Genomic DNA, 57,671 nt, shown 5'->3' on the forward strand with positions numbered 1-57,671 from the left:
ACCATAGCAAGTCGGTCCCACCCCTTCCCATCCCGAACAGGACCGTGAAACGACTTTGCGCCGATGATAGTGCTGCAACCAGTGTGAAAGTAGGTTATCGTCAGGCTAGTTATATGAAAAACCCCGCGGAGTGATCTCTGCGGGGTTTTTTGCTTTGGGCGCGCGTTATCTCATCAAGCATGCGCTCTCACTATTCCACGGAATTGGGTGAACGATGCCAGTGGCATCGTTCACGCCTTCGCCGGAGCGACGGTTTTGCGGGTAACGCAGGGAACCAGTGCGGCATCCCTTCACCACTAACCCCTGAACCGTCGCACCGGCGAAGGCCGGTGCCTAATTTGACTTCGACTTTGAAGGTGGCGCGCAATTCATGCCGCCGCTACGTGGATGAGATGCGCCGCGCGCACGGTCGTTGATCCCACAGTCGACGCGCTTTTGCATTGAAATCATTCCTCCTCGGACTACACTGAAGCAGGTGCGCCGTCATCGGAGGTGCCATGGATGCTCGAAACCTGTTCGCAGTGCGGCGTGTCGCGGTCGTACTGCTGTTGGCCGCAGGATTAGGAGGATGCGCGGTATATGGGCCGCCATATGCCTACGATTTCTACCCCGCTTACGGCTACCCCGCCTATGGCTACCCGACTTACGTCGGACCGCCGGTGACCTTCGACCTGGGATTCGGCTACTACGGCGGCCACCGCCACCATCATCACCATGGCGGACATCACGGCTGGCGTTCCCACAAGGGCTGGTCCGGACACGGCGGCGGGCATCACCGTGGTGGCTGGGGACATGGCCGAGGCCGCGGCAGGCACTGAGCAGACGCAGGCGCATAGTTGCCGAACATCATCTTCACCGATCCCAAGCGCGGGCACACTTCTCCGGTAACCAACCACCGGAGAAACGCATGACCGACACCACCGAATCGAGCGGCCTGGGTGACAAGCTGGCCGGCCCGCTGAATGCCATCATCGACAAGAAGCGCGCGGAATTGCTTCCCCTGCTGGCCGGCGGCGCCGGACAAGCGACCCAGGCCGCCCTGCGCAACGACGAATGCGTGCGCAAGGTCGCCACCTTCTGTTATCCCTTGCTGCCCGGACTGGTGCGGCTCGCCGTCAAGGAGCCGGTCTTCGTCAACTTCGTGATGAACAACCGGGAAAAAGTGCTCGGTAGACTGAGCCAGCAAGCTGCATAGCAAACCCGTTCGCGCAGCCTATTGCGTCGTGACGGGCTGCGCCGCTTCCTTCGCCTTCACCTGCCCGCGGCTGATGCTATCGCCATCGTTGCGGCGCAGGCGCCAGAAGATCACCGACGACAGCAAGGTCATCACGGCAAGCGTTGCGAAGCCGTGATGCAGCGCCTCCGACACCGCTACCCGATCATCCTGCGCCACCGGCCCCAAGTACCAGGCCGTCACGATCGACCCCGCCGCCAGGCCGAAGCTCATCGACAATTGCTGGAAGGAGCTCGACATCGTGCTGGCCATGCTCGAGTCCTGCGACTCGATGTCCGCATAGGCCAGCGTGTTCATGCTCGAGAACTGCAGGGAATTGAAGAAGCCCTGCGCCAGGCTGATCGCCACGATCACGTAGAAGGGCGTGCCCGGTCCCACCAGCGAAAACATCAGGATGGTCAGCCCGATGCAGACCGTGTTCACGGTCAGGATCTGGCGATAGCCGAAACGTGCCAGCAGCCTGGGCGCGAACATCTTCATGCCCATCGCCGCCGCGGCCGACGGCATCATCAAGAGGCCCGACTGCCAGGCCGGCAGGCCCAGCCCGAGCTGGTAGAGCAGCGGCAGCAGGAAGGGCAGGCCGCCCACGCCGAGGCGGGTGAAGAAACCGCCCGCCACCGAGATACGGAAGGTGCGCACCTTGAACAGCGACAGGCGCAGCAGCGGATACTTGATGCGGAAGGCGTGCCAGACATAGCTCCCCAGCAAAGCCAGCGACAGCGCCAGCATCAGCGCCGCCGTCATGGCGTCGAGCGTGTGCTCGCCGAACACTTCCAGCAGCCAGGACAGGATCGCCGTGCCGCTGCTGAACAGGATCAGGCCGAGCACGTCGAGCGGGCGCTTCTCGTGGCCCTGATAATCCGGCATGTGCTTCCAGACCAGGTATAGCGCGATCAGGCCCACCGGCACGTTGACGAAGAAGATCACGCGCCAGGACGTCCAGTGCACGATCAGCCCGCCCACCGTCGGCCCCAGCAGCGGCCCGATCAGCGCCGGGATGATTACGAAGTTCATCGCCCCCAGCAATTCGCTTTTGGGGAAAGTGCGCACGATGGCCAGCCGCCCGACCGGCATCATCATCGCCCCGCCCAGGCCCTGCAGCAGGCGCGCGGCCGTCATCATGTGGGCGTCGACCGAGAGGCCGCACAGCACCGACGCGATGGTGAAGATGGAAATGGCGGTGAAGAACACGCGCCGGGTGCCGAAGCGGTCCGCCATCCAGCCGCTGAGTGGGATGCCGACCGCGAGGCCGAGGATGTAGCTGGTGACCACCGACTTCAGGCTCAGCGGCGTGACCTGCAGGCTGGCCGCGATGCTGGGAATGGCGGTGTTGACGATCGTGGCGTCGAGCTGCTCCATGAACAGGGCAGTCGCGACGAGCCACGGCAGGTAGCGCTTGATCGTGGTGCTGGAATCGAGCAATCGGGCCTCATGCAGGGGGCGGGCCGGGCTGCCCGCCGAAGCCCGATTGTGTCATGAATCGCTACGACGCCACGCCCCGCAGGAAAGGATCAGAAGCGGTAGGCCGCCTTGGCGACGAACCAGTTCGCACCGCCGTTCGGGCTCTTGATGCTGGCGTTCGAGTAGTGCTGGAACTTGAGGCTGTAGTCCCACTTGGCGGTGGTGTAGCCGACGCCGATATGGTCGCCGAACTGGAAGGCGGTGGACAGTTCCTTGTCCTCGTTCTTGTACAGCTTGGAGAACAGGTTGACGCCGATGCCGATCTCGCCGTACAGGCCGAGCTTGCTGTCGTTCTGGTAGCGCAGCACCGGGGTGAAGCCGATGACGGCGATGTTCTTCTTGCGGCCAGGGACGTTCTGGTAGGCGCTCAGGCGCCACAGGGCCAGGTTGGTTTCCCAGTAGCCGGACAGGTGGCGGCCGTTGGAGGCGAACCAGCGGCTGTCCCAGTCTTTCTGGGCGGCGACGCGCACCATGCGCTGCTCGGCGCCGGTGCCGAACTCGATCGACGCCGAATCCACCCAGCCATTGCTCTGGGCGTGGGCAGCCTGGCCGAACAGCGCGGCCGTCATGGCGGCGGCAAAGCCAGCGATTTTCTTGGTAGTGATCATGATCTGCTTTCTTAACAGGATCGAAATATTGTGCAACGCACTAATTGTACTAGCGTGAACAATCTTTCGCTGAGCACCACCATGCGGTGCGCGACAGGTATCATAGACGCCCCTCAGAACGCATTCCCACATCTTTCGATCAGCATGACCGAACCGACCAGCACTCCCCTGTACCCGCTCGCCGCGCCGACCCAGCAGCAGCTCACGCCCGCCGTCCTGCCGCACGACCCCGTCGCGGAGCACATTGCCACCCATCTCGGCCGCATCGACACCGTGTTCCACGACACGGTTGCCGACCCGGTCCAGGTCGACATCCACGTGGTGCCGGCCAACGAGCGTTTTCCCTTCCTGCGCCTGGTGACCTCGGGCATGAGCAGCCGTCCGATGACCGTGCCGGAAGGCGCGCCGCCCTTCGGCGAGCTGATGATGGCCTTGCCGGCCGACTGGAAGCTGGACGAGCAGTCGGTGCAGGACGAGCGCTGGTACTGGCCGGTCGCGCTGCTGCGCCACTTGGCGCACTATCCGCACCAGCACGCCACCTGGCTGGGCCTGGGCCACACGGTGCCGAACGGCGCCCCGGCCAAGCCCTATGCGAAGGGCGTCGAATTCACCGGCGCCATCCTGTTGCCGCCGGCCTCGGCGCCGGAGGCCTTCGCCGCGCTCGAACATGACGGCAAGGATATTTACTTCCACTGTGTGGTGCCGCTCTACGAGGCCGAAATGCAACTGGTACGCCGCAAGGGCTTCCCGGCACTGCTCGACGGCTTCAACGACAAGGGCGTGACCGACCTCGTGGTCCCCGGTCGCAAGAACACCGTCAAGAAGTTCCTCGGACTGTTCTGATGCAGATCATCGCCTTCCTCGGTATCGGCCTGATGGGAAGGCCGATGGCGGCGCGTCTTGCGCAAGCAGGTTTTGCCGTGCGCGCGTGGAACCGGACTTTCGCGAAGGCCGAGCTGCTGCGCGGCACGGGCGCGGAACCGGTGGCCGACCTGGCGCAGGCGGTGCGGGGTGCGCAGGTGGTGATCTCGATCCTCGAGGCGGGGCCGGTCGTGGCGCAGGTGATGGAGGCCGCGCTACCGGCGCTCGACCCTGGGGCGATCTGGATCGACATGAGCTCGACGCGGCATGACGAGGCGCTCGGGTTTCATGCGGCCTTGCAGGCGCAGGGCTGCCGCTTCATCGATGCGCCCGTGTCGGGCGGCGTCGGCGGAGCGGAAAGCGGGACGCTGGCCATCATGGCGGGCGCCGATGCGGCCGATTTTGACCAGGTGGTAAAAATCCTGGAAGCCATGGGCACGCCGCAGCGGGTCGGACCGGTGGGGAGCGGGCAGGTGGCCAAGCTGTGCAACCAGCTGATCGTCGGCGCCACGCTGAACGTGGTGGCGGAAGCGCTGCTGCTGGCCCAGGCGGCGGGAGCGGACCCGGCCGCGGTGCGCGAGGCGATCCGTGGTGGGTTTGCCGGCAGCCGGATCCTCGAGGTGCATGGGCAGCGCATGCTCGAGCGGAATTTCGTGCCGGGTGGGCAGGTCAAGAGTCAGTTAAAAGATCTGCGCAATGTACTGGCGGCGGCGCAGGCGGCTGGGTTGAGCTTGCCGGTGACGGAGCTGGTGACACGGCAGTATGCGTCGATCGAGCAGAGGCTGCCGACGGCCGATCACGCCGCGGCATTGCTCGCGCTCGAGCAGATGAATCCTGGACTCAGGCTGGGCGATCGGGAAGACCGGCTTCCGTAGGGTGGCCTGGACCGCCCACCCTACGCAAATCAAGCCGCAGGCAGGCTCATCTCCACGAGTTTCACCCAGAAACTCGCCCCGATCGGCAGCAAGTTATCGTTGAAGTCATAACTCGTGTTATGCAACTGGCACGGCCCCAGCCCATGCCCGCCGGCGCGGTGCGCGCCTTCGCCATTGCCGATGAACACATAGCACCCCGGCTTCTCCTGCAGCATGAAGGCGAAATCCTCCGCCCCCATGGTCGGCTCGGTGTTCGTATTCACCCGCTCCGCTCCCACCACCGCGCGCATCGCCTCGACCGCGAACGCCGTCTGCTCCGGATGATTGATGAGCGGCGGGTAATTGCGCTTGAACGTGAAATCGACCGAGGCATTGAAGGCCGCCGCGACACCCGAAGCGATCTCTTCCATGCGCCGCTGGATCAGGTCCAGCACGCCGGTCGAGAAGGTGCGCACGGTCCCGATCAATTCCGCCTCGTCGGGAATCACATTGGTCGCGCTTCCCGCATGGATCTGCGTGATCGACAGCACCGCCGATTCCAGAGGGTTCTTTTCGCGCGAGACGATGGTCTGCCAGGCTTGCGCGATCTGCACCGCCACCATCACCGGATCGATGCCGCGGTGCGGTTGCGCCGCATGCGCGCCCTTGCCGCGCACGACCACGCGGAACTCGTTACTGGAGGCCATCATCGGCCCCGGCACGACGCCGAAGTTCCCTTCCGGGATGCCCGGCCAATTGTGCATGCCGTAGACGGCTTCCATCGGAAACTGTTCGAACAGGCCGTCCTGCATCATGCGCCGCGCGCCGCCGCCGCCTTCTTCGGCGGGCTGGAAGATCAGGTAGACGGTGCCGTCGAAGTTGCGATGTTGCGCAAGGTGATGCGCCGCCCCGAGCAGCATGGCGGTGTGCCCGTCATGGCCGCAGGCGTGCATCTTGCCCGCATGGCGCGATGCATGGGCGAAGCCATTGATTTCTTGCATGGGCAGCGCGTCCATGTCGGCGCGCAGGCCGATCGCGCGGTTCGAGCTGCCGTTCTTCACGATGCCGACCACGCCGGTCACGCCCAGGCCGCGCACCACCGGGATGCCCCATTCGGTCAGGCGCGCCGCCACCACATCGGCGGTGCGCACTTCCTCGTAGCACAGTTCCGGATGCGCATGCAGGTCGCGCCGGATGGTTTGCAGTTCCGATTGAAAGGCGAGGATAGGTTCCACGAGCTTCATCTGTCTCTCCTTTTTTGTCATGCTTGCATTGCAGGCTTTGTACCATTGTAGCCCGCATCAAACAGGTGATGAAAGAGGGGGGTACGGACCTCGCGGGAATCGTATAAAGTATTGGTTTCACGAAGTTTTTCTCGCCCATTCCCGCCTCATGTCAGTCACACAAGTCCGCGCCGCCTGCCCCCACGATTGCCCCGATACCTGCGCCATCCTCGTCACCGTCGACAATGGCGTGGCCACGGAGGTGAAGGGCGATCCGGAGCATCCGACGACCGCCGGCGTGCTGTGCACCAAGGTGTCGCGCTATGTGGAGCGCACCTATCACCCGGACCGCGTGCTGTATCCGATGCGCCGCGTGGGCCGCAAGGGCGAGGGCAAGTTCGAGCGCATCACCTGGGCTGAGGCGATCGACGAAATCGCAGCACGTCTTGGCGACATCGCAGCACGCGACCCGCAAGCCATCCTCCCCTACAGCTACGCCGGCACGATGGGCCTGGTGCAGGGCGACTCGATGTCTCTGCGCTTCTTTAACAAGATCGGCGCATCGCTGCTCGACCGTACCATCTGCGCCACAGCCGGCGCCACCGGCTACAAGTACACCATCGGTGGTTCGATCGGCACCGACATCGAACAGTTCCAGAACGCGAAGCTGATCCTGATCTGGGGCGGCAATCCGATCGCCTCCAACCTGCACCTGTGGATGCGCGTGCAGGAAGCGAAACGTCGCGGCGCGAAGCTGATCGCGATCGACCCGTACCGCTCGCTGACGGCCGAAAAGTGCCACCAGCACATTGCGCTGCTGCCCGGGACGGACGCCGCGCTGGCGCTGGGCATGATGCACGTCCTGATCAACGAGGACCTGATCGACCACGACTATGTCGAACAATACACCCTCGGCTACGAGGAACTGAAGGCCCGCGCCCTCGAGTGGACCCCGGAACGCACCGCGCAAACCTGCGGCATCTCCGCTGAAGAAGTGATCGAGCTGGCGCGCCTCTACGGCCAGACCGCGAAGGCGGGCGAGGGCGCCGCGATCCGCGTCAACTACGGCCTGCAGCGCGTGCGCGGCGGCGGCATGGCGGTGCGTAACATCACCTGCCTGCCCGCCCTGGTCGGCGCCTGGCGCCAGGCTGCCGGCGGCGTGCAGCTGTCGACCTCCGGCTCCTTCCCGACCGACCGCGCCGCCCTGCAGCGCCCGGACCTGCTGGACGGCCGCCTGCCGCGCACCATCAACATGACCACCATTGGCGACGACCTGCTCAAGGAAGCCTCGCCCGAATTCGGCCCGAAGATCGAAGCCGTCATCGTCTACAACGCCAACCCGCTCGCCATCGCCCCGGATTCCGCGAAAGTGCAAAAGGGCTTCGAGCGCGAAGACCTGTTCACCGTGGTCCTGGAGCACTTCCACACCGACAGTGCCGACTACGCCGACATCCTGCTGCCGGCTACCACCCAGCTCGAACACGTCGATGCCCATCTTGCCTACGGCCACCTGTACATGATGGCGAATAACGCTGCCATCGCCCCGATCGGCGAAGCGAAGCCGAACACCGAATTCTTCCGCCTGCTGGCCACGCGCATGGGGTTCACCGACCCCTGCTTCCAGGAGAGCGACGACCAGCTGGCCGCCCAGGCTTTCGACAAGCGCAACGAACGCGCCATCCACTTCGACTGGGACTCGCTCAAGCAGAAGGGCTGGCAAAAACTGAACATGCCCGAGGCGCCGTTCGCCGAGGGCGGCTTCCCGACCCCGTCGGGCAAGTGCGAATTCTATTCGAGCAGCATGGCGCGCGACGGGCTCGACCCCGTCCCGGCCTATATCCCGCCGTACGAATCCGTCGCCTCCAATCCGGAGCTGGCGCGGAAGTACCCGCTGGCGATGATCTCGCCACCGGCAAGGAACTTCCTCAACTCAACCTTTGTCAATGTACAGAGCCTACGCGCAACCGAGGGCGAGCCGCACCTCGACATCCACCCGAACGACGCCGCCCGCCGCGGCATCGCTCACGGGGACATGGCGCGCGTCTATAACGACCGCGGCTCATTCGTTGCCCGTGCACGCGTCACCGACAAGGCGCGCGAAGGGCTGGTGGTGGGCTTGTCGATCTGGTGGAAGAAACTTTCCAGCGATGGCAAGAACGCCAACGAAGTGACCAGCCAGCGATTGACCGACATGGGCAGGGCGCCTACCTTCTACGACACCCTGGTGCAGGTTGAAAAATCTGCCCCTCCAACGCGAGATGAAACCCTCTAGATTTTCCCAGGCATTCAAGCCTTTGATGGCCGCCGCAGCCGCGGCCCTGATGTTGTCAAGCTGCTCATCCCTCTCCTACTACTCCCAGGCCGCACAAGGCCAGCTCGAATTGCTGACGGATTCCCGTCCGATCGACGACTGGCTGGCCGACCCCGCCACCAATAGCACCCTGCGCCACCGCCTGGAGGCGGCGCGCCAGATCCGCCGCTACGCGATCCAGGACCTGAAGCTCCCCGACAACGGCAGCTACACCAACTTCACCAACATCAAGCGCCCCTACGTGCTGTGGAACGTGGTCGCCACGCCCGAGCTGTCGCTGAAACCCATGCAATGGTGCTTCCCGGTGGCCGGCTGCGTGAACTACCGCGGCTACTACAGCAAGCAGGACGCGCAGGCTTATGCCAAGGAATTGCGCAAGCAGGGCCACGACGTCGAAGTGGGCGGCGTGAGCGCCTACTCCACGCTGGGCTGGTTCAGCGATCCGCTGGTGTCGACCTTCATCAACTACCCGGATGCGGAACTGGCGCGCCTGATCTTCCACGAGCTGGCGCACCAGGTCGTGTACGTGCCGGGCGATTCGAAGTTCAACGAATCCTTCGCCACCGCGGTCGAGCAGGCCGGCGTGGAAGGGTGGCTGGAACGCTTCGGCAACCCGGCAATGTCGGAAGCCTTCGACCGCTACAGCGCGCGCAAGAAGGACTTCATGGCGCTGCTGGTACGCTACCGCGGCGAGCTGGAGAAGAACTACGCCAGCGAACGCAGCACGAACGACAAGCGCGCCACCAAGACCCGCCTCTTCATTGCGCTGAAGGACGACTACCAGGTGCTGAAGGCGAACTGGGGCGGTTATTCCGGCTACGACCGCTTCTTCGCCGAGCCGCTGTCGAACGCCCACCTGGCCTCGATCGCCACCTACAATGACTTCGTGCCGGCCTTCCGCGCCCTGCTGCAGAAGGAGCGCAGCTGGCCCGCTTTCTACAAGGCGGTGAACCGGATCGCCAAGCTCGACAAGGCCGACCGCCATCGCGTCCTGCAGAAGCTCGCGGCCCCGGCGCCGACCGCGCCGCTCGTGGTGCAGCGCACCATGGGCGATGGAAACGTTATGGGCAGATAAGGTCTTGTAGAGGACACGTTCCAATCGACTTAAAAGATCTTGCGCGCATTGTCGCTGCCCGATAGCATCACATCAGGCGATGGCAAAGGCGCAAGCTTCGCGCGCGCACGTACTGACGGACCACAACGATAACCTTTCGAGACAAAAGGGCCCCCGATGGACAAGATCTGGCTGAAGTCGTACCCCCCGAACGTTCCTGCTGAAATCAATCCGGACCAGTACGGCTCCCTGGTGCACCTGCTGGAAGAATCGTTCAGCAAGTACGCCGACCGCAGCGCCTATGTGTGCATGGACAAGCACCTGACGTACGGCGAGCTGGATGCGCACTCGAAGAAGCTGGCGGCCTGGCTGCAAAGCCGCGGCATGCAGCCGGGCGCGCGCGTGGCCATCATGATGCCGAACGTGCTGCAGTACCCGATCGCGATCGCGGCGGTGCTGCGCGCCGGCTACACCGTGGTCAACGTGAATCCGCTGTACACGCCGCGCGAACTGGAACACCAGATCACCGACTCGGGCAGCGAGGCCATCATCGTGCTCGAGAACTTCGCGCACACCGTGCAGCAGGTAATGGGCAAGACCCCGCTCAAGCACGTGGTGGTGGCGAGCATGGGCGAGATGCTGGGCGGCGCCAAGGGCATGCTGGTGAACTTCGTGGTCCGCACCGTCAAGAAGATGGTGCCCGAGTTCTCGCTGCCGAGCATGGTGCGCTTCAAGGACGCGCTGGCGCAAGGCGCGCGCATGCCGTTCACCAAGGTGACGCTGAAGTCTTCCGACGTCGCCTTCCTGCAGTACACCGGCGGCACCACCGGCGTGTCGAAAGGCGCGACGCTGACGCACCGCAACGTGATCGCCAACGTGCTGCAAAGCGAGGAGTGGTCGAAGCCGGCGATGGGCGATGTGGGCAATGGCGAGCAGACCGTGATCGTGTGTGCGCTGCCGCTGTACCACATCTTCGCGCTGACGGCCTGCGCGATGTGGGGCATGCGCACCGGCGCCCTGAACGTCCTGATCGTGAATCCGCGCGACATCCCGGGCTTCATCAAGGAGCTGGGCAAGTACAGGATCAACATGCTGCCGGCGGTGAACACGCTGTACAACGCGCTGGTGAACCACCCGGACTTCGCGAGCCTGGACTTCTCCGGCCTGAAGGTGTCGAACGGCGGCGGCATGGCGGTGCAGAAGGCCGTCAACGACAAGTGGAAGCAGGTGACCGGCACCAGCATCATCGAGGGCTACGGCCTGTCCGAGACCTCGCCGGTGGCCACCTGCAACCGCGCCGACATCAAGGACTTCAGCGGCACCATCGGCCTGCCGGTGCCGTCGACCGACATCGCGATCCTGGACGATGCGGGCAAACCGATGGCGATCGGCGAGATCGGCGAGATCGCGATCCGCGGCCCGCAGGTGATGGCGGGCTACTGGAACCGCCCGGACGAAACGGCCAAGGTCATGACGGCGGACGGCTTCTTCAAGTCGGGCGACGTCGGCGTCATGGACGAACACGGCTACGTGAAGATCGTCGACCGCAAGAAGGACATGATCCTGGTCTCTGGCTTCAACGTCTACCCGAACGAGCTGGAAGGCGTGATCGCCGGCCACCCGGGTGTGCTGGAATGCGCCGTGATCGGCGTGCCGGACGAGCATTCCGGCGAAGCGGTGAAGGTGTTCGTGGTGCGCAAGGACCCGAACCTGACCGCCGAACAGCTGATGGACTACTGCAAGCAGCAGTTCACCGGCTACAAGAAACCGAAGTACATCGAGTTCCGCGACGAACTGCCGAAGACCAACGTCGGCAAGATCCTGCGGCGCGCGTTGAGGGACGAGAAGCAGCCGGCGACGACCGCGTAAGCGCATATCGAGCGCATGCAGCAGCTGGCTGCCGGAAGCCGCCCGTGTCCCGGGCGGCTTCGCGTTTTAATGGACATAGCATCAATTCAGAAGGTGAGGCACGGATGGACAAGTTTTGGCTCAAGTCGTATGAGAGTGGCGTACCCGCAGAGATCGATCCGACCCAGTACCGCTCCCTGACGCATCTGCTCGAGGAAGCGTTCCGCAAGTACGCCGACCGCGACGCCTACGCGTGCATGGGCAAGACCCTCAGCTTCGCCGAACTGGACAAGCTCTCGGCGCGCATGGCGGCCTGGCTGCAAGCCAGGGGCCTGCAGCCGGGCGCGCGCGTGGCCATCATGCTGCCGAACGTGCTGCAGTACCCGGTCGCGATGGCGGCGGTGCTGCGCGCCGGCTACGTCATCGTCAACGTCAATCCGCTGTACACCCCGCGCGAGCTGCAGCACCAGCTGGTCGATTCCGGCGCCGAAGCCATCGTGGTGCTCGAGAACTTCGCGCATACGCTCGAGCAGGTGCTCGACAAGACGCAGGTGAAGCACGTGGTGGTGGCGACCATGGGCGACCTGCTGGGCGGCCTGAAGGGCGCCATCGTCAACCTGGTGGTGCGCAAGGTCAAGAAGCTGGTGCCGGCCTTCTCGCTGCCGTCCGCGATCGGCTTCAAGCGCATGCTGTCGGAAGCCGGCGGCTTGAGCCTGAAACCGGTCGCCATCGGCCACGACGACATCGCCTTCCTGCAGTACACCGGCGGCACCACCGGCGTGTCGAAAGGCGCGGTGCTGCTGCACAAGCACGTGATCGCCAACGTGCTCCAGAACGAAGCCTGGTTCGGCCCGACCCTGAGCAAGATGCCGGCCGGCCAGCAGGCGCAGTTCGTGTGCGCGCTGCCGCTGTACCACATCTATGCGCTGACCGTGTGCGCCCTGCTGGGCCTGCGCGTGGGCGGCATGAACCTCCTGATCCCGAACCCGCGCGACATCCCGGGCTTCATCAAGGAACTGAAAAGCTACCGCATCAACATCTTCCCGGCCGTGAACACGCTGTATAACGGCCTGGTGAACAACGCCGAATTCGCGCAGCTCGACTTCTCGGGCATGCTGGTGTGCCCGGGCGGCGGCATGGCGGTGCAGAAGGCCGTGGCCGACAAGTGGCTCCAGATTACCGGCACCCCGATCGTGGAAGGCTACGGCCTGTCCGAGACCTCTCCCGTGGTCACCGCCAACCGCTGCGACATCACCGACTTCACCGGCACCATCGGCCTGCCGCTGCCTTCGACCGAGATCCGCATCCTCGACGAAGCCGGCAATGAGGTCCCGTTCGGCACCGCCGGCGAGATCGGCGTGCGCGGCCCGCAGGTCATGGCCGGCTACTGGCAGCGCGACGACGAAACCGCCAAGGTCATGACCGCGGACGGTTTCTTCAAGACCGGCGACATCGGCATCATGGACGCGCAGGGCTATACCCGCATCGTCGACCGCAAGAAGGACATGATCCTGGTGTCGGGCTTCAATGTGTACCCGAACGAGATCGAAGGCGTGGTGGCGGCGTATCCGGGCGTGCTGGAAGTGGCTTGCGTGGGCGTGCCGGACAAGAACTCGGGCGAGGCGGTGAAGCTTTACATCGTGAAGAAGGATGCGTCGCTGACCTCCGAGCAGCTGATGGCCTACTGCAAGGAGCAGCTCACGGGGTACAAGCGGCCGAAGTACATCGAGTTCCGCGAGACGCTGCCGAAGACGAATGTGGGCAAGATTCTGCGGCGCGAGCTGCGGGATGAAAAACAGCCGGCGTAGGTTCACGCAAACTGGGATCCCGGCCTGGGCCGGGATGACGGTTTTGAGGCAAACGCAGAGAACCGATTCCGTGGTCCGCTAACTTGGCACGTCGTCCCGGCGAAGGCCGGGACCCAAGTTCGCACCAAAGCCTCTAGCTTATTCGTACCGCGCCAGGCACGCCTTCATCAACACGAAACGACGCCAACTCCGCAATCCCCGACTTTGCCTCCCGCACATCATCCACCCCCATGAAGTGCGTCACCGTCCTCTTCGCCGTCACCTCCAGCAGCATATAACCCCGCTTGTCACTGCGCCCATACTGCATGTGCGGATTCTTCTCCACATGCTCGAGCGTCTGCTGCTGCGGCCGTGAACTCGACGTCACCGACGTCCCCACGAACTCCGCCGCCACCACCGGATTCTGCTTCGACACCGGCTTCGAGAAATCCGGCCTGAGCGACGTCGCATAGAAGGTGTGCACATCGCCCCCCAGCACCAGCGGATTGTGCGCCCCCTGCCGCACGATGGTGTCGAGCAGCCGCTTGCGCGCCGCCGGATAGCCATCCCAGCCATCGGTCCAGAAGCGCCCGTCGCCGGGTTGGATGACCGGCACGCTGCTCGACTGCGCCATCAAGGTCTGCTGCGCCAGGATGTTCCAGGTCGCGCGCGAGGTGGCCAGGCCCGACTCCAGCCACGCTTCCTGCTCGGCCCCCAGCATGGTGCGGCGCGGATCGGATAGCGCTTCGCAGGCGCGCGCGAACACCGCGTTCGAGCCGCCGCGGTTGGCCGCCTTGGCGCAGGCTTGCGGCGAGCGGTACTGGCGATCATCGAGCACGTGCAAGCGCGCCAGGCGCCCCCAGTCGTAGCGCTGGAACAGCGGCACTTGACTGAAGCCGTCGCGCCGGACGTGCGGCAGGCGCAGCGGCATGTGTTCGTAGAAGGCCTGGTAGGCGGCGGCGCGGCGGGCGGCGAAGTCCGCGGCCATGCGTTCGTCGCGTAGGCCGGCATAGTCGTTGGCCACCTCGTGGTCGTCCCAGGTCACGATCCACGGCGCCGCATGATGCGCGGCCTGCAGGTGCGGGTCGCTCTTGTACTGGGCGTAGCGGCGGCGGTAGTCGCCGAGGGTGAAGGACTCGTCGCTGCGCACCACCTTCGACGGATGCTTCAGGTGATACGGCCCCCACTCGTGATAACCGCGAATGCCGGGGGTATGGACGCGGCAGGAAGCCTAGTATCTAAAGGGTTTATCGGAAAGCTCGAGTGTCCATAGGTAGGGGCTCGAAAAGGGACGTTTTTCGGGAACAGTGTCCATACGTCCCGCTTTGTAGTGAGGAACGTATTGCCCTATCCTCTTCATGAGTCTGCACCTATCGGCAATCAGATCGACAAACTTGCGGATACGCTCAGTAACGTCAAACTGCTACCGGTAAGCAGGACCGTTCGACGATACTGTCGCTGCACGGCTGTCAGCCAGATCAACAATACCGGGTATCGACGGGAGGTGTCCGGCTTGATGGAGAACCCCATCCCATGTCGTCAATTTCGCATGAACCCTGTTGGTCAAGGCTTTAGCAATTGCCAGAGTTCTGTGCCGAGGATCGACGCAAGCCGCTCTGCACTGTCGAACGAAACATTACTCACGCATCGTTCTACTTGGCTAACGTATGTCCTGTGGAACCCTGCAAGTTCCCCAAGCCGCTCTTGTGACAATCCTTTTTCTAAACGCAAATTTCGCAAATTTTTCGCAAAAATCTCTCGGGCATTGCCTGTGGTCGGTGGTGAGCTCATAGAGCACAGGATGCGTACATTCCAGGCAGAAATCCACAGCATAAAAATCTACCGTATATATTTCTACCGGGTTTACATCTCGCTAGAGCGAGCGTACACTTACGAGAAGCGATCGGGACCGACTTGAGTTACAGCAAAGGCAGAGGAACGCACTTGATTCGATCAGAGTATTAAAATTGTGGAGAGGCAATAATGTTTCAGGTAGTTGAACCTTCGAGTCGTATTGACAATGCTAGAGCAGGCCTCCTTATTGGACAACTCAGGCAAACTCAATATTCGACTATCGAAGTCAATTCATGCGAACCAATAATTCACGTCGGTATATTATTTAAGTCGCGAGCAAAATCCGAATCAATTTTTAGACGGTATTTATGCACGTGCGTTTCGGCCGTTCTTGACCTGATCCATCAAGAGGATGTTATAGATGCTCAAATTTTTTCACAATTCTATTCATTTGGTGAGCCGCAGTATGTGTTGCATCAAGTAATAGAAATCTTCGAGGGTTATGATAGCGATGAGTATCAGCTGCTTTTAATAAAAAATTCTAACGGCGAGCTCTATTGTGATGGATTAACACAAGAGGCGGTCAGTAGCGATTACAGGCTAAGATCATTATGGAGGAAATGAAAAATCGGTGTTGGGGGCGGCAGCGCAGCAAAATAAGAGACTGAGAAAGATTGCATCTCAGAGGAAATGCGAACCACATGATGGGTGGTCGCAAGGGCGCCCAGGTAACAACAAATGCTATATATAGATGAGTGAGGAAAGGATCTGCCTGTGGCCGAAAATCTTGAATCCGACTATGCAAAGGTGCCATTTGATTTCCCTAAGCCTATCTGTCCCGGCGCAGTTCCAGGGGGACAGCCGAAATTTTTAGTGACGAGTTATCAAGGAAAATTTTATTCCCCAGGATGTACTCCTCCTGAACTGTACGAGCGATGGAAAATTTGCGAAGAAATTGTCCAAGAGCTAACGATCAAGTCACGTGAATCTAAAGCCGGTAAGCGCTCACATATGGGCGAGGTAGCGATACTTGAGCAATACCTTAAACGCTTGATACAGACGGATTGGACATCTGAGGCTGAAGCGAGATGGATCATCCGACGAGTGGCTCTTACTTTAGAATGGCCTGTGCCTTAATAAATTTTGCTAACTCTAATCACTGAATTCCATCCTTCAATTACCGGATGAAAGCTATGGGCATGCGGTGGCGTAAGAGAGTACTCTACTGGCATATATATAAAAATCGCGCTTCCGGTTGGCTACTAACCGAACAGGTAAAATCTAGTTATATTAATGGCTGGCGTGCAATCGAATCGGAATTAATGCCTTTGTTCGGAAATGATTTTTCTGCCGCATGGCACTGGCTCAATACCCCGGCGAGTGCACTCAACAATAGCCGACCTATCGACTTAGTTACAGCAGCCCATATCGAAACTGTTCGAGACCACCTTATAAGGCTGGAATACGGGGTTTACACTTAATTGAGTCCGCAAGCAGAATTGCACCCTTGCTTTAAAAGGAACGCAAGCAAAGGTGCTTTGAATATGGAAGAATCAATGATCGTGCCATCGAGTGAAGACGAGGACATGAAGGTATTGAACTTGACGATTCACGTGCCGCGGCACCTTCCGGTAAGCGTTGTGGAATCGCTGGAAGAAGGAATGGAAAAAGCAGTCCAGATCATCGCTAGAAGTAATTTTTTCCAGGATCTAGTCGACTCCGCGGATAAGGTAGCGCGATTAATTGTCACCCAAGTTCGTCCGGCCGGCTACCTGCTGGAGGACCGCGTTGCTCGGATGGCTACAGTAAAAGAAGTGTTCAAGGAAGGCGACTGGCTGACAGCGGAAGATATCAACAAGCTGCAGAAAAAGCCTCCCGCGAGAAAGTCACTTCCTGCAAGCGATTGGAAGCGCCGAGGGCGAATCTTCAGCGTCTCATACGATGGAAAAGCATACTATCCTCGTTATCAATTTGACGCGATGTATCAACCTCTGCAAGTCATCAGCGAAATTTTGAAGGCTTATGGCGAATGTGTGGATACTTGGTCACTGGCGACCTGGTTCCACTTTCCTAACGGTTGGATCGTGAAGGAAATTGGTAACTTGGCCATGCCAGTTGCTCCTAAAGATGCGCTTGAACGGTCCGGTGACGTCATCAAAGCCGCTCGCAACCAAAAAGGTACTTACGTTGCGTAGGTTTGCATCCTGCCGTTGAAATTTAATGAGTGGGCATGCTGGTGCAAGTTTTGCAGCCGGGCGGGAGAAGAACGTCTCGCGCCCCACGGTAGTGGGATCAAGAATTTGGCCGCTGACTCCGGGCTGCTGCAGCTTGAGCCGCGTCTGATCAAGAGCGCTAAGACGGCAAAGCCGCGAAGCCATTGCGAAAGTCGTGCCCAAACGGACGCCAATTTGCGAGTCAGTGCGAGTAGGATTGTACGCTGCGCTTCTCCGGCACCTGCAGCCGATTCTGAGATCACAGTTTTGTTCTACCGCGACCTTCTGGCCGATCGCAGAGGCGTGAGCCTAAAATGCCCGACACGTAGGGCTATTAGCTGCAATTACTGCCACGCCTGGCTTGACGGCGGAAACACCGCAAGCGGAACAAGCCAGTAACCGTAGACGAACGTTTCGACGTCGGCCGTGCGGAAAGCCAACAAATCTTGAGGGCGAAAGGACTACTCAAATGGCTAGTGTGGGAAGCTTAGCTCGGGTCGTTGTCTTGGGGTGGCATGCAATCGACGCGCCATTTGGCGTGATTTAGTGCTTCACTGAGAAGCATTTGTTCATTGTCGATCGGTCGATCCTCGCATCGCTTCAAGTTGCCACCATCGATGGTGTAGCTCCAAGTAAATTGGCCTCGCTTTACCTCGCTCACGATGATGTCAATCCTGCGTCCTTTGTACACTTCGTTATGTCTCATCATTTTCACGGAATTATTAAAATCATACTTTAGCACAAAGAAGCGAAACAAGATTACACATTGAGCACTTGTGCGAACTACAGATTAAGAACCACAGGATAACGGTAGAAATGGCACATGGGCGCCGCACGTGGGAGCCTAAACCAGTTCGTTCCATGCACGCGCCAGCGTAGCCAGTCTTCACAGCAGTTCAGACACTGTCTACTGTTTTAACTCAAGTGGACCATGCACACTGTTGCTTAATGACTTCAGTTTCTCACTCAATGGAACCTCACGAATCCCTGGAGGTCAGCATAAGGATGTAGCAGAACTTACGCTTCTCAGTAATACCCTGGCTTCTTCGGTTCAGGAGCATCTAGAATCAGATCCGAAACCGATATCAAAGGATCAAGCCAGTTAGCTTTTGCGTGTGCCCAGCTCAGCCATTCCTCATCGTCTTGGGTCAGCGAGCTTTCAGCTACTTTGCGTTGCTCGAAGGCTTTTAGAAATTCACGAATTCGCTCAGCACGCTCCCAATTTAGAGCCTGTGTTTCCATTTCTTGAAAGCGTGAAGCCTCTAACTGACGCCTTTTTATTGATCGCTCATAGTTCTCTTTAGCGATTTGACGATCTTGCTCTTTTTGCAAGTCATCCATTTTTTTAGCATAGGTCTCCTTTGCTAGAGCTAAAATGCCAGCCACAACCTCGCTGAGCCGCTCCTCTAGCAGTGTCTTTGGAGTGTCACGCCAAGTCCTAGAAGGCCAACTACCAATTGTAACGACAAGTACGCCTGTAGCATGGTAGTCGTATTGTGGAATACTCGGGTACTCGGTCGAGATCCCTCTACGAAAACGGTCGAAATACCTCTTCTGCGCAGCTTCTTCAGCTTCAGTAGCCACATGGACACTGCGTTTGACTTGTTCAGTAAGAGAGAACGTTAGCTCGATCCCTGTGGATTCCTGTCGCAGCTTTGTGACGGCATTTTCAGGCTCTATAAAAGCTAAGAAACCATGAACGGTTAACGCGGAAAGTAGCGTATTCGTAATGCCCAACGCCCGGTCAAGGCATTGGAAAGTTGACGAAATGTTCAGAATTTCTTTAGGTGCGCTCCTTAAATTGGTATCCGTCGGCCAGCCGCTTTTACGGTGAAGTTTTGTCGATGCTGCCTGTACAAGCGGATGTAGTTGAAAAGGACCGCAGATTAAACCTTGGTCCGCTGATTCTTTTCGAAGCTTAACAAGTTCGTCGCGTACCTCGCTCTGGAATTTTAATTGCTCATCTGATAATTTAAGCATTTTTCTGGTTTTTAGTTGAGCTCCGGTTAGTGATGGCAGAGGTACCCGTTTCATGACTCGGCCTGCTTTTACCTTACTCCAGTAGCCTCTGCTAGGCAGTGGAATCGCAAGAGAGCGGCAAATTTTCGCCAAGCCAACATCTGAGAGGCCATATCGAAACGCAACCAACGTAACAGGTTCGCTCCAGACCTCTTCATAAAGAGTTTCACGGTCCACTTGAGCTACTTCATGATTGATCATAACAAGCTCCCATTTTAGTGCCCGAGCAACTAATATTTTGCCACGTAGCTAGACGCTTAGAGATCCTATGAAGGACATGGTTGAACTTAAAAAAATTTGTCGAAACGGCAATTCGACCTGGGCACTGGCAAAGGCTAACCGGCCGAGGCCAGCTAACCGGACTAGACCACCAAGATTTAAACCATTTAGTAAAAGCTCCATCACTTTTCGTAGCACCGCTGCTGAAACATGAGCAAGCAAACGGGCATTAGCTTTGCTGACCCATTCTGTTTGGCCTTGGATAATCCGATTTGGCTCTGCTTGGGGAGTTTCGTAAACTAGGCCACGAGTGCCGAATCGACGAGTGCGATAGGCGCAATGTTCATTTTTGATTGCATTGACCAAAAGGTGTCGGCTCCCCAATTTTCTTGCCACGTGAGAGAGGTGCACGTATCCGATGATATCACTTGCAAAACTTATAGTAATTTTCATGACAAGTACTTCAAATAAGAAATTTAGAATAAAAACTCTAGTGATGATAATTGATTCCTTTTGGCAATATGGAAAGGCTTTAATCTGGGCCAGCGACACGTCTTGATAATCCGCAACGGGTATCTAGTGTGCTGACCGCGAAGTTGATTGAACGCGAGTAACGGCAGGGCCTCAGTCAAGCTGCAGACCTGCATCGCGCGAGACAGTAGATTCATTGACAACAGATTTCGTTGTAAAAAACATAGCGACGATGTATTCTGGAAACCTTACTTCCAGTTAATTTGACCCTGCCTTTGGTATGGTTATGTAACGTAATGACGTCGAAACGATGAATGAACTTCTAACCGAAGCCGCTCGAGTAATTTCACAGTGGCTGGAAACGAAACTCCCTAGCTTGGGACCACAGTGGTGGGCTGATAACGTGGTCAACAGGCTCACTTTTCAGCAACAGCGCCTGATCGACGAACGCGCGGTCGATTCGTTCGCCGGGCTGGATCTGGCAGCTCTACTTAGGGTGCTCGACCAGAACTGGAATGAGCTCGCGCCAATAGAACGCCTTCCACGGGAAGCGAGGAGTTGGGTGAAGGAACTGCAAAGTGTGCGGAACCGATGGGCGCACGCACCCTCAGGAGGGCTCAGCCCCAGCGATGCTTATCGTGACGCCGACACGTTAGAGCGACTGCTCAAGGTAATAGACAGTGATGATGCATTGCTGCAACACATTGCCACCTATAAGGACGCAGCGCTGGGCAAGATTGCCCCCTCACCTAGGGCGCCCGACGCCCCGAAGCTACAGGTGTCCTCTACCGTGAGTTCCGAGATCGTTTCCACGAACGTTCAGCAATGCCCCGCGCAAAAATTCGCAATCGGCGAGTTGTTGTGCTTACGTTCCAACCCTGACGTCCTCGTTCCTGTACTCGAAGTGTTATCAGGCTTGGGCACCGAAACACGCTATCGCGTGTTTGAAAACGGTGCACGCCAGGTCTACTACGAGAGCCAATTAAAGAGCCTCGACGCACCAGTCGATCATCGCAAACACCTGACAGCGGTCGAATTGTCAGCGATGCTGAGTGCTGTGCAGCTGTCGTCTCCCTCTGCATCGACCCTGTATTCGCTTAACTCTGGTAGGGTTCGCTTCGTCCCCTATCAATACCGCCCGATATTCAAGCTGATTCGCGCAGATCGTCCGAGACTTCTAATTGCCGATGAGGTCGGCGTGGGCAAGACGATCGAGGCAGGTCTCATCCTCAAGGAATTGCAAGCCCGTAGCGACATCAAGTCAGTCCTGATCATCTGTCCCAAGGCGCTGGTGTCGGAGCGCAAGTGGGAGCTTGAAATGAAGAGGTTCGACGAGCACTTTACGCCGATGAACGGTGCGCTGCTGCGGCATTGCATTAAAGAGGCGCATCTGAACGGCGAATGGCCTAGCCAATACGAGAAAGCCATCCTGCCAACCTCTCTCTTCGATAACGACCTGTTGTTCGGGAAGCCAGGCAAGGGCCGTGCTCGTGAACCAAGCTTGTTGGAGCTCGACCCGCCACCAAAATTCGATCTGGTCATCGTCGACGAAGCGCACCACATCAGGAACAGTGAAACCTATCTGCATCAGGCGGTACGCTATTTTGCTGACAATGCAGAAGCGGTCGTCTTTCTATCGGCAACGCCCGTCCAGCTGGGACGTGAAGACTTGTACACCTTGCTTAATGCGCTGCGACCAGACCTCATCATTGACTCCGCGAGCTTCGCTCAAATGGCCGAACCCAACAGCTTCATCAACGCCGGCATTCAGGCCTGTCGACGGGGCGAACCAGGCTGGGCTGAGGCAGTACGAGCAGAGCTTCGTCACGTCGCCGCGACACCATGGGGCCGCGAGGTATTGGCGGCTAACCCCGGCTTTCAGCACATCTACGATGGCCTGCAAGAGGAGGACGACGACGGCACAGCACGCATCCGGACCATTCAAGCCCTGGAAGACCTCTACACGTTCAGCGCACTGATCAACCGAACTCGCCGTCGTGACATCGGTGAATTTACGACGCGAAAAGCGGAGACGGTTCCAACGAATTTCACGCCGGACCAACAGGCCCTGCACGACGACCTGCTCGGTGTCATCGCCCGCATCCTTGCGCGACTACATGGCAACCAGAACGTTAAGTTCATGATGACGACAGTCAGCCGGCAAGCCGCCAGCAGCTTGTATGGTCTAGCGCCGACGCTGGAGGATATGTTGACGGGTAAGCTGTCCCGTCTAGAGGCAGAAGATGGCAGTGACGATACCGTCGACTACGCGCTCGCTTTTGTGGATAGCATTCGGAGCGATATCGAAGGACTAATCGAGCGCGCGCGAAACCTAGACCCGGCTGATCCGAAGGCGGACGCCTTCATGCGGATCGTAAAAGAAAAGCTGGTTATGCCTCGTAACAAGATCCTCGTGTTCAGCACGTTCAGGCATAGTCTGCGCTATCTCGCCAGCAAACTCTCCACTACGGAGATCCGCTTTGGCTTAGTCCATGGGGACATTCCGGACGAAGAACGGGCGGCGCTGCGCAAGCGCTTTTCTTTGCCGAAAGATAACCCTGACGCCATCGACCTGCTCCTGTCCTCCGAGGTCGGCTGCGAAGGTCTGGACTTCCAGTTCTGCGATTGCCTGATTAATTTCGATTTACCTTGGAACCCGATGCGCATCGAGCAGCGTATCGGCCGTATCGACCGCTATGGGCAGCAGTCTGAAGCCGTCGCAATCTTCAACCTGATCACCCCCGGGACCATTGACGCCCAAATTTATGACCGTTGCTTGTCTCGTATTGGTGTCTTTCAACATGCCATTGGCGGCAACGAGGAAATTCTGGGCGAAATTGGTCGTGAGATGCGAAGCATAGTCGAGAGCTTCACACTGAACGACGAGGAGCGTAGCAAGCGACTTCAGCAGCTGACAGACAATAAGATCAGGCAAGTCGAAGAAGAGCAGCGCCTCGAAGAGCGACAAGGCGAGCTGTTTGGCCTGAATCTGGCGGCCGCGACCTGGGAGCAACGGTTGGCACAGTCCCGCAGCTATTGGCTGGAGCCGCACGCTTTGTCCAGTGCTGTTTCCCTCTACTTGCGCCAGCGCTTGGAAAAGGAACAAGAGTATTTGTTGGGCGATAAAGCGTTAAAAACGCTACGCCTAAGCCAGGAGGCGAGAGCAACCTTGCTCGAAGACTACCGAAAACTACCACGCTCTACCGACTCAATGTACAGAGCCTGGGAGCGGTGGTTAAAGGGGAGCTCGCCAACGTTGCAAGTAACGTTTGAACAGGAGTGCGCGGTAGACAACGCTGGCGCAGTATTAATCTCGCTCGGCCACCCATTGCTTCGTCAGGCCGCAGCCTACTTGCAAATCGGCGAAAGCGTGGCGGTTCGCTTGCGCGCCAACCATGACACATTGCCAGTTGGGACGCATCCGTTTGCGCTCTACCGGTGGGCCAAGCAAGGCGTCAAGCAAGACGATGCGTTGGTCCCGGTCATCGGCGATAGCGCTTTATCGGCCCACTTGCTGGAGTTATTGCAGTCGGCTGAGGACGCCCCGACCCTAGACCTGCCGTCCCAACACGTCTGGGATGAGCTCGATGCTGTCCATCACCATCAATGGCTTGCAGAGACGACAAAGCATGCGGAAGAGAACCGCCAACTCGTGGGCGCCCGTGTTCAAAGCCTGACTGCAAGCTTCAGTGCCCGTCAGGCGCTTCTCCAACAGCAGATAGCGGAAGCTACAGACGACAGAATCAGGCGGATGAGGCAATCCGAACTGGAACGTGCCCAAGTCGACCTTGAACGAAGAACTATCGACCTACGTCGTGCCGCCGAGAGCGGTGACATCCACGCCACGCCCGTGGTGTTCGGCATCTTAGAGATAGCGAGGCTCGCATGAGTGTCATCCATACAATCGCAGCCCAGCGGCAGAAGTTGCTCGATGGACTAGACGCTAACGAAGGCGACATCAACCTGCGCATCTTCGAAGACTTTTACCCGGACGAAGCCCACTTCATTTATGAACTGCTGCAGAATGCCGAGGATGCGGGCGCCACGGACGCCAGTTTCGAACTCTTCGACGATGCATGTGTTTTCCAGCACAACGGTAGCCGGCACTTCAACGAACGAGACATTCGCGGCATTACCGGCATCTTCAACAGCAGTAAAAAAGACAATTCCGACAAAATCGGAAAATTCGGGGTCGGGTTCAAATCCGTGTTCGTTTACACCGACTCGCCAGTCGTCTATTCGCGAGACTATAGTTTCCAGATTGTGAAACTGGTGCTTCCCAAAGAACTCCCCGCTAAGCCCGGACTTGGTGACAAAACACGCTTCGAGTTTCCCTTTAACAATCCAAAAAAAAGTGCATCGGAAGCCTTCGCCGAGGTCAAAGCCGGACTAGAACAACTGTCGGAGACGACACTACTGTTTTTGAACAACCTGCGTTACATCAGCTGGACAATTGGACTTAAAAAAGGAGAAATCATGCGCGAGGAGCACTCCGCCGCGCATGTCGAAGTCTTGAAATCGGTTGAAGGCGAAGACGTCCACAGTTCCCACTGGCTGCGTTTCGCAGAACAGATTGATACGTCGCAACCAATTACTGGCGCGGTCGACGGCATTGAGAAACAAAAGGTGGCAGTCGCCTATGAACTCGCATTGCTGAGCGACGTTAAACATTTTGACCCGCAGCTCGCCTTTTCTAAGCAATTCAAGATCGTCCCCGCTGTTCGGGGCAAGGTGTCAGTCTTCTTTCCTGCGGAAAAGGAAACCTCAGGCCTCCGTTTTCACTTGCACGGTCCGTTCATACCGGAACTGAGTCGCGCAAGCATTAAGAACTGTCCAGAGAATGTGCCGCTCTTTGATCAGTTGGCCGCGCTGTCTGCTAGTTCGCTTCATGCAATCAAAAAACTTGGGTTGCTGACTGGTGAGTTTCTCGCGGTTTTACCGAATAATGACGACCAGCTTCCGGAGCGTTACGTCAATATCCGCAAGGCCATCCTTGCCGAGATGCGTACAACACCATTGGTGCCCACTAATACAGGCCGTTACGCGCCTGCACAGCGTTTGTATCAAGCGCGCGCAGCGCTCAAAGCGCTGATCTCCGGACCCGACTTGGCTTTTGTAACAGGGCGAATTGATGAGCCAGGATGGGCGATCGGTGCTACCCAGAGGAACAGCAATCAAGATCGTTTCCTTGCGAGCTTGAACATTGCGAGTTGGGACGCGGATGACCTGAAAGCATTTCTCGAAGCCCGTGCGAGCGATGAAGCATGGGACAATGACGAACCTGACCCCGAGGTAGTCGCGTGGCTGAAAGGGAAACCGGCAGAATGGTTTCAAGCGCTCTATGCGGCTCTTCTGCGCCATTGTGAAGACCATGGCGATTACGGCAACCTCGACGAAGTTTTATTTGTTAAGCTCGTTTCAGGTGAACTAGGAATCGCCAAAGAAGCATATTTTCAGGCGAGCGCTCACGACGGTACTGATCCCTTGCCGAAAGTGGACAACACTGTTTTCACTGTCGGAACCAAGAAATCGCAGCAGGAAGATGCAAAACGGTTTCTCGAAAAGTTAGGCGTTCGGGTGCCGAACGAAACCGATCAAATACATCTTCTTCTCCAAGCCCGCTATCGAGAAGAGAGTGAGGTGCCAGACGACGATGTCTACCTTGCTGACCTAAAGCGGATGATTTCGTTTTTAGAAAAAAATCCGGATGCATACGGGACGTTTTCTAGATATTACCTTTTTAAGGTGGATGCGCCAGAGTTCGACTGGGGTATGGCTGAGCATGTTTATATAGATGAACCTTTCGCATCTACTGGTCTAAAGTGTTTGCATGAATTGCAGAAGGACCAGGACAAGCGCCGCTGGCCTTTAAACCTCTGGTACGCCAGTTGCGGCATCCCGCTCGACAAAATAGTGAAATTTGCGGAAAAGGTCGGATGCCAGGTCAGCCTAAAAGAAATTTATGTTCGGACATCATGCTTCAAGAACCCACAGTGGCCCTACCTGAGAACTGCACCTGGAGGAAGACAGGGCAATAGCATTAACCGAGATTTTCTTCTGACGGCGGAAGCATGGTCCTTACTAGGTGCAAAACGTCTTGATACCGCTCTGTTATTCTGGAACGTTCTTCGTAAGGCTGATTTCCTGCAGCCCTCCATCTGGCGTGCTTGCTATCAAGTAACCGAAAAGGGCGGGCCACTCTATGCGCCTTCGCAGTTGATATGTCAGCTTCAAAGCTATGCTTGGGTGCCGCAAACCGACGGCAGCTTCGTCAAGCCGAGTGAAGCCTCTCTTGCAAATCTGCCAAGAGGTTTCTACGTGGACCCGAACGCTAAATGGCTGGAAGCTATCGGATTCGGCGCGGCTGAAAAGAAGCGCATCACTGAGAATACACAGAGAGCCGCACAACGGGACGAACTTGGGTTCAAATCAGAGGAAGAGTTACGCCGCGCTCAAGAATTCGTGAAGCTTTCGGAAGAGCAGCAGCGGCGGATACTTGAGGAGATAGCGCAGCGTCAGCATGAACCCGTCGAGCTTCCAGAACGTGCTGTGCGCAACCTCGCACTGCGCCAGCAGCGCGTCGGTGACGAAGCCCGAAAAACGCCAGAGAAAGAGGCAGAGATACGTCCACGGGCTGTGCAAGTCGGCGTTGCCGAGACAAAAATACAGGCTAAATTGTACCTTGCTGACCAGTACACCAATGGCAACGGCGAAATGATATGCCAGGCTTGCAAGGACGAGCTTCCTTTCAAGTTGCTCAACGGCGCCTATTATTTTGAAGCTGTGGAGGTCGTGGCGGATTCGCGTAAGCGCTTTCGGGAAGCTTTTTTGGCATTGTGTCCCAATCACGCCGCGGCTTATCAGTATGCGAACGCGCAGAAGCACTCCATGCTTGAGCTGCTTGAAACAGCAAATGGCAGTGAAATTGAAGTATGTTTAGGTGGTATTGAAACGACAATCTACTTTACGCAAGCCCATCTTGCCGATATCTGTGCGTGTTTCGAAGCGGATGTAGAGGAAGCCTAGAAACTAAAGAGCCCCTAACAAAATACATACTGTCCAGAGGGGCAATAAAATTATGCACTGAGCTATTCCGATCACCGCCTATCGGCCAATAGCAAACAAAGACTCATAACGCAATGCGGAGATCGATAGTAGACGCCCAGCTAGACCGGCCGGAGAAGCCAGCTTTATGCTGCGACGTAATCTCCTACTCGTTTAATCTGCCCTAAGTAGTCACGCAAAACTTATCGTGAATTCGCTGCCGAAACCTTTATTAGGGACTGAAGCTTGTTGAGCAAGTCGGCCCCGTTCATGGCGACATAGCGGCGCCAGAATACACGGCGTGCTTCCACAAATTTAGATGCGATTGAGTTCAGAACTGTAAAGGCGAAAATAAAAATATTGATATGCGGAAGCTTAGGTTCGTCGGCCCCGGTATCGCCGATGCGCTATCAGGGTTTTTCGATTGCGGCCAGTAACTCAGGCCGCAATCGCCTTATATTTGGTGCAAGGCGCAACTGCACGTCGTACAGCCATATTGCGGCGCTGCACCCAAGGGTAGAACACATTTTACAAAGTGGTGCTTAGGCGGGTGATGCCAACCAACTAGTGCGCCACTCACGCGTGCCGCCCCTCCAACGACTGCCGTGATCAGCACATCGTTTCCACTTACGTTCGATGTCAACGGAGGTGCTCCGGGTGGATGAAGCCATCCGGCCATATGATGGGCCGAGTAACATGCCGCGGTCGGGTGACCATAACTGTTGCCATGGCCAAAGGAATAGACCAGCCGTTTATATTTCGACGTTATCGACGCAGCTGGGGCACCACTGCTGCCGCTACCCTTCAGGTTGCCACCATGATGCGGTACGACGACTGCGGCCAGATCAGCAGCCAGAAGCACTGGCGGCATGTATCTGTAATCGCAATCCCCGGCAATCAACCAGCTTCGGTATGGTGGAGCGGTTTCCACTTGGGGTACCTGGGTCACTTGGGCGACGATGCCATGAGTGTTGGGCTGGCTGCCATTACCGCGGACTAGAGTAATCGTATGATGCGAGTGCAGCCCAGCCGTCAGGGTCTGGCCGGCGGCAAAACGATACACCTTGCGACCATTGCCGATGATGGATGTCACGATTGTCTTTTGGTGAACCGTAACGCCACCATCCGGTACAATCCAGTCCACATCCAGTCCGGACAGTGATCCCGCAGGGACGCAGCGGTAGGCACTGACGTGATCGTCGTGCCAGTGCGTGAGAATCACGTTGGGCGACTGGCCAAAACACAGCGTAATAGGAATTGATGCCGTATGCAATTGTGACTGGATCGGCAATCCAGTGTCGACGTAGAGTGACGGCCATACGGCACGTGGTCGCTGTTGCGACCGCTCGACATTACACAAGGCGACCGCGTTAGCTTGGCCGACGTCGAATGCACCTAGATAATCAGCACGCGCGCTCGCGACGAAGCTCTGCAGATCTGACGAACTCAGGACTGTACAGCCGCTGATCGACGACAGATTCGTCAACGCCTTTGCAGTTTTTCCGCCTACCGTTTTGGCCGCGAACGCGACTGGCACGCCGGCATCGACGATGCTTTGGTAAAGCATGCCGGTGCGTCCTCTCGCCATCAGAGAGAGGTCGTCGAATCGTACCAGGAACCATAATTTGTGGATCGCGCCAATGATGGCATCGGTACGATCGTCATCGTCGTTGAATTGCCCATGCACGCGCAATGCCTTGGCCCACCGAATCAAATCGAATGGTATATCTGCTTGCAGCGTCGAAAGCGGAACGACCGCCATTGGGTCGGCCCGGCGCCCCACTGGTCCGGTCAACCATCTAATCCAGCTTTTCTCGATACCATCGGGATCGTCCAAAGAAAAAAGTGGGTCGCTTCTTCGTTGCATCAGCCAGTCCGCATCGATCAAATGCAGCCTGATGGTGGCGACACCCTTCTTCGCATTGATCCGAACACTTTCGACATTCCCGTAGGCCTGGCTTGGCACAGGCGGCCGATCCCACTGTAGCATCGGTTCTGGGGAAAAATAGCGATTCATATCATCGACCTGCCATCAAGAAATCTCGATGGTAGTCCGACATTTCCTATTCGACAAATATTTTTGTGAAGACTAAAGTAGTTCTTCCAAAGATCGCCGACCAGTTGCAGTCGGTGCCAACGGAAAGTGTTGCTCGACAACGCGGCTATTCACAAAGGCTAGGCGATGGAGAAAAAGTCCGGAACTCAACCTTATTGGGATCGTCTGGAGCACGCTAAGTACTTTTGGAGTCGTTTCGTCGCCATGGACGGCGCGGCACTGCTCGCCGGAACTCAATCCTTGATAAAAGGTTTCGGGAGGAATTCATAGTAAGTTTTTCCTGACTACTTAGGTCGCGGACGGCTCAACACAATTGCGCGAAACGCGAATCAAAATAAAGAATGGCCGTGGTTGGCTTGAGCCACCACGGCGCTGCCGTTACCCCTCGCCCTCCTCGTCCACGGTGCCGGTGATGCGGATCTGCCCGAGCCCGGATTCGCCCAGCAGGTAAAGGTTCGCTAGGTACAGCAGGTCTGGCGTGGCATCGAGCGCTGCTGGTTTGTTCAACTCGAAGGCGATCCGCGGATGCAGCTCTACTCCCGGCACGCAGACGAGTGGTTCGATTCGCTCCAGCACGGCCGCAAGTTGCGACACGGCCGGCGCGCCGACGGCGAGCAGCCGCGCCACTGCTGGGTTTGGTACCGCACGCGTACGCAACAAAGCAAGCAGTACCTCGAGGCAAGTACGTAACTCGGCGGCCAGTTCAGATGACACGGCGCCGCTGCGCTCGATCTTGCTAGCGACGCTGTGCAGGCGCGCAGCCAGCGCAGCACTGGCGTGGCGCACCTGGCCCGCATCGAACATGAGGACCAGCGCGGGAGCGCGCCACAGCGCGATGCTAAGAAGATCGAGTACGATGGCTTGGGTGGGGGCATCAGCCCCGTCCAACGCTGTCACTAGGCGCGGCAACAGCTGCGTTGCCTGGTCTGGACATCCCAGCAGGCAGGCGATCGCTAAGCGCCCGCGGTCAAGCAGTCGGCGCTCGGCGAAGCAGGCATCGACTTGCGCGCGGACCGTGGGCCATGCTTCTGGCGGCAGATCGACACGCAGGCTGCATACAATGAACATGTACTCCACCGCCAGGTCGCGCACATGGGGATGTGCCGTGCAGTCATCCCACAGCACGTCGTTCATGCGCGCCAGCACGGGGGCGCATGCCCTGATGGTTTCGGCGAACTTGGCAGGGCAATCCCGGTCGGCGACCGAACGCCCGCCCGACCAGATGTCGAGCATGAGGCGCCGCACCTGGGTGCGCACTTGCTTGATCACGTCGCGCACCGCTTCTTTACGGTAGCCACCATTGCGCAGCGCCTCGGTAGCGCGATACAGCGCGCTCAGTCTCTGGTCGAGTAGCGCCAGTTCAGGACTGCGCCAATGGTCTTCTAGCTGGCGCCAACCGCGTAGCGGTGGCGCGCCCGGCACTTGGGCAGCCAGTGCCTCGGCGTCCGCAGCCACCCAGGTTGCGCGCACTGCGGCGAAACCGGCGCTCGCCGGATCGCAGGGAATAAAGCGCAATTGGTAGGGATCATCGCTGCCATAGCTGAACTCGAGCTGCAGCCGCGCTGGCACGTCCACGCGTAGTGGGAACGCAGGCGAGGCAAGGCGCAAGCGGTAAGCCAACACCTTGCCTGCCTCGCTCGCCGCGCCCTGGCGCAGCGGCAGTTCGAGCACGGCCTGACCTGCTGGCAGGGTGAACACTTCGTCGACGGGGATCATCTGGCGCAAGCCCCGGCGCGGCTCGATCCGGCCTTCGCGCACCAGATGGAAACGCTGGTAACGGCCAGCGGCCGGGACCCGGATCGACAGGTCGGGCAGACGTTCGTACCACAGCGGCTCGTCCGCGGCGGATTCGCGCCATGTGAGCAGGCGCGCCGCGCCGCCGACCAGGCTCGATGCCGGCCACGCCGGCCAGCCGTCGCGCACCAGCGCCGCTGCGAGTGGCGCTATCAATCCATCAGCGCCGCAGGCAAGCACCAGCGCCACGCAATTGCCGCGCCTAATCCCGGCTTTGGCTTGGACCAAGGCATCCTGGAGCGCTTTCTTCTGCAGCGTCGGCGCCTCGAGAGGGCTGGCAACCGTGAACCATTCACCGGGCTTCGTCTCCCATGACGCCGCAGTCCCAGGCTGTGCGTCCGGTCCCGCGCTCCAGGCGCCGAGCTGGTCGCTGGCGCGGCAGCGCTGGCGCTGCAGCGCTCCAGCTGCGAGACTCTCGAACGCCGCCGCATTCGGCACCTCGAGCACATCCAAGCGTTCCCAGGCCAAGCCGCGCATCTGCGGCACTCGCTGGTCGAGCTTCGGTGCGCGCCGCGCCTGCAGCGGCGTGATTGTCACCATCTCGCCTACGTGGTCAAGCACTAGCACGTAGTCGTCGGCGGCGACAGGTTTGCCGCCGTGTTCCGCACCGAGCCAATCGAATAATGCAGCGACGCTGCGCGGCAACGGATCGGCGCGCTCGAAGCGGGCGTTTAATCCGCGCCGCGCGGCGCCAAGCGCGAAATCGTCGATGGCGTCGGGTGTCAGGTAGGTCAGCGGCGCCTTGCCGAAGAAGCTGGCCAGCCTGGTGGCAAAGGCCAGCGCTGCTTCGTCGCGGCGGCCACCGGCGTCGCCGCGTCCCTGGATCACGTCGCTCATCGCCAGTAGCGGAGCATCAGTGCACAAGCTCATCGCGGTTGCATCACCCAAGTCGAGTGCAATCTCGCCGTGCACCGCGCTAGCCCAGTATTGGCGCAGCAAGCGAAACGGCAGTCGCCCGCCTACGCCGCCTGCGGTCCAGGCCGGCCAAGGCTCGGATAAATCGACCACCGCGGCAGTAGCGGGCTCGCATTGGGCCGGGGCCTGAGCGACTTCGAGCGGCTCCGACTTGGTCGCGAGGGCAGCCAGCAACCGTTGCACGATGCGCTCGGCGGCAAACAAACTGAGGCTGTCGATCGCGAATTCTTCCTTCCCGATCCTCACCGTGCCCGCAGCGGCTGACATTAGAGATAGGCGCACTTGCAAGGTGCTGTCCCCGAGCGTCAAGTCAAAGCCGCCTGTCACGGGTTGGACTTCGAAGCGGCGCACCGCCGCCCCTTGCGAGGATCGGTCAATCTCTACCTCTGCCGCCTTGCCGTCTGCACGCAGGGCGTAGCTGACTGCAGTACCGACCTTCAGCGCAGGATAGTCGAGCGGGCTGCGCAGCGCTCGGTGGTTAAAGTACACCCTGCCATCCGGACCGCCAATGAAGCCGAAACCGCCCGCTTGGCCCTGTCCGAGCGAAACCACCTTTCCCTTGGCGCGTTCCGTTGCGTTCTGGTCTCGCACTAGGCCGGACAGCAATGCACCGCGCTCGGGGAGCACGCCAAAGTCATCCAGCATCACATGGCAAGGTTGCTCTGGGAAGCGCACCCGGCCGGCCAGTTGTAGCCCCGCGACCAGCTTCCAACGTAATAACTCCAGCCAGTCGTCAGCCTGGCACGCGGCATCACGTTCGACCCCGGCATCGAGCGCCTGCAGTCCCATCCAGCCGTCCCAGATCTTGCGGTAGTGCCGGTCCTGCAGCAGGACATTGTTGGGCGGTACATTGGCCCAGTCACGGACCCCGGCGCCGTCCTCGCGCAGCCAGCGGCGCAGGCGATCCAGCAAATCTTGTTCGTCCCGCGTATCGCGAAACGCCGCACAGCGCGCGACTAGGAGCGGCTCGAGGCGGCGGCAAAAGGCCGCCAGTAAGCGATTCTCCAGGGTGTCAAGCGACGCCTCACGCCGCACTGCCATCACGCCCGGCTTGCCGGCTAGCTTTTCGCGCACGGTGCGCCCGTTCTGGCGCGCTAGCCAGGCAACACTTACGCTGTCGAGTTCACGCGCGGCATGCAGCGGCACCACGGCGTGGCTACGCACGATGCGCTGGCGCGCCTGCCCCAGCACGTGGCGTAGCGCGGCAGCGACGTGGTCGACGATCGCGCGCAGGCGGTCGCACGGCGCGGCGCCCGGCGCCGGCAGTACGGCTGCTCGCCGGCACAAGGCGGACCAGCCCTGCGGCAGCGCGCGGCCACTGCGAGCATCAACGTCGGCCAACCCGGAAAGCCAGGAACGGAGGGCCAGCAGGTCGCGCTCGCGCTCGGCGCCCACGCCACCGGTGGCGATACATCGATACTGGGCCTCGGCCGCACTAACGGTGAATCGGGTTGTCACGCCTGCTCACTCGTCGTCAGGTAATCGGCGCTGCTCCAGATGAACTGGCCATAGCCTATCTCGGTCGCGCGGTCGAAGTCGGCCAAGATGGCGTAGCCGCCATCGGCGATCTCTTGGCGGATTCGGCCCAGGCAAGGGTTGCCGCGGGTCTCAATACCACGCAACTTCGGCATGATCTTGAGCACCAGTTGGTCTTCGAACGCCAGGTGCATCTTGCGCGCCAGTTCATCGGCATCGCCAGCACGTTGGGCCGCCAGTACTTGCGGGTGGTTAGCCATGTAGTATTCGATCGATTGCCATACCCGGTGCCCAAGCGCGCGCCCGGCGCCGGCCATGGCATCGTTGATGCGTTGGGCACAGGCGCGGAATGGTCCGATTTCCGATTCGTCGAAGGTGCTGCGGAACTTCACCCACCGTCCCCAGGTTTCGGTGCGCAACAGGTCCGCGCCGCGCTCCGGTAAGGCCTTTAGTTCGGCACGGCGGTGGAATTCGAGCGGACGCGGGAAATGCAGGATGAAACCACGGTCGATCACCTTGTCCGACAACGACTTGGTCGTTTCGTCCTGGTTCATGGTACCGGCCCACAACACATTGCGGCCCAGTTGCAAAGAATACGGCGGCATGTTGGCGCCCAGCTTGACCTCCAGCGCTGGCACTCTGTCGCGCTGCGTCGAACGCCGTGTCTCCAGCAAGCTCAGGAAATCGGCGAAATACATTTCGACGTGGGCCAAGTTCATTTCGTCGAGCAGCACGAGGTTGAGCGCGTCATTCAATCCCGGATAATCGTCGCGCGGCGCTTCCTGGGCCTGGGCCAGCAGGCGCAGCAGCGGCTGGGCATTGAAGCGGTCATCGATTGAGTTGAAGTACCCCAGCAGCGACTCCTGGCTGTCCCAGTTCGGCTGCACCGGCACGTTGAGGAAGTTGATGCCGCCAAAATGGGCGTACAGGCGCGGTAACTCGGACTTACCGGTGCCGCTGGCGCCGGCCAGCACGGTCAGTGGCGAGAACTCGGCGGTCTTGAGTGCCGTATGGAAGGCATCGAGAATGCGGCGCTCGAAGTGCAGGCCATGCGCGGCGCAGCTCTGGTGAATGGCCTGCAGCCAGGCCATCTCATCGACTTCACTCTGTTGTAGACGCGGCAGCACCCGTGCAAACTGCGACAGCGGGCGGCGGACGTTGGCGACGCGTTCCTCGCGTTCCTCCGGCGTGGCGAAACTGGCACCCAAGCGCTTGAGCTTCTCGCGCTGGCCGCGGTTCTCCGCCTCCAGCAGATCGATGTTGTCCTTCAGCTGGCGGTTATCGAGTTCGTACTTGCCGGCCAGGTGCTTCAGGGAGGACACCTGCAGGCCAGCGTCGCGCAAGCGGGCCAGTTCGTCCTCGCTGCGCGCATGCTGCTCGGCCAGGGCGTCGCGCTCCTGGCGGATGCGCGCCAGGTCGGCGAGCACCTGCTCGCTCGGGCGCGCCGCGAGTTCCCGCACCAGCCCCTCGTTGCGCTGGTGGAGCTCAGCCAGTTGCTGCTCGACCAGGGCGGCATCAAGGCCGCCGAGCTGGCGCGCCAGCGCCGCGTAGCGGTCGCCATCGCGGCGCTGGCCGTCGATCAGCGCCAGCAGGCGGGCGTTTTCTGCGCGCGCGCCGGCGAGCTGCGCCTCCGCACTGGCGACCCGGTCAAAGGCCATGCGCTCGGCTTCTTGTTCGAGACTGGCGCGTTCTTGTTCGAGGCTGGCCAGCGCGGCGTCAAGCCGAATCCGGTCGCGATGCACCGCCAAACGCGCATCTTCAACGGCCTGCTCATGGCGACCCAAGGCTTCTTCGCGCTGTACCAGCCGCGCGCGCTCAGCGTCGTTGTGCCGGGCCAGCTCGGCGCGTGCGTCGCCCACCTCGCGCTCGAGTGCAGCCAAGCGCTCGGCACGGCCGGCTGCCAGCTGTTCTTCCATTGCCGTCAACAGTTGCTGGTGGCGCGCCATCAGTGCGTCTTCCTGGCGTGCGCGCTGCTCGACGTAGCCGGCGTCACGCTCGGCCTCGGCGCGCCGGATACGCTCGTCACGTTCCTGCAGCGCGCGGGTACGCGCCGCCAACTCGGCCTGCTGCTGCGCCAATTGCGTCGCCAGCGCCTGCTCCTGCTGCCCCAACCCGGCTTCACGCGCGAGCAGCGCTTTCTCGCGCTTGTCGCATGCACCGACCCGCTCGATATGGCGCGCCGCTTCCTGCTCCAAAGCATGCGCCCAGTCGGCCAGCTCGCGCTCGCGCTGTTCGAGCGAGGCCGCGGCGGCCTGCCCCGGCCCGTCGGCTAGCCCAGCGCCGGCGGCCTGGATCTGGTTGGCCGGCACGGGCCCTGCTACGCCGAATGCGCCACTGCCGCCCTGGTGTCTGTTCTTGCCCATCAATCAAGTCTCCGTCAAATAAGGAATGCTGTCGTAGGTTTGCTTGCGCAGGCGGACGAGTTCCGTTCGCGCGATATCGTGTTCCAAGTAGCCGTGGCGCCGCAGCGCCGCCAGTTCGCCCGCGAGGCGCGCTAGTGCAGGCAGGCGCCGTGCCAAGCCTTCCAGCCAAGGCAACTCGGCCGTGAGCAGCAGCGCCATGCAGGCGCACTGCAGACTGGCCGACTGGCCGCGCAGGGCTGCCCCCAGCCGGCCCGGATTGACTCTCCCCAGCGCTGGTGGCAACTGGCCCCCGGCGAGGTCGAAACCGGCGCGCACGGCGCGCTCGCGCGCCAGGGCGCGCAGGTCGACGTCGGGCGCCAGCCTTGGTGCCGGTGGCAACAGCGCCAAGCACTCCTCGAGCGCCATTTGCAGCATGCTGGCCAGTGCGCCGACGACCGCCGCGCCATCGGCCGCGGTTGGCGCGGCTTGGCCGTGCTCGCCACCGGCAGCGTCGAACACCAGTTCGAGCTCGATACATGCCTTGGCCAGTCGCTCCGGCAAGCGATCCAGCGCCGACGGCGCCAGCGCGGTATTGGCGTCCAGCCTTGCCTGCAAGCGTGCTTGATGACGCCAACGCTCAGGCGTGCCATCGACGTCACTTGCTTGCGACGCGCCGGCCCCGGTGCCCGTGCCGCCGGGTAGCATCAGCTCGATCATGGCGCCCACTTCGGCCAGGTAGGCCGCGAGCGCGTCGGGCTGCATGGCCTCGACGCTACCACCGTGCGCGACGTTGTCGCGGATCGTCTTCAGCCGGGTCAGGAAACCGAGCCAGCCGGGATGCGACTCAGCCAGCAAGCGCAACGGGTGACTGCCATCCCGCTCGGCGCAGGCCACCGCCAGGTTCAGTGCCAGCAGCGGCGCTAGTTCGACCTGCAGTTCGCCACGGAATTTGCCTGGGTGGACCAGCAACAGGCGCTGCTGGACGGGCCCAGCGTGCAAGCCCAACTGTGTGGCATAGGCAAGCAATTGCGCACCGTTGGCCGGCGCCGGCTGGCCAGCCAGCAGCGCACGCAGGCCGGGCCCTGGAGGGTATTCGCGCACCAAGCCGTGCAGGGTGTGTTCGAGCGCGTCGTACAACTTGCGCAGGCAGGTGCCGGTGGCACGCGCGGCATCGCGCGCATCCTCGCTGCTGGCCACTGGACGCGCTGCGTCTTGCAGCGCTTTGGTCGCCTGGCCATAGTAGCGCGCCACCTGCGGCCAGCGGCCAGTGGCGGCGCGCATGTTGCCGCGTCCGGCCTGCGCAGCACGGCCGCCAATGCGCGCCTCGCCCAGCAAGCCAGCCGCCACCTTGCGCACCGCCTCGTCGTTGCCGCGCGCCAAGTGAAAGACCTCGGCCAAGGTACCACAAGCGCCATGGCCGAAAGGATCTGCTAGGAGAATGTGCTCATGATTGCCCGCTTGCAGTACCGCGTTGGTCGCGAGATAGACGAGGTCAGGACTGTCCAGCACTGAAATCGCCTGTCCAGCCGTCGATACGGCGACGTCTGCGGTCGCGCTGCGGCCACCGCTACGGCGAGCCTGGATGCGCGCTACCGCATGCACTTCGCGCGCACTAGGCGTGCGCGTGCGCTGCTCGGCGTTCCAGCGCAAGACCCGTGCTTCGATCGGGCCACGCTCGCCTTGGAACCTGCTGCCATCATCGCGCAGGCATTCGGCATAGGCCGGCGTGTCATAGTACAGATGGGGCAGCAGGCGTCCGCCGAGCAAGTCGACGAACACGCGCGCGCTCTCCCAACCGTTTTCGCTAGCAGACGCGACTTCGTCCGGATCGCGCAGGAAACGCAGGCCCTGGTCGAGGTAGCGCAGGCCAACCAGTCGTCGCAGGATCGCGCTCACGGTATGTTGGTCCAGGCAAATGAGCTCGGCGATCCGGCCGGCATCGTTGCAGCCGACGCGCGCCAAGCGCAGGACCGTGTGCTCGAACAGGTTCAGCGTACGCACTTGCCGCTTCGGCAGCGCCACCGTAAACATGTGGCAGGGCCATAGCAGTACCTGACTGGCAGCGACATCAATGCCGCGCAGGTCGGGCTTGGTGGAAAGGATGCGGGGCGGGCTCACAGCGCTACTCCTTCGGTGCGGCACAAGGCGCGCAGCGCATGTAGGGCTGGCACCGCTTGTGGCGCAAGTGGATGCTCGAGCAAGCCGGAGTCGCCTGCGACCACCAGCAGGCGCTTTTGGCGACTGAGCGCCACGCATTGCAGCGACACCGTTTGCAGGCGGCCGAACAGCCCTGCCGCAGTTGGCACCGAGCGGTCACGCCGCGGTGGGCCTGGACTGCGCACGGTGGATAGGAACACGACGTCGAACTCCATGCCTTGGAAGGCGTCGACCGTGCCAACCCGCAGGTGTTCGGCGTCGCCGATCTTGCGCCGGTAATCGGGCACGATCGCCCATTCGCCAGAGGGAGTCCGCTGTGCATATCCATAGGCACCCAGCGCCTCTAGCAGGGTGTCGACCTGCGCTCGATAGAACGTAATGATGCCGAAACTGCGGGCCTTGCCCTCGTCGCTTTCGATCCATGCGTGGAGTCGTTCCGCGATCCGCTCGGCCTCAGCCTTGCGGTACCAGCTCGACGGTGGACGCTGTTTCGCCGGACCGGCGCCGTGCTCGACCTCGAGCCAGGCCAACGGATAGCCGGCGGCGCCGTCCAAGGCATGGGCGTACGGCGCGTCGTCGTCGGGCGAGCCGAAGCCCTCGCCATGATCGTCGTAGAACTGCTTGCTGACGAATTTGCCGAGCAGTGAATGCATACGGTACTGGCAGTCCAGCGTCACCGTACGGGTGATACCGTCTCGCTTCTCGAGCTCAAGCGCGCGTTCGCGCAGGTACTGGAACGCACTCTGTTGCAACATCGTGGTGTCGCCCGCGTCCGTCTCGAGTTGGCGAATGATGCCTTCCTCGACGATGTGCGGCAACTGGCGGTGATCGCCCACGAGGATAATGCGGCGCAGGCCTTGCGCCATCGGGATCAACAAATCGCGCGGACTCACCCGGGCCGCCTCGTCGATGATGACGGTATCGTATTCGGGATCGGCACCGAAGCGGCTTGCCATGCTGCGCTTGGCGCGCCGGATCGCGTTGCGGTCCGTGCCCTGGCACGTGGCGGCGAATACGAAGCTGTATTCGGCCAGCGCTTCGGGCGCGGCGCCTGGATTCCCTTCCAGTTCATGGACGAAGTCGGCCAGCACCGCGGCCACCGGGTCACCGCTGGCGCGTTCGTGCTGCTCCAGCGCGCGCGAGACCGCCGCCAAATGTGTCAGCACGTCATCGCGCGGCTTGTCGAAGCGAAATGGCGGCGGTCGGCAATGACGTGCCAGCAAGCGAGTCTTGAGTGCCTCCAACGCATCCAGGAACGATGGCGTCGCACCCACCGGCCAACTCAGCGCGCGCTCGAGCAACGCGGCGTCGGCCTCGTCGAGCTCATCGCCACAGGCGTGCAGGAGCGCCGCTACGCCGGCCGGGCCGTCGTCAGCGAAGCCAGCGGCGCTGGTGCGCAGCCCATGCAGTGTGCGCAACAAGCGTGCGCGGCCGCCGTCATCGAGGGCGCTGCCTTGCAGTTCGTCGCCGATCGTCGCTTGCAAGTCGCGATTCTGCTGCGCCAACTCGGCGTCCAGTACCTGGGGCGGCAAGCCGCCGATGTGCCGTAGCAGCGCTACCGCGCGTGCCAGGGACGGCGCTGCCAAGTAGCTGCTGGCCTGTCGCGCCAGCTCCAGTTGCAGCTCCGACTGGCGCAGCGCAGGGTGGGCCGCGCGCAGCGCCGCCATCACCGCGTCGCTCCATCCGTCGACGCTGGCCGGCGCGGCATCGGCGTCGGCCCCGCGCCGAGTCCCGAACTTGATCGCCGGTCGGCCATCGATCTTCAAGCGGCTCAGAACGTTGTCGACCGCATCGTGCTGGTGCGCCGTCAGCAATACCTGTCCCTTGGCGGGGGCGCGCTTGTCGCGCACTTCATTGAGGCGCTCGATAATCGCCGTGATCACGGTGGTCTTGCCCGTCCCCGGCGGCCCTTGGATCACCATGATGTCGGGCGTATTGAGCGCCAGTTCAATCGCCGCCAACTGGCGTTCTGTCGGTGGTTTCCGAAACACCTTGGCGCGCTGCGCGGGGTCGGGGCTGAGGGGTTCGATACGTGGTGGTCGGGTGGCACGTGGCAATTTGCCATCGCGCTCGATCAACAGGCCCAGCATCGGGTTTGCGCTACGGCCGGCGAGAATGCGTTCGCGCGCCGTACGGCGACTCTTAATTTGCTCGAGGTCGCCGGTCATCGACAGCACCAGGTAGGCATCGGCCAGCCCAGCGTGGAAAGCCAATTCCAGGGTGACGTAGTGAGCCGTGATCTCGCGCACCTTGGCGGTGTGGATGCGCGTCTCCTCTGCCGGCTTGCGTTCGGCCTGTTCCTCGCAATATGCGTCCCAATCAAGGGTCGGGTCGCGCAAGTAGGACGGTGGCTCGGTCACCACGTCCACCTGGTCCAGCTCGTCGACGACTTCGCGGGCAATCCCGCCATCGATGAAGAAGCGGGTACCACCTGGCACTGCTTCGATTGTCGTTGGCCGCAGGCTGCCCACCAAGCGTGCGCGCTGCAACAACATGTCGCCTTCCATGCTGCCATAGGCATCCCAGGCGCGAAAATAACTGCCCGGGCCCTGGGTCAACTGGGCCATCGCTGCGCGTGCCAGCGGTCGCAATTGGCCGAGCCGCGTGTGGTCGACGAAACGTACGCGCGCGCCGGCCAAGCGAAGACTGTCGGCCCGAGTGTTGCGCACCAACGTCAGGCGGCGGGCCACGAACATCGGTTCGGCGTCGTCGCGCTCGCGCAGCGCCACTTCGAGCTGGATACCAGCGCCCAGCATCATGAAACCGCGTTCGAGCAGTTGATCCGGATCGCTCCCTGCGGGGAGCACCGGCAGCGCTTCAATGACGAACCGCGCGTCACTGTCGGTGTTCGCGCGGTACAACATACGCGACTCGAGTTTACGGAGGATCTCGTCGGACTGGCCGCCGCGTATGCCGTAGCGCTCGCAGGCCGTGACTTGAGCGTCGTCGAAAGCGATATCGATCTCGGCGAACTGATGCAGCCCACCGTGGTAGATGCGTAAGGCAAGCTGGAGCGCGCGCTCCTTGACCATCACCACCCGCGCGAGCACGGCCGCCCCCGAACACAACACCTGCTCCAAGCGTCCTGCCATGCCCGGTTCTTGCGCGACAAAGTACGCCAGCCGGCCGTCCTGGGCAAGCACGATCTCGCCCGCGCGCTCGCCAATATGCAGTTCGACCGGGCCTGGCGCGGGCATGGCATCGCGGCCCCCGATATCGCCCCAGCACTGCAGTTTGGACTGGGCCAGCATTTCTTCGAATTTCACATCGCCTCCATGAAATTGAGCCGGACCAGGCGCGCAGGCGCCCCCACGGCCAGTATCGCCACCTCACCGGCCAACGCGGACACGTCGAGGTGGAAGTTGTCTAACGCCTCGAAGCGCCCGCCGTGCGCGTTCGCACGTGCAATGCGTAACTGTGGCCCGGCCGCACCCGTACGGCGCAGCCGATAGCCGCCTTCTTCGGCCTGCAATGACAGCACCGGTTCGTCGAACCCCGCTGGACTGAATGGCTGGAACAGGCGCGCCGGTAAGGCCACCGGGGACTGCAAGGCGTCCAACGGCAGCAGCAAGGTCCAGGCTGCCGAATGCGTGTCGGGCCACTGCCTGCTTTCCAGGCGCAGCAGGCGCGGGCGCGGTTGCTGGCAATAGGGGCAGGCTGCAAACTCCAGCGCGAACCAAGACATACCGCAGCCAGTACAGTCGATGCTGCAGTCGGCACTGGCCGCCAGCGCCGCAGGCCAATGCGCCATCGCCGGCCGCCGCCAAGGCGCAATCCGTCCTGGACCAAAGCACTCCTGGAACAGTCGCTGCAAAGGCACGCTGCAAGTCAGCGACGGCGCCAGTCCGTCGTCGGCGCGGTTGCTGTCGTCTGCGTCGTGGATCCACGGCAGTTCGCCACGTGCTGCCTGCTGGTAGGGGTCGCAAGCAGCATCCCAGCCGCCTTCCGTTACCTGACGTCCAATGAAAGGATGTACTAGACACAGCAGCTTGAATGCCAGTACCGCGAACGCGTGGCAGTCGGTGGTCAATGATGGCGGCGCATCACCGCGCACTAACTCGGGCGCGCCGTAGCCCGGCGTAAAGAAGCCGTTTGCCGCTGTAGGGTCCCCGTCGAAGTGCAAGTTGTCGGCATCGATCAGCCATACAGGGCTATCGGCTGTCGCACCAGCAGTAAACACGTTTGACGGTGAAAGGTCGCCATACACCACCCCGGCAGCGTGCAAGCGTGCCAGCACGGCGGCGCAGCGAGCCAGCTGTAACAGCCGTGCCCGGCTCGAGCCAGTAACCGCATAGTCGGCCAGTTGCGCAGCGGCACGCGGATTCTTGGCGTGGACCAAGCCCAGCCACGCGGGAACGACATCATCGGCCAAGGCTGCGAGCGGACTGGCAAACACGTCCTCGAATGAGCGCATGCCGTCGAGCAAGCGCATCACATAGCCGGCTTGGTCTCGCAACGCTGCGACTGGCCCTGCCAACGGCAAGCCTGGCGGCAGCGGCAGTACGCGTAGACGCTGTAGACGTGCCAGTGCGCTTGCGCGGGCTTGCGGGTCGGCTAGCGGCGCACCGGCCGAGTCGAGCAGGAGCTTGAGCGCGATATCGCTGTCGCGGGTGCGCAGCACCATGCCCTGGCCGCCAATGCCAATGCGGCCAGCACTGTAGTACACGTTCATGAATTCATCGACCAAGCGCATATCGTCACGCATTGCTATTCTCCTTGGGCGCCAGTAGACACCCGATTGTCTTGTCGTCCGTGTGTCCCGGTACTGGCCACCCGCCCAGCCAGCGCCGCGCCTCGCGGCGCTGGCTCCTTGCGCTGCTGTTGCGGGTCTGTGCAAATAGCGCGTGCGCAAAGGCCGACTCCCGCCCCGGGGTGAGGTCGGCGGCGATACCATCGGTACACAGCAGCACACCGCCCCAGTCAGCTGCACAGAGCTGCGCCGCGCGCCAGGACTGCGGTTCGTGGCGGTCGCGCAAACAGTCCGTCTGGTTGCTGAAGTCATCCGCTGTGGAAGCGAGCATGAAGTCCGGACCAGTGCCGGCGCCGCCGGCTAGCACCATGCCATCGCCGAGTTGGGCGAGAATAAGATGCGGCCCGGTCCTGAGCGCGAGCAGACAAGTTGTGGCGCAGGTGCGCGGATCGTGCGGCCAGACACGCGCTAGCCAGCGTGCATGTAGGGTCGCCAGCAGAATTGCGATGTCTGGTGCTCCGCCACCTGCCTGGGTCAGCGCTAGTGCCTCGAAGGCGGCAGCGCAGGCGGCCCGCGCACCAAGGTGCGATAAGGCACGGCTGCCGAGCCCGTCGGCCACGACCAACAATTCGCCTTGCAGCGTGTGGCGCAGCAGCCAGGCATCCTGGTTGGGCAAGCTTGCGCGCCGGTGTCCAGGTCCGATGCACGATACGCCCCAGCCACGCCACGCCAGGGGGGCGACTGCCACCTGGCTCATGCCCAGTCGTCCGTCTCAATGCTAGCCGCCTGCACGGTGTCAGCCAGGCACCAAGGGTCGGCCTGGGGCGCCTCTTGATGAGCGGCCCAGTCGTGCAGCGCAACGCCGATGTCTTCGGCGGCAAACAGCCGGCCCTTGCCAACCAATACCTCGAGTGCAGGCAGCGTCGCATCGGCGCCGACCGCAATTGCGCGCAATTCGGGGGCGCCGCCGGCGTACCCAGCGCGCCACGTCTGCCAGGCGCGCTGGCCGACCGGGTCTATACCGCCGTCGGAGAGTAGCAAAATGCGCGCCGTACGCGCGCCGTCCTGCATCAGCAGGGCGAACAAGGTCGCTGACTCGGCTCGGCCGCCGCACGTCAGCGCCGGGAGTGGCGCCTGCAGCGCTAGTTCCAGCAGCCTCGCCTGGTCCGACCACGCCACCAGTTTCACTTGCGAGCACCAGGCCGGCAACGTGCCCAGGCGCTCGCAGGTGCGCACATACGATACGAGGCTGGCCAGCACGGCCGTCTTGCCCGGTTCCGCCATGCTGCCCGAACAGTCGGCAACCACGTACAACGCTTGCTGGTCCATCGCGAGGCCTAGAAGAACAGCGATCCGCCGTTGTCCGGCAGCTCAGGCGGCGGCGGCGCCGGCGGCAGCGCGTTCGGATTGGCGGCACGTGAGCGCACCGAGATCGACATCGTGACTTGCTTGAAGAATGCATGGATGCCGGCCGCGTGGCTGGCGTCGAACACGGCATTCTCAGTCCCTTGCAGGAAGAGCTCGAGCGGCGCCCGTTGCGCACTGGCGCCAATGGCCATGGCCATGCGGTCACATTTGCTGCTGCGACCACTGCCGATAAACGCTTCCATTGCTTCTTCCCACTCGTCGTTCGGCTCGCCATCCGAAACCAAGACGATCGTGGGGCGATAGGCGTTCGACGGCGTTTCGTCCTTGTCTTCAATCATGGCCTTGGCCATTCTCAGCGCGCCGCCCATGGGCGTTAGGCCATCCGCTGGCAGGTCGCGGTAGCTTGCCCGCGCGTCGGCTGCCGCCACGTTGCGCAGTTCAAGCTGCACACCGTTGTGGCCAAACGAGATCACGCTGACGTCGATGCGGGTCTCACGCTGCTGTTCTTTCTCGAACTCGGCCAGCATGGTACGCACGGCCGTATTCAGTTCGTCGATCTTGCCTTGGTCGCTCATGCTGCCACTGGTATCGAGCAGCAGGTACAGTGGGATGGGGCGCGCCTTGGCAACAGTGAACTTGGAAGGGTCAAACATATATTTATCTCCAGGAAATAAAATTTGGAACTATTCTAGTGTCTAAAAGTAACTTTAGTTAGTAAAAATGGGGCACCTGGCGCAAGTCCGAAAGATTCTGGTCACGGTATGTCGTGATCGCAACACCTTGGTCATTGCGCAGCACATTGGCGCTTTCTGCCCAGCCGGCCGAGACCGCTTTTGCTAGGCCGTTGGCTCGCTGAGCCATGAACGGGAAAGCTCTTCGAGGTGGCTCAGCGGTATGCGGCGCCGCCGCTTGCGACGCAAGGGCGACGATCCGCACCTGAACGACGGCGAACGCGTCCAGGATGGGAACGGCCTTCGCTTACCACCAGCCGCCCAAAAGCGAACCGCCGATACCGCCGATCACGGCACCGATGACCGTGCCAGGCCCTGGGAAAATCATGCTGCCGACCAGCGCACCACCTTCCGCGCCGGCCCAGCCGCCGGCGGCACGGGTGGCACTGCGCGCCGCCTTCCCAACCGTCAATTCGCCCTTGCAGGCATCGGTGACCAGTTCGACTGCGCAGCCCGCTACCGCCAACGGACCGGAACCGGCAACGAAGGCCTTGGCGGCGCCGGTCGACAGCGCGCGTTTGGCAACTTCCTTCACGCCTTCCGCAGCCACAGCCGTCGCGGCACTGCGTGCGGCGCCGCTCACGCCGTCCGTTACCACCGCCTTGGTTGCCTCCTTCGCGGACATGTCACCGCTCGCCAGCTTGGACAGACTCGACACCGCACTGATCGCCGCGCTGACGGCCAAGCCGGACTTGGCGGCATTGGACGCAGCGGACGTCAGCGTGTCTGAAACGATCACGCGGGTAATGCTGGAAGTGTCACCGGACGCCAGCACCTGGGCCTCGGCATGCGTGACTGCCTTGCTCTCGTGTCCAGCAGCTTTCAGCTTGCCGCTCACCTTGGTAGCGGCTTCCTGGCGGTTCGCACCGATTTGGCGCATGCGCGGGTTGGCCGAGCTGGCTTTTGCCTTGGCCGACTTGGAGAGCATGTCGCGCACTGCCGGCACTTGATCGTCGGGCACGATGCGCTGGGTGCCTGCATACTGGGGCTTGGCGCTGGACACCGCGCTGCGTGCTGCGCTGCCACAGCACTTGGCCTGTGCCTCTGCGACGATCTTGCCGTCCCGCACCACGCGGAGATCGACGCGCGGGTCACCCGCAAAGCCGCCGGTGCTACCGGTCAACGCCGTCGACTTGAAGTCGCCAGCTTTGCGCGCTGCTGCGTTGAAGGTACCGGCGTGCACTTCCTCGAAAATGAAGCCGGCCCGTTGATCGAGCGACATCGCCGCCTTGCTCGCGTTGATGGCGTTGACGCGACCCGCCAGCTTTTTCAGTTCGGCGATCGCGGCTTGGTCGTTGACGCCCAGGCGTTGCGCCAGATGCGCTGTCTCTGCACCCTGCATGCGGTATTTCTTCTTGCTGTTTTGGTTGGCCATAATGTTGAATTGCTCCTCGTTCGCTTGGTTAGTTTCGATTGATCCTGGCGTAGCGGTGCCCACAGGTGATCACACGGCCATCGGTGGCGCTTTGCACGACATAAACGCCCATTTGGTCGCTGTAGCGCTTCACGAAATCACGACCCATGTGTTGCTCGATCGCTTGTCGGCCACGGCGGTCCAGGTACTTCACAACGCCACCACGATGGTCGTGTTCGCGGCTGCCGTACTTCAACACCAAGTCGACAATCACAGATGGAATACCGCGTTGTTGTTGTCGTACTTCCCGGTGGCTTCGCGCATTCATTTGCTTTCCCTAGTTAGTTGGTCTTACCCAACATATAGAGAAAAGCGTGCCAGCGAAAAAAGTCCAGCTAAATCAACTAGTTACCACTTCCACTAGTTTTCGAGCGACTCGGATAGAGCAAGATATGGCTTATTTCAAGCAAATTTATTCTTATTATTGCGAAAAGAAAAATTTTGCCAGATAATTGGCAAGCCGATTCTTGATGGTCGGCTTTCTGGCCTATAACCCATTGATTTTTCAAAAGATCATTCCTGGCATAGAGATTGCGCATACGAATCACCTGGCGACACCCTGCTAGCGCAGCGACGCGATTAACGGCGGGCGTGCCTTAACTTGCTTGTTCAAAGTGGCGATAAAGCAAGTTCGCAATCACGGCAGCGTCGTATTCACGGCGTCTCGCTTTGCGGAGGCTGCGACCGCCAGATGCTGTGCAGTGCCGATGCGTGTCGCATTGTACCTAGCAACGAATGGCAAGCAGGGAGCAAGCTAAAGTGAAACACGTCTCACCGCCCCCGCAGCAACAGCGACAACAACATAAAGGATAACGATTGTGAGCCCTGAAAAAGTCAGCGTATCTTGGGTGTCGTTCAATAACGATCCCTATCGCCGCGAGCGGGACGGTAGCTATAGCTATCGACACAACGAGCGCGAAGTGGGTCCGACGCTGGAGTTCTTGCTGAACCCAGGTTCTCCGGTGGCAGGCCAGATCAAGAAGCATTACCTGTTCGTTCGCCGCCGGCTTACGCCCGAGACCGGCGGACGGGAAGTCCACGCGGCTGAAGTGGATGTGGCGAAGGAACTGATCAGGGAGGTAAGGCAGTTCGACGGCCCGGAAATAGAAACGATCTACTGGGACACGGATGTCGCGCCGACCAACCACCAGGAATTGTTTCGCTTTACCGCACCAGCGCTGGCAATGATTCGGCGTACCCATCCAACGGCACAGATCGTTGTCAATCTCAGCCCCGGCACGCCAGCGGCCCAGACAGTGATGCTCGTCGCACTGCAGGCCCGTATTCTTGGCGACAATGTCCGTGCTTATCAGGGCATTCCAAAGGACAAACGGCAAGCGGGCGAAGTCCTGCAGGAGGTGCAATGGAATCTACTGGCCGAGCTGGCCAGGAGCGACGACGTCCATCCCGGCGCTGAGGAGTGGAGCATTGCGAACGCCCAGTCAGAAAGCCTGCGTCGGGTTGCCGAACTGGTGCAGCGCTACGGCCGCGTGCCGTTCCCGGTCCTGATCATCGGCAATCGCGGCTCGGGCAAGACCCAGGTCGCCGAAAGCCTGCGCCGGAACTATCTCGAGCGAAAGGTGAAGTCCGTCAAGGAATGGCACTTTCAAATGAACTGCGCGGAATTTCGCGGCGATCCAACGATCCTGCGCGCTAGCCTGTTCGGCTATGCCAAGGGTTCCCACAGCACCGCCCTGAATGCCAGGACAGGCTTGCTGCAACTTGCCGAGGGCGATTGCGTGTTTTTGGACGAAATCCATTGGATGGATCCACAGGCGCAGGGGGCACTGCTGCTAGCGCTGCAACGCAATGGCAGCTTCCGCAAGATCGGTGGCGAAGAAACCATCAAGGCCAATTTCCGACTGATTGCTGCCACCAACAAGTCGCGCAGCGCGCTGCGGGAAATCTTGGCGCCAGATTTCCTGGACCGTATCTCGGAACTGGTCATCGAGCTGCCGGACTTGCGCGATTGTCGTGAGGACCTGGAAAACATCTGGAAGTCGGTCGTGCGCCGCGCCTGCGAGCAGTTGGTCGAACGCGATCCAGAATTGGTCGTCAAGAGCGACAGCACAGTCCCCCTCATCAGGGATTACCTTGAGCAGTTCCGCCCGCACCAGCATCATATTGCGCGTGCCTTGCGCTCCATGCGACTGGAAGGCAATTATCGTGACCTGGAACGGCTTGCGCGACGCCTGCTGGTAGGGGGGCTGCAGGCTGGCCGCCTATTGTCGATCAGCCGCGAACAGGTGGACACGGAATTGAACGTGATGCGTGACGAAGAGCTCGATACGGACCGCGTCCGTGTCGGGTCGTCAGCGAAGCTGGAGGATGAGCTGCCAACCATTGCCCGCTGTACTAGTCACCTGCGCCAGATTCGCGACAAGGACGCCATACTGTCAGGCCCCAATTTGGTCGCAGAATGGGAACGGCGGCTGCTACTCGCCGCCCAAAAAGTCGCCGGTAGTGGAACCAAGGCAGCCGAACTGTTAAGCATGAATCCCCGGACCTTTAATGCCAAGATGAAGGAAATTCAGACAGACTGAACCGCCCTAGTCAAGCATTCCGCGAGCACGAATTTGCCCGCGAAATGGCTTGTATTTGCAGCGCTAACAGAACCAATCCTGACTAGCGCTGCAAGTGTCAAGAGCTCGTCGGCGCAAATGCGTCGATGGGGCGTTTTGCCGACTTCGGAACGTCCGTTTCCCCAGTCACGGCAAACCGGATGCGACAGTTTACGTCGCACAATTGCTTAAGACTATGAACGGCAATACGCAGGCTTTAAAGCCCCATCCATCTGATCTCTACGAACGAGAAATACAGGAAACCGACCTCGGCCCTTTCTACGAGCGCTCGCACTATAGCCATCCGACGCAATACGACATGGTGGAGCTCAAGAAGCAACAGTGCTCAACAACTAGCGTCAAAAGATAGAGAGCTGTACAGAGCGGCTTCCGCTCTGGGGCTATGCTGTGTAAAAACGTGACTCGGATGGAGTGATGCTGTGAGTCAGCCTCTTAAAGCGCTCACTATAGCGTTTCTCGGGGTTGAGAATGCTATAGATACCCCTGAAAACACGCGTACCGCGTTTTTTAAACAGCCTAGGCCAAGAGCGGACTTGGACCTCCAAGCCAAGCTAGTATTGATCTTGCAACGTGGAAATGGCAGGATGCTATCTGAACGATTCCTCCCTTGTGCCAATGTCCAACTTTTCACAGCTTCAAATCGTCTATGTCCTAACCAACCCTGCAATGCCAGGGCTGGTAAAGATCGGTAAGACAACTCAGGAAGAAGTAGACCAACGCATGAAGCAGCTATACAGTACCGGAGTTCCAGTACCATTTGAATGCGTGTTCGCCTGCCGAGTTCCTGATGCGTCAGTAGTGGAAAAAGCGCTGCACCATGCCTTTGGTCAGGTGCGGATTAACCCCACGCGCGAGTTTTTTCGCATCGAGCCAGATCGCATCGTATCAATCCTCAAGCTCCTGCATGTTGAGGAAATAACCGACGAACTTGAGAAGTCTATTGAGGCAGATGCCACTCAAGCTGACTTGCAAGCGGGAGAAGAGCTGAAGCGTTCGCGCCGTCCACGGATGGATTTCGTCGAGCTTGGCATACCGCTTGGCTCCGTCTTGGTCTACCTCGAAGGTGATCACGAAGTTACTGTATGTGGGCCGAAAACGGTCATGTTCCAAGAGGCACAGTGTTCGCTAACTATGGCCACTCGGAAGGTAAAGGGCCTACCTGAAGGCTATGCTCTACAGCCTGCGCCATACTGGACCTTTAATGGCAGAACTCTCAAGGAAATCTATGACAGCATCTACGTCGTTGGAGATGAAGAGTAAAGATTTTTCAGGCGGACGGTGGAACTGCAGGCCGAAAATGCGGCAGAAGCGATTGTTTGCCGTAAAAAACTTGACGACTTCCTCATGAGCTGGCATCAAGCTAGCAGTAGGTTGTGCCGACTAACTTCCGTCTGAAATCGATTAGCCCCTAATTCTCTTCTCACATAATGACGCCAGAAGAAATCCGCACTTGCTTGGCAGCAGAGCGCAGTCAGTTACATGCATCGGCCTTACAGGCCCGCGACGGGTATTCGTTTTGGTTCGGCGTGCCGGCCAATAACAATCGCATCATTCGTGTTTCGCGCGCCTCAACGTCCAGTCACACGAAACTGAAGCTGGCCGTAACTGACCGGCTTCCTGACCTGAAAAATATGCAACAAATTGAGTTCATTTTCGATGGAAATACGGACGATTTGCTCAGGTACGTCGACCGAGAAATCGAGCTCTACGAGTCGCGTATCGCTGCTCCGTAACCGTCCACGACTGCTGATCGAAACCAACGTATTCCGCTTCGCGAACTCGACGCTCAATTGCGTTACTCAATGAGATTCTTAATGGCGTCTGCCGTCGCCCTCAACTGCGATGAGTCTAACCCGTTATCGGCATCTTCGGTCGAGATGAACAAGGTTTTACCCTCAACGAAGCCATTGCGCGCATACCACTCGCGCTTCCAGTCCCAGCCACGCTTGTAGTCGGGCCGACTCAGCATCCCGAGGTGCTCCCAGATGATAAGGTCGCCGTCGGCCGTCACGAACGAGAAGTCGGGGCGAAGCCGTCCCGGTGCCGTGGTACCTTCGCAGACGCGCTCGTACTCGTAAGGGACTCCGAGCTGGAATAGCATGTTGGCGATGACTAGCTCCGACTTGCTGCGGACCAGGTGGCCCTTCTCGGTTCGATGGATGAGGTGCTCCGCGAAGGGCACGGTGTCGTCAGCGACGCGGATGACGCCTTGGAAGATGTTCGTGTTCCGGCGCGCTGTCTCCGAGCGCTCCGGTCGGGTGAGGTCGAAGAGCACCGCGGCATCGTTGCCCTCGATCAAGAGGACAAGTTGCTCACGCGAGCGCGTCAGCGCGGTGTAAATGAGCTCGCGCGAAAGCAGCCTGCAGTTTTTCGGCACAACGACGAAAACCTTCTTGAACTCGCTGCCCTGCGACTTGTGCACAGTGAGTGCGTAGGCCAACTCCAAGGGGCCTACCCCACCTGGGAAGTCACGCTTGCTGTAGCCGAAGCTGAGTCCAGGACGCCCGGCGAAGACGACGTTCATCCAGGGGTGCTTGGCGGTCGCGATAAGTCCCACTTCACCATTGGCGAGGGAGTGTTCGTCGGATGCTTTCCCATCGTAGGCGTTGCGCCACTGGTTCGAGATCTGGATGACCTTATCCTTACGGACGATGCTCTCGTCGCCAAGGCTGAGGCCCCAAACTTCCGACGCACTCTCGAGCTCCTTGGCTCGGAAGCGTCGCTGTACCCACCGGTTGATGTCGCGCACGCCGTGCGGGTGCATCCGTACTGGGGACAGGATCTGCCACCGCTCGGAGCCCTCCGGCGCATCGAACGGCACCCAACCGCGATCATCGAGCCCGAGCGAAGTGTCGAAGCCCGCCGCGTCGCTGCCGTTCTTCAGCCCGAGGTGTTTCTGAAATGACTGGAGCAGTTGCGAGTGCAGCTCGTCGGGCGTCTTCCAGAACACGATCTCGAGGTCGTTGAATTTCTCGCCGAGCTCGAGGTCACTGAGAACGCGATCCGCATCAACGGGCTGCTGCTCGCGCGTGAACCATGACGCTAAGCGCAGCGCGTCCGACGCTGCGGAGGCAGCAGCGGCTGCGCGCACTTCGACGGTGAGCCGAGCGAGGGCGTGCCCCAAGGGCGAATCATCATCGCTCTGCGCATCAGTGGTTTCGAGATACGAGACGAGGTCGGCGAACGGGCGGCCGACGCCAATCGGTGGAAGCTGGTTCGGATCACCCACCAAAATGAGTCTCTGCACGTGGGCGAGGTCAAGCGCCTCCAATACTGCAACGAGATCGTCCATCGTCAGCATCGAGCATTCATCGATGACGACGGTTTTTTCCTTCCGATACTTGTCCTTGCCGTCGAACTTCGGCCGCTGTCGAGCGCCGTCGTACCGACCGAGCCGGTGGAGAAACTGTGCGACGGTCATCGCCTCGGCGCTCGTCGCTTTGCCAAGGCGCACGCGCGCCTTTCCGGTCGGCGCGAGAAGAAGGATGCCGTCCTTCGTGAGCGCCTCGGACAGCATCAACGCGCCCATGACCGACGTTTTGCCCGTGCCGGCCCGGCCGACGAGAACGCTCAGTCGTCGGGACAGTAGGCGTGCGAGGGCAACAGCCTGTTCCTCAATTGCCTGGCGATGCAGCTCATTCGACTTGTCAAACTTGCCGCCTGCTTCCGAGATAGCGGCAACGAGCAGCTTCTGCCAATCGGCCTTCACGGGGGCAGCAGGTTTGCCGGCGCGCTTGCCCAAGACCGAGCGGAGTCGATCTTCACGCCCCTTCAGCTCCGTGAGCTGCAGCGCAGCGGTCGATGTAGCGCCGGAGCCGGCGACATCCACGAGTTCTATGATGCCGGACAGCGTGCTGCGGTTCGTGCTCGGCCAGTCCGAACCGATTACGCACGGGTGAGCAAGGTCGAGCGAGCCGACGCGTTGCAGTGCCTCTGAAACGCTCAGGAGCGCGTCGCCGTTCTCCGAAGCCTCACGCAGCACCGCAACCAGTGCGGCGCGAAGACGCCGAGCGTCGTTCGGCGAGCCAACTTTCGAGGGTTCCGGGACTGGGTGCTTTGCTGCAATGGTCGCGTCAGGGAGCAAGCCGCGATCAATGAGCCCCACGGATACCGGCGAATCGTTCCAGTCGCCTAGGTCCACTTCGCTCATCCGATACGGGTTTGCGAGGATCACTTCGTCGCTCACCTTCGCGGCCGTGCCCTTGGTTCTCTCCTTCTGATCGAACCAGCGAAGCGCCTGCGCCGACGTAAGTGCGAATCGCGACAGCAGCTTGAGCAGAGCACGGCGCTCGTCAGGGAGGCTTGTCCACGTCTCTCGGATCGCCTCCAGATCATCCGAATAGGCCGGCTGCGGCGGCTTCTGTTTCCCTCGGAGGATCGCATCCACAGTCGGCCAGGGGTCGGCGTCGGCCTTGACCATCTCCGACGACCGCAATTCCAGCGCAAGGGATGTGCCGAGTCGCATTCCGAGTGCCTCAAGGACGGGGCCGAGTCCAGGGAATGGCCCTCGGTCTTGCCATGCCTGCGCGATCTGTCGGTTGAGCCACTCCTCGCGGCGCTCCCACGGCCCCTTCGCGATCCCGTGCTCCCGAATCTTACGCACCGATTCGAGACATCGGACCAGCGTCGACAGGGCGATGTCGGCGGGCGCCAGCTCCGCCGCGTAAGAGAAGACGCGGACGTGTGTCGGATCGGCGGGCACCGCGATTTCTCGAAGGAGCTGTTCACGCCGCGCGTCTTCAGCGGCGTCGCCTGTCGGCTCGAGGTAGTCGTGGTACGGGAGTAGGAAACCATCCTCTCCGTCTGGTCGGATAGTGTGCCGAACGAGTAGATCCCACATGAGGTGCGTGGGCTTATTCTTCGTGACGTCGTAGGCCCTTGGCGTGGCGAGCGTGGCGATCCTTCCGACGCCCATCACGAGTCGCGAGATGGTGTCACCGAGTGGCTGACCCTCTTTGCAGTAGAAGAACACCAGCGACCGCTCTGGCGTAAGTCTGCTGGAGAACAACTTTAGAATCGCCTCCTGCCGCTCGCGGCCGAAGACCCAAGGACTCGCAAACGGGGACTCCTCGTCGGGCGGGAGCGGTGTCGGGAGCCGCTCGTCAATCGCTTTCTGTTCGCTACGGAGCATCCACGCGAACGGTACCACAAACGTGGCGTAGGACGGAACCCTGACCAGTGTCGGCTTGAGGTGGCCGTGCGTCTCCTCGGCCTTCTTGATGCTGGCGTAGGGGTGAACGAAGCGTCGCGACCACTCAGCTTCGTTCATGAACGCGCCCGACTCGGCCTTGCAGGCGGGCAGTTCGTCCAGCTCCAGAGTACTCCATCGCTTCCCTTTCAGTGCGTCCTCGCGGGCGTCATCGCGCTCCTCCCGTATGCGGTCGAGTGCGGTGCAAAATGAATTGCAGGATGGCTGGCGGCAGACGGTACCGTTCCAGCGGGAGTCATGCCAAGCAACGCGTGCAGTAAGGTGGAACATGGGCTATTCGGTCCTTTCGTCTCTATGGTGGTTACTTGCTAGTGATTGACGTCACCGGCCAACGGCCGTTTTGGTACTACCACCATGTTGTGTAATCCGAGGACGGCACTTGATCTTCACCGCGCCCCGGGTGAAGGAGTCGTCCGAGGCCTTGCTCGACCAAACATACGCTTCGCCGGTTCCAAGATGGCTCATCTTGTCGGATGTCAACTCGCCAAGGGCGGCATTTGCCTTTTGGATATGCTTCAGCCAGGCGGGCGAGTTGAACTTATGCATGATGATCTGTGATGACAACTCGATCAAAGAGACAGGGACCGATGGCGGGTCTTGAGAGGCGACCATGATGCTGGTCCCTTTATGTCGCATTTCACGGACGACCTCTACCAAGCCGGACACTAAGTCATCGTTTTCGATGTACTTATGGGCTTCATCGAAAACTACTAACTTGTTGAAGGCGCTTCCTTGGTAAGTTGCCTCTGAGAAAATCTGCAACATAACCACGAATAGACCGAGGGCCTCGTCCTTTTCGATATATTCATCGCGCAGATCCACTATGATCAAACGGCCTGGACGAATTAGATCCTGGAGACGCTGGTTATCATTGATGTACTCGCTAGCGAACAGAAGGCGCGTTTGCGCCAACTCTTTTAGGTGATCAGACAGGCCAGAGTTATCAATACCTGCTCTTAGGGCATCCAAGGTCAAGTTATCCCGTAGGCCTCTCATGATGAGATTAATTTGCCGCATATACATGCTCTGACTGCCAATCGCACCCATCAGGAATTTCCAGTGCGCAGCCTTGAGTTCGGAGGCAGAAAAAGCAATCGGCTTAACGTCGATATCCGGGTACTCGGCCCGACGATCGGCCACCTTGTTTGCCGGGGTAAGAATCAGTACGTCCTTCAGGGCTTCAGGGCTGGCCTTGTAACGCTCACGAAGAATGCTGATCTCTTCATCCACTGAGTTAGCATTGATCATCGAGGTAAACTCCGGCGCATAATCTTGCGTCGGGCTGTAATGGAAAATGACCGTGGCGAGCGGGCTGGGCAGCACATTGATGTGTTGGAGCGGCATAGACGCCATCTCAATGACCGTTCCAAGGGTGTAGCTCTTGCCGCCGCCTTGAACCCCGAAGAGACTGATTGTGTGCGTATGGTTGAGGTCCAGCGCGATTTTTCTACCGGAAACCTCCCCGAGCAATCCGTACTGGGGGGAGTCACCATTAACGCCCAGCATGATGTCATAGCAGACCTCGGCTTGAGACGCAGGCTCGGGTGTCGGATGCTCTGGCGCTTCAAGCTCGGGTTGAACAAGTTCTTCTGGTTCAACAGCAACGGCGACGGGTTGTTCGTCTTCTTTTTCTTCGCGAGCATCGGTGGACGGACGAGGTGCCCGCCCGACAGGTTCCGCTTGCTCTTCCTTTTTTTCGTAAGTAGGTGGAAGTTTTTCCCCTGCGGCAGTAGATATTGGCTGGGCGATTGGTGCCTGCGACTCTGCGCTCCAGACCTCATCAACGGTCCAGGAAGTTGACCGGATTCTCTTGGGCGCGATGAAAGAGGCTGTCTCGAGCTTTGGCACGTTCGGTATAAACTGCTCGCTTAGGAGGTGCACAGTTGATTCTTCATCCATCTCGATGGAAACTGGCTTGCGGCAGTTCTCCAGCAAGGCGTGAATGAGATCCTTGCCGATGCGGTGGAATTCAATGCCCACCTCGTTGTCCGGATCTTCGGTTCCGGTCTTGGCGAAGTCGAAGACCACGGCGCAGCGTCTGAACTGAAGTGAATAGCCCTGTTCGATGGATGCAAGTAGCCCATGCGCTTCCTGGGCGGCAGTAATGTCAAAGATTCCGTAACGCAGTGAGCGTTCCAGATAGAACCGAAGAATCTGAGCCAACTCTCGGCTCTTGAGCAACCTATCTGGCCGGTCCGGCTTTTTTAGGGCAGGATCAAAGTGGCGCTGGAGGATGCGCTCACTCTGATTGATTTGGGCGGAGATCCGCTCCTTCAGTTGGTTGAAAGCCGCAAAGTCGCCGACCTGCGAATAACACTTCACCTCAACCAGGTTGCAAGTAATCGTCCTGGTGTTCAAATCTAAGTCGAACAAACCCAAGTCGGTGCGTTGCAGGCTGACGGCATCGTTGACATCGTCTGACTCACCGCTTGAGCGGTAAAGGTTTGTGTGTGCATCCAACGGTACAATGACCTGATTACTCAATGCGCCCTGATATTCGAGATATAGCCGCGCTAAAGCCAGGCCAAGAGCTTCTGCCTGTTGCGTGCGTGCAGAAATCAGTTTCAGGGCAAGCTGGCCGGAAAGTGACCGCAGGTTTGCCAGAATCTGAACCGACTGCTCGCCGTCGGCGGACAAGCCATGCTCAAGCAGCACCGGTTTCAGCATGGCCTCCAGCTCATCGTTTGAACGCGACGAGATGATCAGGTTGTGTGTTGCCTGGGAGCTGGCTCCCGGCACATAGTCAATCAAATAGTCCGGTCTATTCTTCCGGCTGCCATGGTCGAAAAACTCAATCCCCATATTTCTGTCGATTGTGAATACCCAATCGCTGATCTGGTGAATTTCATAGATTAGTTCTCGTTGGGCCACATCGAGTCCAAGGGTCACAACGGGTACGGCTTTGAAACTGGCACCAGCAGCAGCAACCGCTGATGTCGCAAAAGAGAGGTGACGGCTCAGGGACGACAGCAAATCAAAGCATGCAGCGTGGCTACCCGCGCCGAGGGGGCGCCCGACAATCGGCCACCTATTCCAAAAGGTACCTGAATCATCATCAACAAATTCGGTGTCGAAGTCCTGTATCAGCCCATGCAGCGGCGCCACTCCCATCGGTTTCTCGGCAATGGAAAGCTCCTCGGCAGGGAAAAAATCCAGAAGAATGCTGATGTGCGCCGGGAACTCTTTGGAATGTGCATGGAATTCACTCATCGCGTGCTTGGCTAAGTTCAGCTTGGAGAACAGATGGCTGCCGGTTGAAGTCGCAAACGCGTCGGCGGCCTCGTTTACCGTAGTTCCGGGACTAACCATTAATTCAAGCGCTTCACCCAAAACAGGCGAGTCAGGGTCCGAGGCAAAGAGGCGAATGTTATAGCGCAAATCGGCATGCTCACGCTTCTGCTGGAGCGACAGCAGGGACTCCGCTATTACCGAACCGGCCCCGGGGTTGAAGATATTCAGAGACAGCTCTCGCACATATGGGTGCTGGGATAGATAACGCTCGATCTTGTCCGCAATGACCTTTCCGGAAATATCGGACCCCGCTGTAGACGGCTCGGCCAGGCCGAGAGCCGAACAGATCTCCGCCATTAGGCCACGGGAATTTTCCTCGGTTGTTGGGGCGTAGAGTGCCCAAAACGCATTCAAGTTGTCCACCGGAGTGAAGATGCGGCCATCATCGACTGGAATACCGACCGGATAGGCAGAGGGCACAAGGCCATCCAACAGTGCGGAACGGACGTGAGGAATGTGACCCTTCCCACCTGACTTGATCTTCTCAATCCACTCCTTGCCCAGGGTGACCCAGCTGCTTAGCCACAAAGCACGGAGCGGGTGGGTGGGTGAGACCAAAACAGCTTCCCTATGCCTTCCACGAAAGTCGGTCAAGATGACGTGTATGGAATCAACGGCTAGCACATTTTTGAGTGCTTGCAGGTG

General features: G+C 60.0%; 34 protein-coding genes and 1 rRNA gene (1 of these 35 running past the window's edge). 15 read left to right on the forward strand and 20 right to left on the reverse strand.

Features of this window, described 5'->3' with window-relative positions; translation table 11 throughout:
• Positions 1-106 (forward strand): 5S ribosomal RNA (gene rrf, locus LQ564_RS00005); the annotation flags it as partial.
• Positions 107-907: 801 nt separating this feature from the next.
• Positions 908-1,195, forward strand: coding sequence for a hypothetical protein (locus LQ564_RS00010; protein WP_231056045.1), 288 nt, complete (start codon positions 908-910; stop codon positions 1,193-1,195).
• Positions 1,196-1,213: 18 nt separating this feature from the next.
• On the opposite strand, the gene LQ564_RS00015 is transcribed toward LQ564_RS00010, so the two are convergent.
• Together LQ564_RS00015 and LQ564_RS00020 are read right to left on the reverse strand one after the other, a co-directional pair.
• The gene (locus LQ564_RS00015; protein ID WP_269143378.1) at positions 1,214-2,656 is read right to left on the reverse strand and encodes a DHA2 family efflux MFS transporter permease subunit; all 1,443 of its coding nucleotides are present in this window, start codon (positions 2,654-2,656) and stop codon (positions 1,214-1,216) included.
• 89 nt (positions 2,657-2,745) lie between these two features.
• Positions 2,746-3,303, reverse strand: a complete 558-nt coding sequence (locus tag LQ564_RS00020; protein ID WP_231056046.1) for an acyloxyacyl hydrolase — start codon at positions 3,301-3,303, stop codon at positions 2,746-2,748.
• A gap of 144 nt (positions 3,304-3,447) precedes the next feature.
• Between LQ564_RS00020 and LQ564_RS00025 the strand changes: the two genes are divergently transcribed.
• Positions 3,448-4,146, forward strand: coding sequence for a suppressor of fused domain protein (locus LQ564_RS00025; RefSeq protein ID WP_231056047.1), 699 nt, complete (start codon positions 3,448-3,450; stop codon positions 4,144-4,146).
• Positions 4,146-5,039 carry an NAD(P)-dependent oxidoreductase gene (locus LQ564_RS00030; RefSeq protein WP_231056048.1) on the forward strand — a complete coding sequence of 298 codons (894 nt, stop codon included), beginning with the start codon at positions 4,146-4,148 and terminating at the stop codon, positions 5,037-5,039. Before LQ564_RS00025 ends, LQ564_RS00030 begins: the two co-directional genes overlap by 1 nt.
• 29 nt (positions 5,040-5,068) lie before the next feature.
• On the opposite strand, the gene LQ564_RS00035 is transcribed toward LQ564_RS00030, so the two are convergent.
• Positions 5,069-6,262: a M20 aminoacylase family protein gene (locus LQ564_RS00035; RefSeq protein WP_231056049.1), complete on the reverse strand. Its 1,194-nt coding sequence runs from the start codon at positions 6,260-6,262 to the stop codon at positions 5,069-5,071.
• Between the two features lie 148 nt (positions 6,263-6,410).
• Here LQ564_RS00035 and LQ564_RS00040 point away from each other — a divergent pair, with 148 nt between their 5' ends.
• From LQ564_RS00040 to LQ564_RS00055, 4 genes are all read left to right on the forward strand, one after another.
• A complete protein-coding gene (locus tag LQ564_RS00040) occupies positions 6,411-8,513 on the forward strand; it encodes a molybdopterin-containing oxidoreductase family protein (RefSeq protein WP_231056050.1) in 2,103 nt (700 codons plus the stop codon).
• Between the two features lie 25 nt (positions 8,514-8,538).
• Entirely contained in the window at positions 8,539-9,627 is a 1,089-nt protein-coding gene (locus LQ564_RS00045; protein WP_231056051.1) for an aminopeptidase, read from the forward strand.
• Between the two features lie 156 nt (positions 9,628-9,783).
• Positions 9,784-11,475 (forward strand): long-chain fatty acid--CoA ligase, encoded by a 1,692-nt coding sequence (locus LQ564_RS00050; protein WP_231056052.1) that lies wholly within the window; start codon positions 9,784-9,786, stop codon positions 11,473-11,475.
• Between the two features lie 104 nt (positions 11,476-11,579).
• Positions 11,580-13,262, forward strand: coding sequence for a long-chain-fatty-acid--CoA ligase (locus tag LQ564_RS00055; RefSeq protein WP_231056053.1), 1,683 nt, complete (start codon positions 11,580-11,582; stop codon positions 13,260-13,262).
• A 133-nt stretch (positions 13,263-13,395) separates the two neighbouring features.
• Here the strand turns inward: LQ564_RS00055 and LQ564_RS00060 are convergent, their stop codons facing one another.
• Together LQ564_RS00060 and LQ564_RS00065 are read right to left on the reverse strand one after the other, a co-directional pair.
• Complete coding sequence (locus LQ564_RS00060; RefSeq protein WP_371873392.1) at positions 13,396-14,391, reverse strand: alkaline phosphatase D family protein; 996 nt, start codon at positions 14,389-14,391, stop codon at positions 13,396-13,398.
• Between the two features lie 413 nt (positions 14,392-14,804).
• Positions 14,805-15,074, reverse strand: a complete 270-nt coding sequence (locus tag LQ564_RS00065; protein WP_307729908.1) for a helix-turn-helix domain-containing protein — start codon at positions 15,072-15,074, stop codon at positions 14,805-14,807.
• A 1,283-nt stretch (positions 15,075-16,357) separates the two neighbouring features.
• On the opposite strand from LQ564_RS00065, the gene LQ564_RS25985 reads away from it, so the two are divergent.
• Complete coding sequence (locus LQ564_RS25985) at positions 16,358-16,516, forward strand: antitoxin Xre/MbcA/ParS toxin-binding domain-containing protein (protein ID WP_371873430.1); 159 nt, start codon at positions 16,358-16,360, stop codon at positions 16,514-16,516.
• Between the two features lie 63 nt (positions 16,517-16,579).
• Complete coding sequence (locus LQ564_RS00070; protein WP_231056054.1) at positions 16,580-17,230, forward strand: hypothetical protein; 651 nt, start codon at positions 16,580-16,582, stop codon at positions 17,228-17,230.
• Between the two features lie 1,044 nt (positions 17,231-18,274).
• Here the strand turns inward: LQ564_RS00070 and LQ564_RS00075 are convergent.
• Together LQ564_RS00075 and LQ564_RS00080 are read right to left on the reverse strand one after the other, a co-directional pair.
• Positions 18,275-19,468, reverse strand: a complete 1,194-nt coding sequence (locus LQ564_RS00075; protein WP_231056055.1) for a hypothetical protein — start codon at positions 19,466-19,468, stop codon at positions 18,275-18,277.
• A gap of 48 nt (positions 19,469-19,516) precedes the next feature.
• A complete protein-coding gene (locus LQ564_RS00080; RefSeq protein ID WP_231056056.1) occupies positions 19,517-20,038 on the reverse strand; it encodes a hypothetical protein in 522 nt (173 codons plus the stop codon).
• 229 nt (positions 20,039-20,267) lie between these two features.
• Here LQ564_RS00080 and LQ564_RS00085 point away from each other — a divergent pair, with 229 nt between their 5' ends.
• Both LQ564_RS00085 and LQ564_RS00090 read left to right on the forward strand, forming a co-directional pair.
• Positions 20,268-23,846, forward strand: a complete 3,579-nt coding sequence (locus LQ564_RS00085; RefSeq protein WP_231056057.1) for a DEAD/DEAH box helicase — start codon at positions 20,268-20,270, stop codon at positions 23,844-23,846.
• Positions 23,843-26,983: a sacsin N-terminal ATP-binding-like domain-containing protein gene (locus LQ564_RS00090; protein ID WP_231056058.1), complete on the forward strand. Its 3,141-nt coding sequence runs from the start codon at positions 23,843-23,845 to the stop codon at positions 26,981-26,983. The genes LQ564_RS00085 and LQ564_RS00090 overlap by 4 nt, the downstream gene beginning before the upstream one ends.
• A 472-nt stretch (positions 26,984-27,455) precedes the next feature.
• Here the strand turns inward: LQ564_RS00090 and LQ564_RS00095 are convergent, their stop codons facing one another.
• The 11 genes from LQ564_RS00095 to LQ564_RS00145 all read right to left on the reverse strand — a co-directional run bounded on the left by LQ564_RS00095 (position 27,456) and on the right by LQ564_RS00145 (position 46,212).
• Positions 27,456-29,018 carry a ComEC/Rec2 family competence protein gene (locus LQ564_RS00095; protein WP_231056059.1) on the reverse strand — a complete coding sequence of 521 codons (1,563 nt, stop codon included), beginning with the start codon at positions 29,016-29,018 and terminating at the stop codon, positions 27,456-27,458.
• A 417-nt stretch (positions 29,019-29,435) separates the two neighbouring features.
• Entirely contained in the window at positions 29,436-33,224 is a 3,789-nt protein-coding gene (locus LQ564_RS00100; protein ID WP_231056060.1) for a DUF2357 domain-containing protein, read from the reverse strand.
• Positions 33,221-35,605, reverse strand: a complete 2,385-nt coding sequence (locus LQ564_RS00105) for a DUF8727 domain-containing protein (protein WP_503827146.1) — start codon at positions 35,603-35,605, stop codon at positions 33,221-33,223. Before LQ564_RS00105 ends, LQ564_RS00100 begins: the two co-directional genes overlap by 4 nt.
• A 3-nt stretch (positions 35,606-35,608) precedes the next feature.
• Positions 35,609-37,702: a hypothetical protein gene (locus LQ564_RS00110; RefSeq protein WP_231056062.1), complete on the reverse strand. Its 2,094-nt coding sequence runs from the start codon at positions 37,700-37,702 to the stop codon at positions 35,609-35,611.
• Positions 37,699-41,007 carry a DEAD/DEAH box helicase gene (locus LQ564_RS25935; RefSeq protein WP_231056063.1) on the reverse strand — a complete coding sequence of 1,103 codons (3,309 nt, stop codon included), beginning with the start codon at positions 41,005-41,007 and terminating at the stop codon, positions 37,699-37,701. Before LQ564_RS25935 ends, LQ564_RS00110 begins: the two co-directional genes overlap by 4 nt.
• Entirely contained in the window at positions 41,004-42,446 is a 1,443-nt protein-coding gene (locus LQ564_RS00120; RefSeq protein WP_231056064.1) for a protein kinase family protein, read from the reverse strand. The genes LQ564_RS25935 and LQ564_RS00120 overlap by 4 nt, the downstream gene beginning before the upstream one ends.
• Complete coding sequence (locus LQ564_RS00125; protein ID WP_269143379.1) at positions 42,439-43,188, reverse strand: protein phosphatase 2C domain-containing protein; 750 nt, start codon at positions 43,186-43,188, stop codon at positions 42,439-42,441. Before LQ564_RS00125 ends, LQ564_RS00120 begins: the two co-directional genes overlap by 8 nt.
• Positions 43,185-43,760 carry a hypothetical protein gene (locus tag LQ564_RS00130; protein ID WP_231056066.1) on the reverse strand — a complete coding sequence of 192 codons (576 nt, stop codon included), beginning with the start codon at positions 43,758-43,760 and terminating at the stop codon, positions 43,185-43,187. The genes LQ564_RS00125 and LQ564_RS00130 overlap by 4 nt, the downstream gene beginning before the upstream one ends.
• Positions 43,761-43,768: 8 nt before the next feature.
• Positions 43,769-44,452 (reverse strand): vWA domain-containing protein, encoded by a 684-nt coding sequence (locus tag LQ564_RS00135; RefSeq protein WP_231056067.1) that lies wholly within the window; start codon positions 44,450-44,452, stop codon positions 43,769-43,771.
• A gap of 325 nt (positions 44,453-44,777) precedes the next feature.
• A complete protein-coding gene (locus LQ564_RS00140; RefSeq protein WP_231056068.1) occupies positions 44,778-45,905 on the reverse strand; it encodes a glycine zipper domain-containing protein in 1,128 nt (375 codons plus the stop codon).
• Positions 45,906-45,933: 28 nt separating this feature from the next.
• Entirely contained in the window at positions 45,934-46,212 is a 279-nt protein-coding gene (locus LQ564_RS00145) for a hypothetical protein (protein ID WP_231056069.1), read from the reverse strand.
• Positions 46,213-46,762: 550 nt separating this feature from the next.
• Between LQ564_RS00145 and LQ564_RS00150 the strand changes: the two genes are divergently transcribed.
• The 3 genes from LQ564_RS00150 (at position 46,763) to LQ564_RS00160 (ending at position 50,259) form a co-directional block, all read left to right on the forward strand.
• Positions 46,763-48,487, forward strand: coding sequence for a sigma 54-interacting transcriptional regulator (locus LQ564_RS00150; RefSeq protein WP_231056070.1), 1,725 nt, complete (start codon positions 46,763-46,765; stop codon positions 48,485-48,487).
• Positions 48,488-49,141: 654 nt separating this feature from the next.
• On the forward strand, positions 49,142-49,786 hold the full coding sequence (locus tag LQ564_RS00155) for a GIY-YIG nuclease family protein (protein ID WP_269143380.1): 645 nt from the start codon (positions 49,142-49,144) through the stop codon (positions 49,784-49,786).
• A gap of 167 nt (positions 49,787-49,953) precedes the next feature.
• Positions 49,954-50,259 (forward strand): hypothetical protein, encoded by a 306-nt coding sequence (locus tag LQ564_RS00160; protein ID WP_231056071.1) that lies wholly within the window; start codon positions 49,954-49,956, stop codon positions 50,257-50,259.
• A gap of 62 nt (positions 50,260-50,321) precedes the next feature.
• Here the strand turns inward: LQ564_RS00160 and LQ564_RS00165 are convergent, their stop codons facing one another.
• Both LQ564_RS00165 and mads8 read right to left on the reverse strand, forming a co-directional pair.
• Entirely contained in the window at positions 50,322-54,005 is a 3,684-nt protein-coding gene (locus LQ564_RS00165; protein ID WP_231056072.1) for an AAA family ATPase, read from the reverse strand.
• A 51-nt stretch (positions 54,006-54,056) separates the two neighbouring features.
• Positions 54,057-57,671, reverse strand: the 3' portion of a protein-coding gene (mads8, locus tag LQ564_RS00170; protein ID WP_231056073.1) for a methylation-associated defense system ATP-binding protein MAD8. 1,848 nt of this gene lie beyond the right edge of the window; the window shows 3,615 of its 5,463 coding nt (coding positions 1,849-5,463); its start codon lies beyond the right edge, outside the window — the gene reads right to left on this strand; the stop codon is at positions 54,057-54,059.

The organism is Massilia phyllostachyos (assembly GCF_021044825.1).
Lineage (GTDB): Bacteria > Pseudomonadota > Gammaproteobacteria > Burkholderiales > Burkholderiaceae_D > Telluria > Telluria phyllostachyos.

Excerpts from the sequence above, each read along its gene's own strand:
- LQ564_RS00160 (WP_231056071.1), top strand. The coding sequence starts at position 49,954 with ATGACGCCAGAAGAAATCCGCACTTGCTTGGCAGCAGAGCGCAGTCAG.
- LQ564_RS00075 (WP_231056055.1), bottom strand. The coding sequence starts at position 19,468 with ATGATCAATCATGAAGTAGCTCAAGTGGACCGTGAAACTCTTTATGAA.
- LQ564_RS00010 (WP_231056045.1), top strand. The coding sequence starts at position 908 with ATGACCGACACCACCGAATCGAGCGGCCTGGGTGACAAGCTGGCCGGC.
- LQ564_RS00090 (WP_231056058.1), top strand. The coding sequence starts at position 23,843 with ATGAGTGTCATCCATACAATCGCAGCCCAGCGGCAGAAGTTGCTCGAT.
- LQ564_RS00155 (WP_269143380.1), top strand. The coding sequence starts at position 49,142 with ATGTCCAACTTTTCACAGCTTCAAATCGTCTATGTCCTAACCAACCCT.
- LQ564_RS00070 (WP_231056054.1), top strand. The coding sequence starts at position 16,580 with ATGGAAGAATCAATGATCGTGCCATCGAGTGAAGACGAGGACATGAAG.
- LQ564_RS00125 (WP_269143379.1), bottom strand. The coding sequence starts at position 43,188 with ATGAGCCAGGTGGCAGTCGCCCCCCTGGCGTGGCGTGGCTGGGGCGTA.
- LQ564_RS00040 (WP_231056050.1), top strand. The coding sequence starts at position 6,411 with ATGTCAGTCACACAAGTCCGCGCCGCCTGCCCCCACGATTGCCCCGAT.
- LQ564_RS00130 (WP_231056066.1), bottom strand. The coding sequence starts at position 43,760 with ATGGACCAGCAAGCGTTGTACGTGGTTGCCGACTGTTCGGGCAGCATG.
- LQ564_RS00030 (WP_231056048.1), top strand. The coding sequence starts at position 4,146 with ATGCAGATCATCGCCTTCCTCGGTATCGGCCTGATGGGAAGGCCGATG.
- LQ564_RS00020 (WP_231056046.1), bottom strand. The coding sequence starts at position 3,303 with ATGATCACTACCAAGAAAATCGCTGGCTTTGCCGCCGCCATGACGGCC.
- LQ564_RS00135 (WP_231056067.1), bottom strand. The coding sequence starts at position 44,452 with ATGTTTGACCCTTCCAAGTTCACTGTTGCCAAGGCGCGCCCCATCCCA.
- LQ564_RS00085 (WP_231056057.1), top strand. The coding sequence starts at position 20,268 with ATGAATGAACTTCTAACCGAAGCCGCTCGAGTAATTTCACAGTGGCTG.
- LQ564_RS25985 (WP_371873430.1), top strand. The coding sequence starts at position 16,358 with ATGCCTTTGTTCGGAAATGATTTTTCTGCCGCATGGCACTGGCTCAAT.
- LQ564_RS00050 (WP_231056052.1), top strand. The coding sequence starts at position 9,784 with ATGGACAAGATCTGGCTGAAGTCGTACCCCCCGAACGTTCCTGCTGAA.
- LQ564_RS00035 (WP_231056049.1), bottom strand. The coding sequence starts at position 6,262 with ATGAAGCTCGTGGAACCTATCCTCGCCTTTCAATCGGAACTGCAAACC.
- LQ564_RS00165 (WP_231056072.1), bottom strand. The coding sequence starts at position 54,005 with ATGTTCCACCTTACTGCACGCGTTGCTTGGCATGACTCCCGCTGGAAC.
- LQ564_RS00065 (WP_307729908.1), bottom strand. The coding sequence starts at position 15,074 with ATGCTGTGGATTTCTGCCTGGAATGTACGCATCCTGTGCTCTATGAGC.
- LQ564_RS00095 (WP_231056059.1), bottom strand. The coding sequence starts at position 29,018 with ATGAATCGCTATTTTTCCCCAGAACCGATGCTACAGTGGGATCGGCCG.
- LQ564_RS00045 (WP_231056051.1), top strand. The coding sequence starts at position 8,539 with ATGGCCGCCGCAGCCGCGGCCCTGATGTTGTCAAGCTGCTCATCCCTC.
- LQ564_RS00105 (WP_503827146.1), bottom strand. The coding sequence starts at position 35,605 with ATGGGCAAGAACAGACACCAGGGCGGCAGTGGCGCATTCGGCGTAGCA.
- LQ564_RS00055 (WP_231056053.1), top strand. The coding sequence starts at position 11,580 with ATGGACAAGTTTTGGCTCAAGTCGTATGAGAGTGGCGTACCCGCAGAG.
- LQ564_RS00025 (WP_231056047.1), top strand. The coding sequence starts at position 3,448 with ATGACCGAACCGACCAGCACTCCCCTGTACCCGCTCGCCGCGCCGACC.
- LQ564_RS00120 (WP_231056064.1), bottom strand. The coding sequence starts at position 42,446 with ATGCGTGACGATATGCGCTTGGTCGATGAATTCATGAACGTGTACTAC.
- LQ564_RS00145 (WP_231056069.1), bottom strand. The coding sequence starts at position 46,212 with ATGAATGCGCGAAGCCACCGGGAAGTACGACAACAACAACGCGGTATT.
- LQ564_RS00140 (WP_231056068.1), bottom strand. The coding sequence starts at position 45,905 with ATGGCCAACCAAAACAGCAAGAAGAAATACCGCATGCAGGGTGCAGAG.